Genomic DNA, 57,671 nt, shown 5'->3' with positions numbered 1-57,671 from the left:
CTACCGCAACTCTTGCAGCTGATGTTCCAGCTGACGTAAAACTAGCAGATAAGCAAGAACTGGTACGTGGTAACGGTACTGAAGTTGCGACAATCGACCCACACAAATCTCAAGGTGTTCCAGAATCACACGTTATTCGTGATATCCTTGAAGGCTTGGTGAATCAAGATGCAGAAGGCAACACTATCCCAGGTGTCGCTGAGTCTTGGGAAACAGCAGATAACAAAACTTTCACTTTCAAACTTCGCAAAGACGCTAAATGGTCTAACGGCGACCCTGTAACAGCAGGCGATTTCGTTTACTCTTTCCAACGCGCAGTAGACCCGTCGACAGCTTCTCCTTACTCTTGGTACATGGAATACACCAAGATGAAGAATGCTAAAGACATCGTTGCAGGCAAGAAAGATAAAGCTGAACTAGGTGTTAAAGCTGTAGACGACCACACGCTAGTGGTTGAGCTAGAAACAGCAGTACCATACTTCGTAATGATGACTGGCCATACAACAATGAAACCAGTTCATAAAGCGACAGTAGAGAAGTTCGGCGATCAGTGGACTAAACCTGAGAACTTCGTTGGTAACGGCGCGTTTGTTGTAAACAAATGGGTTGTGAACGAGCGCCTAGAACTTAAGCGTAATGAACAGTACTGGGATAACGCTGATACAGTTCTAAACAAGGTTACATTCCTACCAATCGAGAACGCGGTTGCAGAAATGAACCGTTTCCTTTCAGGTGAAATTGACTTCACTTCTACTCTTCCGACAGAGCACTTCAAGCGCTTGAAGAAAGAGCATCCAGAATCTGTATCTGTTGAAGGTAGCCTATGTACTTACTACTACTCATTCAACACGAAGAAGAAGCCATTTGATGACGTACGTGTTCGTAAAGCGATCTCTTACGCTATCGACCGTAATATCGTAACTGATGCAATTCTTGCTCAAGGTCAAAAGCCAGCTTACTTCCTAACTCCGGAAATCACAGCGAACTTCAACCCAGAGCTACCAGCATACGGTCAAATGTCTCAAAAAGATCGTAACGCGGAAGCGGCTCGTCTACTAGCTGAAGCAGGCTACGGCAAAGACAACCCACTTAAGTTTACTCTTCTATACAACACTAACGAAAACCACAAGAAGATTGCGGTAGCACTTGGTTCAATGTGGAAGAAGACTCTAGGTCTAGACGTTACTCTAGAAAACCAAGAGTGGAAAACTTACCTATCTACGAAAGATCAAGGTGACTTCGAAGTATCACGCGCAGGTTGGTGTGGTGACTACAACGAAGCGTCTTCATTCCTAACGCTAATGGTAAGCAAGAACACAACTGGCGGTCAGCACTGGGGCAATAAAGATTACGATGCGCTAATCGACAAAGCTCTAAACTCGACTTCAGAAGAAGAGCGTACAGCTCTTTACCTAGAAGCTGAGAAGCTAATGGCTAAAGATATGCCAATCGCACCTATCTACCAGTACGTACGTTCTCGTCTACTAAACCCACACGTTGGTGGTTTCCCATCAGCGAACGCGGAAGAGAAGATCTACTCAAAAGATCTTTACATCAAAGCTCAATAATCTGAGCAGATAGAACTATAAAAACTAGGCTCTGCATGTGAGAAGTCGCATGCAGCGCCTCTCTTCAATCTAAATTCGTTGGATTGAGGATTTCTTTAATTTAAATGTCACAGACTGAAAGAGTGAGTTTATGCTTAAATTCATCGCAAAAAGGATATTTGAGGCGATCCCAACAATGTTGGTATTGATCACCGTATCTTTCTTTCTCATGCGCTTTGCGCCTGGTAACCCTTTTTCAAGCGAAAAACCGTTGCCACCTGAAGTAATGGCTAATATCGAAGCTAAATATGGCCTTGATAAGCCTGTTTTTGAACAGTACACAACCTATCTATTTAATGTGGTTCAAGGGGACTTTGGTCCTTCATTTAAGTACCTTGATTACTCGGTAAACGAGCTAATCTCTGTTGCACTACCAGTTTCAGCTAAAGTGGGCTTTATCGCCTTTATCTTTACTGTGCTTATGGGCGTGACGGTAGGTACGATAGCGGCCTTGAAGCACAACACGTGGGTCGACTACACCATTATGTCTACCGCGATGATAGGTGTTGTTATGCCGTCGTTTGTACTCGCACCAGCGCTAATCTATCTGTTCTCACTGCACTGGAATTTATTCCCGGCTGGCGGTTGGCATGACGGTAGTGCCAAATATCTTGTCTTACCTGTAATCGGTATGTCACTCCTCTACGTTGCAACATTTGCACGTATTACGCGTGGTTCGATGATCGAAACGCTAAACAGTAACTTTATCCGTACTGCTCGTGCGAAAGGTCTGAGCTACCGTTACATCGTTGTTAAACACGCGCTTAAACCAGCACTTCTACCTGTAGTTTCTTACATGGGCCCAGCATTTGTAGGCATCATCACAGGTTCGGTTGTCATTGAAACGATCTTCGGACTTCCGGGTATCGGTAAGCTGTTTGTTAACGCTGCCTTTAACCGTGACTACTCGCTAGTAATGGGTGTGACCATCTTGATTGGTTTCCTATTTATTCTATTCAACGCGATCGTTGATATTTTACTAGCAATGATTGACCCGAAAATTCGCTACTAACAGGGAAGTTTGGTTATGTTAACGAAAAAAGAGAATTTAGAAGCGGTCGAAAAATTTGCAGAAAATCTGGAAATTGAAGGCCGTAGTTTATGGCAAGACGCCCGTATCCGCTTTATGCGTAATAAAGCGGCAATGGTGAGTCTGTTTCTACTGACGTTGATGACGCTCGCCGTTATCTTCTTGCCAATGATCGCACCTTACACATTTGACGATACCGACTGGTATTCAATGCACGTTGGTCCAAATGCGGAGCACTGGTTTGGTACCGATAGCTTAGGACGTGATTTGTATGTACGTACCCTAGTTGGTGGTCGAATCTCACTGATGGTAGGTGTAATGGGCGCATTTGTAGCGGTACTGATTGGTACCCTATATGGTGCGGCGTCGGGCTTTATCGGTGGTAAAGTTGACCGCATTATGATGCGTATTCTAGAAATCCTTTACGCTGTACCTTTCATGTTCCTAGTTATCGTACTAGTAACGTTCTTCGGTCGTAACATTGTTCTTATCTTTGTTGCTATCGGTGCAATTGCTTGGTTAGACATGGCGCGTATCGTACGTGGTCAGACGTTGAGCCTGCGTAGCAAAGAGTTCATCGAAGCGGCGCACGTTTGTGGTGTGAGTAAGTGGAAGATCATCACTCGCCATATCGTTCCAAACGTATTGGGTATTGTTGCGGTTTACTCTACGCTTCTAATCCCGAGCATGATTCTTACTGAATCGTTCTTATCATTCCTTGGTCTTGGTGTTCAGGAGCCAATGACAAGTTGGGGCGCGCTTCTTCAAGAAGGTTCGCAAACAATGGAAGTAGCAATCTGGCAGTTGGCATTCCCAGCAGCGTTCATGGTTGTGACACTATTCTGCTTCAACTATGTTGGTGACGGCCTGCGCGATGCGCTGGATCCAAAAGACAGATAATTAAAAAGCAATAAATTACAAAATCTATAAAAAAGATTAAGGAAGCAATGATGAGCTTATTAGATGTCAAAGATCTGCGAGTCGAATTTACCACGCAAGATGGTATCGTCACCGCAGTCAACGATTTAAACTTTTCTCTGAATCAGGGCGAGACATTAGGTATCGTAGGTGAGTCTGGTTCAGGTAAATCACAAACTGTTTTCGCTATCATGGGACTACTGGCTAAGAACGGTATTATCTCTGGTAGTGCGAAATTTGAAGGCAATGAAATTCTTAACCTTCCAGAAAGTGCGTTAAACAAAGTACGCGCTGAACAGATAGCAATGATCTTCCAAGACCCAATGACGTCACTAAACCCTTACATGAAGGTTAGTGACCAATTGATGGAAGTTCTAATGCTGCACAAAGGCATGGGCAAAGCAGAAGCGTTCGAAGAGTCTGTTCGTATGCTTGAAGCAGTAAAAATCCCAGAAGCTCGTAAGCGTATTACTATGTACCCACACGAGTTCTCGGGCGGTATGCGTCAGCGTGTGATGATCGCAATGGCACTGTTATGTCGTCCCAAACTGCTTATTGCTGATGAACCAACAACAGCATTGGATGTAACAGTACAGGCACAGATCATGGAACTGTTGAATGAGCTTAAGAGCGAGTTCAATACAGCCATCATTATGATTACCCACGACCTAGGGGTAGTAGCTGGCTCATGTGACAAAGTACTTGTGATGTACGCAGGCCGTACGATGGAGTACGGTACGGTTGATGAAATATTCTACAACCCAAGCCACCCTTACGCAGAAGGGCTGCTAAAAGCGATCCCTCGTTTAGATACGGAAGGTGAGATTCTTCCGACAATTCCAGGTAACCCGCCTAACTTACTTCGTTTACCAACAGGCTGCCCATACCAAGAGCGCTGTCACCGAGTAATGGATCGTTGTAAGCAGGAAGCACCAATCTTGACGCCATTTGGTGATGGTCGTCAGCGTGCATGTTTTTCAGAGTGGGAGGCTTGGAAAAAATGAGTATTGATAAGAACCTAATCCTAGACGTTAAAGATCTTAAAGTTCACTTTAGCATTGCAGCAAAATCGGCATGGCCTTGGACAAAGCCTTCAAATCTGAAAGCCGTAGACGGCGTTAACGTGCGCCTCTATGAAGGTGAAACTTTAGGGGTTGTAGGCGAATCCGGTTGTGGTAAATCGACGTTTGCTCGCGCGATCATTGGTCTTGTTGAAGCGACTGATGGTGATGTACTTTGGCTAGGTCAAGACCTAACGAAGATGAAGGAAGTGCAGCGCCGTGAAACGCGCAAAGAGATCCAGATGATTTTCCAGGATCCGCTTGCATCATTGAACCCGCGTATGACAGTCGGCGATATCATTGCTGAGCCTCTAGAAACTTTCTATCCAGAGCTTTCTAAAGACGAAGTCAAAGATCGTGTAAAAGAGATGATGGCAAAAGTTGGTCTGCTTCCAAACGTAATCAACCGTTACCCACATGAGTTCTCAGGCGGTCAGTGTCAGCGTATCGGTATTGCACGTGCACTGATCCTTAAACCTAAGATGATCATTTGTGACGAACCAGTCTCTGCACTTGACGTGTCGATTCAAGCTCAGGTTGTGAACCTACTGAAAGAACTGCAAAAAGAACTGGGTCTATCGCTAGTCTTCATTGCCCACGATTTGTCTGTGGTGAAACATATCTCTGACCGTGTTCTAGTGATGTACTTGGGCAACGCGGTAGAGTTGGGTGAAGCTGAAGCGCTGTTTGCTGACCCTAAGCACCCATACACGCGTGCACTAATGTCAGCGGTTCCAATTCCAGATCCAAAACTCGAGCGCAATAAGCATATTGAGATGCTAGAAGGCGACCTTCCTTCGCCTATCAACCCGCCGTCAGGCTGTGTATTCCGAACTCGTTGCCCTCAAGCAACAGAAGCATGTGCACAAACTAAGCCGACGATCGAAGGTAGTGACGTTCACGCGGTATCGTGTCTCCAAGTTAGCGTGTAAGTAATTCAGCCTGTGACGGGCTCAAGCGCGGCATCTTTCGGGAGTCGCGCTTTTTTTGATTTCTGATCATTCAAATAATTCGAACAACTAAGCCAACTCCTTCTAGTCTCTAGAGAGTTGGCTTTTTTTATACTGGGCGAAATCAATCGGATTAAAGGAGCTCGATATGGGTAAGTTAGTTGAAGGTGTTTGGCATGATGTTTGGTATGACACGAAATCGAGCAACGGTAAGTTTATTCGTGAAGATGCGGGCTTTAGACATTGGGTAGAAAACCGTGCAGACGCCGAATTTCAACCGGAAAGCGGACGCTACCATTTGTACGTTTCACTCGCTTGTCCTTGGGCGCACAGAACGCTTATTTTTCGCGAGCTTAAAGGTTTAACTGAACATATTGATGTAACCGTTGTTTGCCCTGATATGATGAGCGAAGGATGGCAAATGGGGCTACCAGAGCCTTTGTTTGGTCACACCCGTATGCATCAAATCTATACACAAGCGAAGCCGGACTATACTGGTCGCGTCACGGTTCCTGTACTGTGGGACAAGAAAACCAATACCATTGTAAGCAACGAATCTTCTGAAATTATCCGTATGTTTAACTCTGCCTTCAATGACTTAACAGGCAATCGCGATGATTACTATCCACAAGCCCTTCGTCATACGATCGATAAGTGGAATGATTTCATCTATCCGAATATTAATAACGGCGTGTATCGTAGTGGTTTTGCAACGACTCAGGAGGCGTATGAAGAGGCATTTGAGGGACTATTTGACGCGCTAGATACAGTGGATGCTCACCTAGCAAAAAATCGTTACTTGGCTGGCGATGTGATCACGGAAGCGGATTGGCGACTGTTTACGACTTTGATTCGATTTGATGCAGTCTATGTTGGCCACTTTAAGTGCAATAAAAAGCGTATTGCCGACTATGCGCATTTGAATGGCTATATGAAAGAGCTGTATCAAGTTAAGGGCATCAAGGAGACAACGGATTTTTATCATATCAAGCGTCACTACTACTTTAGCCATACTGGAATTAATCCGACACAAGTTGTACCGAAAGGGCCAGACTTGGACTTAGAGTCTGCTCATGGACGTGATAGTTAAATTCTGGCTTTAGATATTAAAAAGCCCACGCAATTGCGTGGGCTTTGTCATTCAAAAAAGTGTTTAGTTAACCACTTTTTCTTGAGCTTGAGCCGCTTGGTCAGCTTGGATCGCCGTTAGAGCTACAGTGTATACGATGTCGTCAACTAGAGCGCCGCGAGACAGGTCGTTTACAGGCTTGCGCATACCTTGAAGCATTGGACCGATAGAGACTAGATCCGCTGAACGTTGTACCGCTTTGTAAGTCGTGTTACCCGTGTTTAGGTCTGGGAATACGAATACGGTCGCTTTACCTGCTACTGGAGAGTTTGGTGCTTTAGAAGCAGCAACGTTTTCCATGATCGCCGCATCGTACTGTAGAGGACCGTCGATCACTAGATCAGGACGTTTCTCTTTAGCCAACTTGGTTGCTTCGCGTACTTTATCTACGTCTGCACCCTTACCAGACTCACCTGTCGAGTATGAGATCATCGCAACGCGTGGTTCGATACCGAATGCGGCAGCAGAATCTGCAGATTGGATAGCGATTTCAGCAAGCTGCTCTGCTGTTGGATCTGGGTTGATCGCACAGTCTCCGTAAACCAGTACTTGGTCTGGTAGTAGCATGAAGAATACAGAAGATACGATAGACGCATCAGGTGCAGTCTTGATGATTTGGAACGGAGGAACGATAGTATTTGCAGTCGTGTGAACCGCACCAGAAACTAGGCCATCAACTTCGTCATTCTCAAGCATCATTGTGCCTAGGAATACTGAATCTTGTAGTTTCTCACGCGCAACCACTTCAGTCATACCTTTGTGGCCACGTAGCTCAACGAGACGTGCAACGTAGTTTTCACGCACTTCATCAGAGTTGATGATCGTTACGCCAGCACCTAGCTCTACACCTTGCTGCGCTGCAACACGTTTTATCTCTTCTGGGTTACCTAGAAGCACACACTCTGCAATGCCGCGCTCAGCACAGATCGCTGCCGCTTTCACTGTACGTGGCTCATCACCTTCAGGTAGAACGATACGCTTACCAGCTTTACGAGCAAACTCAGTCAGTTGGTAACGGAATGCTGGTGGGCTTAGACGACGAGACTTCTGAGTCCCCTCAGTCATTGACTCGATCCAGTTGCCATCGATGTTGCCAGCTACGTGCTCGTTGATGAATTCAATACGCTCTTTATCGTCTGCAGGAACTTCGATAGAGAAGCTCTGTAGGTTTAGAGACGTCTGCCAAGTGTTACCTTGTGCTTTGAAGATTGGTAGACCTGAATCAAACGCAGGCTTACATAGGCCAACGATCTCTTCTGGAATGTCGTAACCGCCAGTCAGAAGGATTGCACCGATTTCAACACCGTTCATTGCTGCCAGAGCGGCTGCAACGATTACGTCAGGACGGTCTGCTGAAGTTACTAGCAGTGAACCTGGCTTGAAGTGTTCAATCATGTTTGGCAGAGAGCGAGCACAGAATGTGATGCTCTTGATACGGCGAGTGTTGATGTCACCAGCGTTGATGATATCAGCGTTTAGGTGCTCAGCCATGTCAATTGCACGAGTTGCGATTAGGTCAATGCTCCATGGCACACAACCTAGTACGCGGATTGGAGATGTGTTGAAGATCTCCATCACTTTCATTTCGTTCTGTTTCGCGCTGTCTGCATCGTCAAAGATTTCAGATAGGTCAGGGCGAGTACGACCCGCTTCGTCAACAGGCGCGTTTAGCTTGTTGATGATAACGCCAGAAATGTTTTTGTTCTTAGTGCCGCCGAAGTTAGAACATGCTACTTCGATACGCTCTTTTAGCTGCGCCGGGTTATCAGTACCTGGAGTCGCAACAAGAACGATCTCTGCGCCAAGTGTTGCCGCGATTTCAGCGTTCACTTGGTTAGCGAATGGGTGTTTACGCGTTGGTACAAGACCTTCGATTAGCGTTACGTCTGCATCTTTGTTGATTTGGTTGTAACGCTCAACCACTGTTTCTAGCAGCTCATCCATATTGTCGTTACCGATTAGACTTTCAGCAACAGACATCGCAAGAGGTTGGCCGATCTTCACATCGCTGTTTGTGCCAACGATAGTTGAAGTAAGATCAGGTTGATCGCCGCCAGAGCGTGGCTGACAGATTGGCTTGTAAAAAGAAACTTTAACGCCTTTGCGCTCCATTGCGCGAAGAACACCCATGCTTACGCTAGTAAGACCAACACCAGCACTTGCAGGGATAAGCATAATAGTACGAGACATTCGTAGAGTACCTATAGCTATTGGGGATAAAAGCTCAACTCATATTCCAAGCAGAGCAAAGAATAGGAGCTGAGCCCCTTAGTAAGAAAACCGGCTGACGTTGGGTCAGCCGGTTAAGTCAATTAAAGACCTGCTAGACGTGCAGTGTCTTCAGCGATAACTAGCTCTTCGTTAGTAGAGATAACCATTGCTGGGATACGGCTGTTTTCAGTCGTGATAGTACCTTCACCACCGAAACGAGCTTTAAGGTTAGCTTCGCCATCTACTTCGATACCGAAGATACCTAGACGGTTAAGAACCATTTCACGGATTGGGCCAGAGTTTTCACCGATACCACCAGTGAATACGATCGCGTCCAGACGGCCTTCTAGAGATGCAGTGTAACCAGCAACGTACTTAGCTAGACGGTGACAGAACACGTCCATCGCGCGAGTCGCTTCTTCTTTTTCGCCGTAGTTGTCTTCAACGAAACGACAGTCAGAAGTCACTTCAGTTAGACCAGCAAGACCTGACTCTTTCGTTAGCATGTTGTTGATTTTCTCAACTGAGTAACCAAGCGTATCGTGTAGGTGGAAGATGATCGCAGGGTCGATGTCACCACAACGAGTACCCATTACCAGACCTTCTAGTGGAGTTAGACCCATAGAAGTGTCTACAGATTTGCCGTTCTTAACTGCACAAACAGACGCACCGTTACCTAGGTGACAGTTGATGATGTTAACTTCTTCAACTGGCTTGCCAAGGATGTTAGCTACTTCACGAGTGATGAATAGGTGAGAAGTGCCGTGCATGCCGTAACGACGGATACCGTGCTCTTTGTATAGGTTGTACGGAAGAGCGTATAGGTAAGACTCTTCAGGCATTGTTTGGTGGAAAGCAGTGTCAAACACAGCAACGTTTTTCAGTGCTGGGAATGATTTTTGAGCCGCTTTGATGCCGATGATGTGAGCAGGGTTGTGAAGAGGTGCTAGAGTTGCACAGTCTTCGATGCCTTTTAGCACGTCGTCAGTGATTAGTGCAGACTGAGTGAACTTCTCGCCGCCGTGTACAACGCGGTGACCGATCGCAGCCAAGTTTTCAGAAAGTTCTGGCTTAGAAGCAAGAATAGTTTCTACCATAAACGCTAGTGCTTCTTCGTGAGCTGCACCGTTACCTAGTTGAGCTTCGTGCTTACCATCAAGTTTCCACTTGATGCGAGCTTCTGGAAGGTGCAGACATTCTGCAAGACCTGTTAGATGCTCATCACCGCTTTCTGCATCAACAACAGCAAATTTAAGAGAAGAACTACCGCAGTTTAAAACTAAAACTAGCTTTGACATGAGTGACTACCTGTAATAATCAGTTAGGATAAAAATTAATCACAAGAATAGACGAAGCGCGAAAAGCTGCGTACTAATCTTGGTCAAAAAAACTTCGAATTCCGTATAAAAGACAGTGATGGTCCAAATCACCACTTTTGCATCCGCTGCAGAAAGGTCCCGAGAGTTGCTTAAATTGTAAATAACAGCAACAATGAGATTGTGGGTCCGCAAAGGATAACGATAATGCGCAATGATAACAAAAAAATTTGAAAGAATATTAACTTTCATCAATTTTTTGCGCCAATAGTTGAATCTTTCAACTTAATTTTAGTTTGGCCCCAACAATGAAGTGAGAGAGTCGTATGAGTAATAAAGCTGGATTAGTCCATAGCCTACGCGATGGACAAAAATACATGGATACTTGGCCAATGCGAAAAGAGCTCAATATGCTCTTTCCTGAACAACGCATTATTAAGGCGACTCGATTCGGTGTGAAAGTCATGCCAGCCATCGCTGCTATCAGTGTTTTAACGCAGATGGTATTCAACAACTATGACGCGATGCCCCAAGCTGTCATTATGGCATTGTTCGCAATCAGTATGCCTGTCCAAGGTATGTGGTGGCTTGGTAATCGTGCCAATACCCAATTGCCACCGAGTTTGGCTGGTTGGTACCGAGAGATACATCAGAAAATCGTTGAAAGTGGTTTTGCCCTAGAGCCTATGAAAGCGCGACCTCGCTACAAAGAGTTGGCACATATCCTCAATCGCGCATTCAGTCAGCTTGACAAAAGCGCATTAGAACGATGGTTTTAAATCGTATTAAGTTTGAATCGCTTACGATTTTGTTAATCTCCATTGTCTTACCTTTTTCAAACCGTAGTGCAGGGCGTTTAATCTTACAGCCAGCGCCTTGCTTGGTTTGACACAGTCTCCCCAACTTCCCCAAACAAAAAACGCTCACCGAAGCGAGCGTTTTGTTATCTGATGCTATTCAACATTAGTTGAACATTGCAATAGCTTCTGCTGGGTCTACGTATTCAAGATCAAAGCTCTCTGCAACTTCTTTACACGTTACCTTGCCGTGGATAACGTTTAGGCCTTCTAGGAAGCCTTTGTCTGCAAGAAGTGCTTCGCGGTAGCCCTTGTTCGCAAGCTTAACGATGTAAGGCAATGTTGCATTGTTCAGTGCGAATGTTGAAGTGCGAGCAACTGCGCCTGGCATGTTTGCAACGCAGTAGTGCACCACCTTGTCAACAATGTAAGTAGGATCTGCGTGTGTTGTTGCGTGTGATGTTTCGAAACATCCGCCTTGGTCGATTGCTACGTCAACCACAGCCGCACCTGGCTTCATCTTCGCGATGTGCTCTTTTGTTACTAGCTTAGGAGCTGCTGCTCCAGGGATGAGTACGGCACCAACCACTAGGTCTGCTTCCAGAACATGCTTCTCGATCGCATCTTCTGTAGAGTAAACCACTTTTGCACGGCCTTGGAATTCCTCGTCTAGACGACGTAGGGTATCAACGTTTCGGTCAAGGATGGTTACGTCTGCACGTAGACCCACTGCCATACGTGCTGCGTTAGCACCAACAACACCGCCGCCGACAACAACAACTTTCGCAGGTTCAACGCCTGGTACGCCGCCTAGTAGAAGACCGCGACCACCGTGAGATTTCTCTAGAGTTTGTGCACCTGCTTGAATAGACATGCGGCCTGCAACCTCAGACATTGGCGCAAGTAGTGGCAAGCGACCCATATTATCTGTTACAGTCTCATATGCTATGCAGACAGCTTTGCTCTTGATTAGCTCTTCAGTTTGTGGAAAATCTGGTGCTAGGTGCAAATACGTAAATAAAATTTGCCCTTCTCGAAGCATTGCGCGCTCGACAGCTTGAGGTTCTTTAACCTTTACAATCATTTCTGCTTTCGCGAAAACGTCAGCAGCAGTAGGAAGAATGGATGCGCCTACAGCGATGTAATCATCGTCTGAAAAACCGATACCTGAACCGGCATTGGTTTCAACAAAAACTTGGTGACCTTGAGACACTAGCTCGCGAACGCTTGCTGGGATCATGCCTACACGGTATTCGTGGTTTTTGATTTCCTTAGGTACGCCAATAATCATCCTGACTCCTCATTTTATATTGGTTGTATTTAGTATGTTAGTTAGATCAACTATATGTAGGGTAATTGTATCGAATTAATATCTAGTATAGGTGTATTTTGATAAAATTTGATACTGAATATTAAAAAGTTGTAGTATATTTTTTTGCAAGGAAGTAATAAGGTGGAATAAAAAATGGCAGACAACAATAAAAAGCCGTCCAAGGATCTAGACCGTATTGACCGCAACATTCTTAATGAGTTGCAAAAAGACGGTCGTATTTCAAATGTAGAGCTCTCTAAGCGTGTTGGTCTTTCCCCGACACCCTGTTTGGAGCGTGTGCGCAGATTAGAGCGTCAGGGGTATATTACGGGCTATACAGCGTTGCTAAATCCCCAATATCTTGATGCTTCTCTATTAGTGTTTGTTGAAATTACGTTAAATCGTGGTGCACCTGACGTCTTTGAGCAGTTTAATACCGCTGTTCAAAAGCTCGATGATATCCAAGAGTGTCATCTGGTCTCTGGTGATTTTGACTACTTGTTGAAAACACGCGTGTCAGACATGAGCGCCTATCGCAAGCTGCTAGGCGATACGTTACTTCGTCTTCCGGGTGTCAATGACACGCGTACCTACGTGGTTATGGAAGAAGTGAAGCAAACCAATCAACTTGTCATCAAAACTCGTTAGTCAGGAAAATACCTTTCGATATTCTGACTTTAGGGAATTGGGTTTTAAGCCCTGATATGGTTAAATCGATAGTCCGAGTAGCGTTGCTGCTCGGGCTATTTTTTTCTTACCGTTCAACAGCTGTGAGCGGTCGCTTCAATAGATAAGTTGGTTATGTTCAAAGAGAACAAAAATAAAGTCGAAACGATAATCAAAACGGGTGAGGAACCTCAGTCGACTCGCTTGAATGGTCCTCAGCGTCTTAAAGAGTGCAGTCTGATTGTGATTGTACTGCTTTCTATATTGCTATCAGTCGCATTGTTAACATTTAGCCCCGCAGACCCTTCTTGGTCTCAAACCGCTTGGGGAGGGCAGGTGGATAATGCCGGAGGCTTGGTCGGAGCTTGGTTTGCTGACACTTTGTTTTTTACTTTTGGTTCACTCGCTTATCCAATCCCATTTATCGTTACTGTCGCAGCGTGGATCATGTTGCGCAAGCGTGATGAAAATGACCCGATAGACCTAATGCTATGGGGTACGCGCCTATTGGGCTTGACCATTATAATTCTCACCAGCTGTGGACTGGCGGACATCAACTTTGACGATATTTGGTACTTCTCTTCCGGTGGTGTCATTGGTGACGTACTGACGAGCTTGGCTTTACCGACACTGAATCTACTTGGGACAACCTTGGTGTTGCTGTTTCTATGGGGAGCTGGGTTTACCTTGTTGACTGGCATTTCGTGGTTGAGCATTGTCGATTGGTTAGGCGAAACCACGATATCTGCATTGACCGCATTGCTTAATCGTGTCCGAGGTGAGAGAGAGGAAGTGCTCGAGCCTCAACTCTCTGTCCCAGAGATGGCAGAGCCAATACGTGATGCTGAACAGGAAGAAGAATCTGTTCTGACGGCGAAAGACACGTTAGAAGCTGAAGATGAAACAGTCACTCACGAGCGCCGCTTTAATATTCATATGCCTGAAACTCGCCAAGAGCCAACCTTTTCAGACCCTGAACCGGAGGCTGTGCCACAAGCGCGAGTCAGTGACCCGATTGACACTATTCCACCTAAGGTTGTCGCGTCGCCAACGACCTCTTCTGTACAAGAACCGACAACGGAGCGCACTCGTCAGCTAGGGACGACGATCGAAGAGCTTGAAGCCGCCGCACAAATGGATGATGACTTTGCGAAAGGGGCAGAGCACTACAGTTCTGACGTTTATGAGCAACACTCAACTCAGCCTACGCCAAGCAATCAAAGCATTGATAACCCTATGCCTTGGAACGAAGTCGAACAAGTGGTAGAGGAACGTGAGATTACTCAGCCAGTGATAGACCACGATGACTTAGAACAGATTACGCAACATGTAGAGCCTGAACCAACGCATCAGGAGCCAGTGATCTCAAGTTTTGACGTGGCTGACGATGAGCCGCAACACACATTCGAGCCTACGGTTAACGATCTTCACGATGCTGCCGTTGAAGAGGAGGAAGCTGGCGATCAGGATGTCGCAGCGTTCCAAGATATTGTCGCTGATGCTCAGGCAAAAGTGGCCGCTCAGCAAAATCCGTTTTTGGTACAGCATGAACCTAACCTGCCTAAACCGGCAGAACCTATGCCGACGCTGGAATTGCTATATCATCCAGAAAAACGTGAAAACTTCATAGACCGAGCTGCACTCGAAGAGATCGCCCGCCTTGTGGAAGCTAAGTTAGCCGATTACAAAATAAAAGCGGAAGTGGTGGATATTTTCCCTGGGCCTGTCATTACGCGCTTTGAGCTCGATTTGGCACCGGGTGTCAAAGTGAGCCGTATCTCAGGCCTGTCTATGGATTTAGCACGCTCGTTGTCTGCCATGGCTGTGCGCGTGGTTGAGGTGATACCGGGTAAACCTTACGTTGGACTTGAACTTCCGAATATGAGTCGTCAGACCGTATTCTTCTCAGATGTTGTTGGTAGCCAGCAGTTTATCGAAGCCAAATCTCCAACGACAGTCGTACTCGGTCAAGACATTGCAGGTGAAGCGGTAGTTGCTGACTTATCTAAAATGCCTCACGTGTTGGTTGCTGGTACCACGGGCTCGGGTAAATCGGTCGGTGTTAACGTGATGATTCTGAGTATGCTCTACAAAGCGACGCCAGAAGAAGTGCGTTTTATCATGATTGACCCGAAAATGCTGGAGCTCTCTGTGTATGAAGGCATTCCACATTTGTTGTCCGAAGTTGTAACGGATATGAAAGATGCATCGAATGCACTGCGTTGGTGTGTGGGGGAAATGGAGCGTCGCTACAAACTGATGTCAGCGCTTGGCGTTCGTAACATCAAAGGCTTTAATGATAAGTTGAAAATGGCGGCAGAAGCGGGGCACCCAATTCATGATCCACTTTGGCAGCCAGGTGACAGCATGGACGAGACCGCGCCATTGCTTGAAAAGCTGCCGTATATCGTGGTGATTGTCGACGAGTTTGCCGACCTGATGATGGTGGTAGGTAAGAAAGTAGAAGAGTTAATTGCTCGACTTGCTCAAAAAGCCCGTGCTGCGGGTATTCACCTTATCTTAGCAACACAGCGACCGTCTGTAGATGTCATTACTGGTCTTATCAAAGCAAACATCCCAACGCGGGTGGCGTTTACTGTATCAACCAAAACGGATTCGCGTACTATCCTAGACCAAGGTGGTGCTGAGTCATTGCTTGGAATGGGTGACATGCTCTACTTGCCTCCAGGTTCAAGTCATACCGTGCGTGTTCATGGTGCATTTGCATCCGATGACGACGTCCATGCGGTAGTGAATAACTGGAAGGCTCGTGGTAAGCCGAACTATATCGAAGAGATCACCAATGGCGACCAAGGGCCGGAGGGGCTGCTTCCTGGGGAAAAACCAGAAGGCGAAGAAGAGATGGACCCACTATTCGATCAAGTTGTTGAGCACGTTGTTCAATCTAGGCGAGGATCGGTATCTGGTGTTCAGCGTCGATTCAAAATTGGTTACAACCGAGCTGCGCGGATTGTCGAGCAGCTTGAAGCTCAAGGTATCGTGAGTGCGCCTGGACACAATGGTAACCGAGAAGTCTTAGCTCCAGCGCCAGGGCGGGATATGAACTAGACACAGGTGAGTCAATACATTAAGGGTTAGCATCTAGCTAACCCTTAATGTATCCGCAATTGGCGTGCTAGCTTTTTAATTCTCGAGGGGTAGCCAGTAAGCCAATACTGACAAAAAAGGGCTGACGATCTCCCGTCAACCCTTTGTTATTTAGGTAATTGGCTATTTTTTACTTTTGGCAAATTGGGCAATAACGATAACGCTTAGCGCGACAAGATTACCAGCGAAAATGACAACTAACCATTGTGGCATTGATAGTGTCAGGAACTGCCAAACAATCTTGCTACAGTCGCCATAGGCTTCAAACATCCAAGGTGCCCATTGGTTTAGTGGTGCCCAATCTGGGAAAGTGACAAATAAATCACACGTAGCGAAAGGTGATGGATTGAACTGGTAATCGACGTGCTGCAGTGAAAGCGCCAAGCCCTTATAGGCACTTGCTCCCCAAGCAGCGAGACCTAGCCAACGAATAACAGGGTTATTTGGAGCGATAAGACCAATAAGCGCCGCGCCGCCGACGCCTAACATCGCGACACGTTCGTAGATGCACATTACGCAAGGGGAAAGCATCATGACATGTTGGAAGAACAGTGCGCACGCTTCGAAGAAAATGACAAACAGCAGAAGAAGTAACCAAGACAGTCTGCCTTGAGAAAATGTTTTAATCGTAGAAAGAATGTTCAACGGGATACCCTGATAGAATAAAAAAAGCTCTGACTAATCAGAGCTTTTTATCGTGTAAAAGTTTCAGTAGCAACAAAAACTTTTTAATAACTGCAATTAATGCCCGCCAGAAACAGCGTGAGTGACATCGCCAGTGTGATGCATGATCCAACCCGCATCGTAGAACCAAGCCGTCATAGGCTCAACAAAGAATACAATGCCCGCCAAGCCAACCAGCGCAAGAACGATGGTGTATGGCAAAGCCATAATTACCATGCGGCCGTAAGACAGACGAATCAATGGCGCAAGCGCAGACGTTAGTAGGAACAGAAATGCAGCTTGACCATTCGGTGTTGCGACAGATGGCAAGTTAGTACCTGTGTTAATAGCAACAGCAAGTAAGTCGAACTGATCGCGAGTGATAACACCTTCAACAAGCGCTGTTTTCACTTCGTTGATGTAGACCGTGCCAACGAACACGTTGTCAGACACCATAGAAAGCAAGCCATTGGCGACGTAGAACAGAGCTAACTGAGTGCCTTTGTCTTCGACATGGAGAACCGCGTCGATAACAGGTTTGAACAGCTCCTGATCAATGATAACGGCAACCACGGCAAAGAACACGGCAAGCAGCGCTGTAAATGGAAGTGCTTCTTCAAACGCTTTACCCATCGAATGTTCTTCAATCACTCCGGTAAATGCAGTCGCCAAGATAATAACAGACAGACCAATCAAACCGACGGCAGCAAGGTGAAGAGCAAGACCAACGATCAACCATACAGCGATTAAACCTTGGACCCACAGTTTCGCAACGTCTTGGTTTGTTCGTGTTTTACGCTCTTCCGTATCAAAATCGACCAAAATCTGACGAACGTTGTCAGGTAGGCGCGCACCGTAGCCAAATACCTTGAGTTTCTCTACTAGCACACAAGTAATTAGGCCGCAGACGAAGACAGGCGCTGTCACTGGAAGCATTCGGATAATGAACTCACCGAAGTTCCAACCAGCTTGGTCGGCAATAATTAAGTTTTGAGGTTCACCAACCATGGTCATTACGCCGCCTAGCGCTGTACCAACACCAGCATGCATAAGAAGAGAGCGGAGAAATGCGCGGTAATTTTCTAAGTCATCACGCGTTAGCTCTGAAAGGTGATCGTCTTGTGTGTGGTCGTGTGACGCATGAGGCCCCTGACCTGAAGCGACTTTGTGGTAAATAGCATAGAAACCCACAGCAACACTAATAACAACCGCAATCACCGTCAGTGCATCTAGGAATGCAGACAAGAATGCTGCCGCGAAACAGAAGGCGACAGACAGCATTGATTTCGATTTTATGCCAAGCAATATTTTGGTGAAGATGAAGAGCAGCAGCTGCTTCATGAAGTAGATGCCGGCAACCATGAACACCAACAGCAACAATACTTCAATATTCGCGACTAGCTCATGCTTCACTTGCTCAGCGCTTGTCATACCTATTGCAATGGCTTCGATTGCCAGCAAACCACCAGGTTGAAGAGGGTAGCATTTCAGTGCCATGGCTAGTGTAAAAATGAACTCCGCGACGAGTAACCAGCCTGCAACAAATGGGTCGACAAAGAAAAAAACGATAGGATTGATAATAAGGAAAGAAATGATGGCAACTTTGTACCAATCTGGTGCTTTACCAAGAAAGTTCTTGATAAATGCGTTTCCGAGTGACATCGGCATGATCGCAATACTCTTAAATGTTGTTATGAATAGACACTACTCGTGCTTGTATCCATAAATCGGCGCTTCCCTGTAACACCGGCTTGATTCCTTGCCTAAGAATAGCCATATCTGTTTATCGGGAAACACTCGATCCAACAGTGACTTAGAAAAACAACATCAACACATATCGAGATGTGATCTTGCCAAGTCACTCCCTGAGAAAGACAAGCACTCCATACTTTGGGCGCCACTGTACTCCTCAAGATTATTTAGTCAATCAATAACTGTTTATTGACTTTTATATTAGGAGACTTTTGTTTAAAAACGCGATCAAAGTGGCGTAAACATAACACAAGAGTTGTTAAAAACAATCCTAAGTGGCAATGGAGCGATTAAATGGGAGAATAAGACAAAATATGTGATTATATTGAATGAAAATGAAGGGTTATTTTTGCAATTTTACAAACTAAGTTTCTATTTCTGAAGGCAGTAATGACGGGTTCTCCGCAATGTTACAATTTTATTAAACTTGGAAATTATATCGATTGCGCGTTTTGAGAATATTCAAAATACCCTCAGATAAATTAGAGTTAATGCTCTATGTGTGTTTTGAGTGCAGTTTACTTGTACTCGGTTTCCGATATGCAAAAACTAGTGGTATGATGAGTTCCCATTAGACCCATAAGAATACAACTGGATAACACATAGATGGTCATAAAGGCTAAAAGCCCAGCAGGATTCGCAGAGAAATACATTATTGAGAGTATTTGGAAAGGGCGTTTCCCTCCTGGTTCCATTTTACCTGCAGAACGTGAACTCTCTGAACTGATTGGCGTTACTCGTACAACGCTTCGTGAAGTGCTCCAGCGACTCGCACGCGATGGTTGGTTAACAATTCAACACGGTAAGCCAACTCGCGTAAATCAGTTTATGGAAACGTCTGGTTTACACATCTTAGATACGCTAATGACATTAGATGCTGACAATGCAACATCGATCGTTGAAGATTTGCTTGCAGCACGTACAAATATCAGCCCTATTTTCATGCGTTACGCGTTTAAAGCGAACAAAGAAAATGCTGAAAAAACAATCACTACCGTTATAGAATCTTGTGAGTCTCTGCTTGCAGCGGATTCTTGGGATGCATTTATGCAGTCATCGCCTTACGCTGAAAAGATTCAACAGCACATTAAAGATGATGGTGAAAAAGATGAAGCGAAGCGTCAAGCAACACTGATTGCAAAAACATTCAACTTTTACGATTACATGCTGTTCCAACGTCTTGCGTTCCATTCGGGCAACCAGATATACGGTCTGATTTTTAATGGATTGAAGAAGCTGTATGATCGAGTGGGCAGCTACTACTTTTCTAGCCCGCAAGCGAGAAGTTTAGCGCTTAACTTTTATCGTGACCTTCTGGATGTGTGTGAGTCTGGTGATCGCGATCGAATTCTTGTCGTCGTTCGAAACTATGGTTTGGAAAGTGCTCAAATCTGGAATCAGATGAAGCTTACTCTGCCGACTAACTTCACTGAAGATGACAGCTAAGCCAAAAGAAGAACAAACAAAAAACGCCCTTTACGGGCGTTTTTTTATGGAAAGCGTTAGCAATCCGCACACTCTTCTTCGTTGCCGCCTGCTTCACGGAACCACTGAGTTAAATGCGCTTTCAGGTCTTTCAGCTCATCTGGACCAATCAAAGCAAGGCCTAAGTCTTCCGCGCGCGTGATGTCGTTGTGACGAAGTGGGCGGAAACTCACCAGCATAGCTCGAGCTTGCAGGCCGCCGAGCAAGTCACGTAGCGATTCAAGCTTGTACAAAGTATCATCGCCATCGTCACGCATACCTTTGGTTTTGCACTCAATGATATGCAGCTTATTATTCACAACCGATGCTATGTCGAGCTCATTACGAACTTCACGTTCACCTAACTGACGGTAAACCTGTACGTTTAGCGAATGGTCTTGAATGGTTGGCATGTCTTGTTGTATTTGACGCACAGTACTGTGGACCAAGGTTTCTAGCCACTCACCGTTAGAGAAACGACGTGCGTCTTCGTTGGCAAAAGTGAGTACACCGTTTTCATACGTGGCAATGTCTGCTTCGACCAGATCGGTCAGCAACATGTTGAGCTCTCGGTATCCTTGCTGCTTCTCAGAAAGCGCCACATCCAACTGTTGTTCTTTTCGGCAGGTGGTTGCGAGGTAGTTAAGCGTCGCGAGACCTGGCCCTAACTCAAGTGCATTGCTTGCCCATCGCTCACCCAGTTCATACAGTTTTTGGTCTAACTGAGGAGGAAGTTGATGTTCACTGAACTCGCCTCGCGCACCAAAAATAGTTAAGTAGTCATCAATTGTGATGCGGTCCTGAACTTGGGTGTCTTCTTTGCCGTCTGGGTAAAGCCAACAAAGGCGATCACTGTTTGGTTCCACGACGAAAATTGGCCAGTGATAGGTGCGAAATATTTCGTAAACCGATAACAATCTGTGACGCAACCCACAGCTTGCATTGAGCTTCACTTCTTGGGAACGAGCTTTGAGATCTTCGGCAAGAACCGTGATGGCTTGTTTAATCTGTGAAGGGTTGGCAACATTAGGAATTTCAAAAAATTCAGAGGTGATGTCTCGTTTCGCGAGTACGTTGTGCAAACGTAAATACATTTCTTCCTGAGCTTTTACACCAATAAAAACGATGTGGTTGCTGATGGTGCGATTGTCGAGCAAAGGAGTGACCAATCGAATAGGGTCTTGGTCGATAATGCCAACATGAACTGCCATATATATTCCTCATGTGTGGCTTGCGAAAAGGAGTAGAGAGAAGAAGCAAGCCTATTAACCATATGATGACACTGGGTATAAAAAACAAGGGCGACTAACAAAATTAGTCGCCCAAAGAGGTAGATAGTGGAATTTACAGCTTGAATTGATGAACCAAATCGCCTTGCTGACTCGCCAGTTCCGTTAAGTCTGTACTGGTGCGCGCGATTTGTGCCATAGCTTGATAGCTCTGTTCCGCTATGAGGTTAATCTCTTCAATGTTACGAGCAATGTCCGTTGAGGTTTCGCTTTGCTCCGCGGCCGCTTGAGAGATTTGACCGCTCATTTGACTGATCTCAAGAATCAACGCTTGAATCTCTTCCATTGCACTGTTTGCGTTGGATGCTTGCTCGACAGATTGCTCCATGTCGTCCATACAGCTTTGGATAACATTGTTTGCCGAGCTGGAGCTTGATTGCAGGTTGCTAATCATGTTTTCAATTTCTGACGTTGACTCCGTTGTTCGTTGGGCAAGCACGCGAACTTCGTCCGCAACCACCGCAAAGCCACGACCTTGCTCTCCTGCACGAGCGGCTTCAATCGCGGCGTTCAAAGCCAAGAGGTTTGTTTGTTCAGCAATGTTTCGGATCACATCAAGAATTGAACCAATTTGGCTACTCATGCTTTGTAGCTCTTTCACCGCGTCTACAGATTTGGTTAAGCGCGTTTCCAATTGGTTAATAGTGGTAATGTTGCTGCTCATAATCTGACGGCCAGACTCAGAAGCTTGCTCAACTTTCTCTACCATCTGCTGTGAGCTCTGAGCGCTTTGAGCGACTTCTTGAACCGAGTGGGACATTTCTGTCATTGCAGTTGCGACAGTGGCGGTTTGCTCACGCTGCTGGCTCAGTTGGCTTTGTGCTTGCGAGGACGTTAACTGGTTAGTGTTCGCCGTCTCCGTCAAGTTGTCTGAGGCATCATTCAGTTTCACCAGAATGTTGTGCAAACTGTCTGCTAATGTGTTGATGTGACCACTGACACGGCTGAACTCGTTGTTGTAACGAATCTCGATTCTTTGCGTCATGTCACCATTGGTGAGGTGCTCAAGCGTTTTTAAAATGCGGGTAAGTGGTTCACGTACGCTATGAGCGATATGGTAGCCAACCCCAATCGCGAGAATGATCACAATCGCGCCAATGGAGATAGAACGAATCACACCTTGCTCATAGACCTCGCCCGCTTCAAGTAGTGAGGCATGTAAGCCATCTTGAGCCGCTTGGCTGAAAGAGTTCAACACAGCCATGGTTGCATCGACTTCTTGGGTCAAATTCGCAATGTTGTCATAGAGCGCATCTTTCGCTACCAAGTAAGATGCGTGTTGATCCAGTACCCCATCTTTCTTACCGACATCCATCGTGAACTGCTGCACCGACTCATCAAATACCTTTTTGATTTCTGGCATTTGAGTGGTCAACCCGCGATAAGCGTAGTTGAGGTGAGTCACCGCTTTTTTGTTTTTGGCAACGGCTTTGGCAACCAACTCAGTGTCGCTACTGGCGAGAGCGTCTGAGGTAATCACTTCCGCATCTTTGAGTTTAATGAAGTAGCTTTTCGCCATCACTTTTACCGAAATACTACTTTGCTCGTCAACGTACTCCTTCATACCGACACTCAGCTCAGAATGTAGACGTTGAAATTGACGGGTTGATTTCTGGACTTGCGCTTGCGCTTCGAACATAGAACGATAGTTTGTCATCGCTTCTTCAGCTTCGTTGAAGTAACGAGTTTCCATTTCTTTAAGTTGCACAATGCGTTCTTCAAGCTCAGGCTGTGTTTGACTGGCTTGTTCAAGCGCGAGAAGCGTGTTGTTGTAGCTGGTTTTCGCCTCATCAAATTGCGATGAGATTTCCGCCATGCGCTCGAAGCTTTGCGTAGTTAAAAAGTCCTTAAAAAGTTTGTCCGCAGAAAGCAATGACACGCTGGTGTTGTTGGCTTGAGAAACAAGTGGAAGTGAAGTGTTGGATACACTCTCGAAGTTGGTATGAATCTGTTGCATTCCTCGCATCGTCATCACAGTCGTAATGACGAAAGTAATAATGATCAATGCAAAGCCCGCATACATACGTCTAATGACAGAGCCTTTCATGGACCTCTCCCTAATTTATAGTTGTCTTAAAAATCTAACAAAAAGAGTGTTATTTTATTGATACTGAGACGCGCATTTTATGACGCACAATACAAAATTAAGTCGTTGCCGAAGAAGAACGAGTGATTTATTTTTAATGAACAATGTTTTTTATTGTGATTTATAGTGGCATGGCGCATACTCGACAAATACAATTATTCTCAAATGCATGTGATGGAGTGCTTCATGGCAGAAGAAACCATTTTTAGTAAAATCATCCGCAAGGAAATTCCTGCAGATGTTGTTTATCAAGACGACCTCGTGACTGCTTTCCGTGATATCAACCCCCGTGCTCCAAGTCACATTTTGATCATCCCTAATAAACTGATCCCTACCGTTAATGATGTGGCCGATGAAGATGAAGCCTTAATGGGCAGAATGTTCGTGGTTGCAAGAAATCTCGCTAAACAAGAAGGTATAGCGGAAGATGGCTATCGTTTGATTGTTAACTGTAACTCTCACGGTGGTCAGGAGGTGTATCATATCCATATGCACCTTGTAGGCGGTCGCCCTCTTGGCCCGATGTTAATGAGCTAAGTTTTCACCACTGTCTGTGATGGTGCAGCAGCGGAACTTTTTCTTTTGCTCACCGTCTCATTGCCATCAAGTATTATCAATAAATGACTGGAGTACGGGGTGCGTCAATACGTTCAACTCGCATTCGTTGTAGCTTGCTCAATCACTCTTTCTGCTTGCGCCAATCTTTCCGCTGGAAATCTATTTAGCCATTACAGCGCGCAAAATCAGCAGGTCTACCAAGCTGTCAAAGCTGGACAATATCAACAAGCCGAAGAGGCGCTCCCAGACTACATCGCGGGTGAGATATTGGATAATTTTGAAAAAGGTCGGGTCTATCTACTCAACGAGCAATATCCACAAAGTAAGTCAGCACTTGAGAAAAGTGACTCGGCGGTGCGTGTTCAGCAAGATAGAGCCACCATTTCTGTTTCAGATACGGCAACGAGTGTGAGTGCGCTGGCTGCCAACGACAACTTGACCTCCTATCAACCCGCTGATTATGAATTGGGTTTTCTTCATTTGTATTTGGGTCTCAACTATTTAAAAGAGAATCAGTTGGAAGGTGCGCTGGTGGAAATGCGCAGAGCCAATCAGGTTCAAGAGCAAGCCAGGAGAGAACGTGCGAAAGAACTCGAATCGGCACAAAAAGATCTAAAATCACAAGGTCTTACTCCTAATTTGGGCAGCGTTTTATCCAACTACCCAGATGCAGGCGAGACGCTTCAAGCGGTGCAAAACGGTTATCTGTTCTATTTGTCAGCACTACTGTATGAAGCTGACAATGACCTAAACAGCGCTTATGTAGACTATCGTCGTGCTCTTGCTGTAATGCCTGATAACGCACAGGTAATTGACGGTACGAAACGCGTCGCGAAGCGTTTAGGGATGCGATCTGATTTATCTAAGTTAGAGAAGCGCTACGGTAAGGCGAAGTTGTTAGATAAAAAAAACGCACGCGTGATTGTGATAGAAGAGCAGGGCGTTGTTGAAGCGATGCGTGAATGGCGTCAGTCTTTACCCTTGTTTGATAGCCGCGGCAACGGGGTTTGGTACAGCGTGGCTTTACCTCACTATCCGAGTGTGGCAAGACAAAGCTACAGCCCAATGCAGTTAAATCAAAATGTGCTCAAAAGTGATTTACTGACCGATGTTAACCTGATGGCACAACATGACTTGTCTGAGCGCATGCCAGCGATAGTGATCCGTCAAGCACTTCGGGTATGGGCGAAAGATCAGCTTCGCCGCGAGGCTGCGAGAAAAGAAGACAATGCTGCGAACTTACTGCTCAATGTTTGGAATACGCTAACCGAGCAAGCAGACACACGCAGTTGGCAAACACTTCCTGGGGAAATAAAAACCAGCAGCGCAGTGGTGGCACCAGGTGCTCAGGAGCTAGTGGTTGATGGGAAGTCGTATGATTTCGAGGTAGGTGCCGGTCGTACGGCTTTGGTTTGGGTCTCTCGCCAAAGTGGCAATGCTACAATTTGGCATAAACAGTTAGGAAATATCCGATGAAAAAATGGTTAATCGCAGCAATAGCTGCACTTGCAATGGTTGGATGTGCGAGTAACACCGCTGGTTTGCGTATCGATGGGGCTTCTCAGACCGTCCTGTTTGGTGACAACGTATTGGCTGGTCGACTCAAAATTGAAGACATTGCCACCACACAAGTTGATGGCCGTGCACGAGGCGTTGTTCGATTGGTAAGTCAATATCAAGGTGACCAAGCGATCCAATATCGTTTCTATTGGTATGACGATCAAGGTTTAGAGGTCAACACTAAACTGGGTCCTTGGCGACAAGCGATTGTACGAGGCACCGAATCAATCGCTATATCAGAAGTTTCACTCAACCCAAACGGTACTCAGTTCCGAGTGCAGATTCGTGAAAATAACAACTAAATCGAACTAATAGCCGACGCTATTAGTCATAGTTATAAACAATAAATTTCAAGGAAATTTAAGGAAATTTAAGGAACCAAGAATGAAAAAAAGTGTTATCGCACTGCTTGGCTTAGCTGTCATCTTAGGCGGCTGTTCAAACAAAGTTACTTACGGTGATGCACAAGCTGTTGAAACCACAACCATTGATTTTGGTTCGACGGACTTGCAAAAAATTGCCGGTGAAATGGTCGATAGTATGATGATGTCTGGCTCCGTGGCAGCGATTACCCGTGACGCACGTCCAATCGTATTCGTTGAGCGTATCAAAAACAAAACCAGCGAGCATATTGATACAGAATCAATCACAGACAGCATCAGCACTAAGATGTTGAACTCAGGTAAGTTCCGTTTTGTCGATATGGACCGTGTTGAGTCAGTTCGTGATCAACTTAACTTCCAAAACAATGATGAGCTTGTAAACCAAAGCACAGCAATTCAGTTTGGTAAAATGGTGGGTGCTCAGTACATGTTGTACGGAAACCTATCTAGCATCGCAAAAAATGCTGGTAGTGACAAAGACGTTTACTACAAGATGACGATGCGTTTGATGGATCTTGAAACTGGCCTGATCGAATGGGCAGACGAGACTGAAATTCGCAAACAAGAATCAAAGAGCCTTATTGGGTTCTAATAAACAATGAGGTGATTTATGGCAAGGATGTCGTGGCATGAAGCGTGTCAGTTAGATTCGTCACTGCTGAGTCTAGATCACTTCTTTGAATTACCTCCGGAATACGCGCAGACGCTGACCGGAGGTCTAACAAACCGCTGTTGGAAGATCGTTATTTCTCGCAGCGAGGCGTATGTCTGGCGTCCCAACACTCCTATCACCAAAGCGTTTTCTATCTCCCGCTTTCAAGAGTACCAAATCCTCAATGCGATCCAAGACGCTCACATAGCGCCAAAAGCGATTCACATTAATGACCAAGGACTGCTGGTTGACTGGATTGAAGGTGAATCTCTTACTGACCAGCTCAGCATTGATTCATTGCTTAAGACCATGGTTAAAATCCATAGTTTGGATACAAACCGAATTCCTGTTGCTCCGTTTAATTTTACCGCACGAGTCGACCATTACTGGATGTTGCTTCGTGATGACTTAAAACTGGCGTCGTATCAGCAAGTTTACCAACAATGGCGAAACGCTCCGAGTTTGGCTGATATCGGTACTACTCTGTGTCACTTTGATCTTGCTGGCTACAATATGGTTCACACTCAAGATGGCCACAAGGTGATTGATTGGGAGTATGCGGCAATCGCGGACCCAAGGCTTGATCTAACCCTTAGTATTGATGTCATGGATGAGAAGCCTTTGGAAACTGTTTATCGATATTGTCAGCTACGCCAGATCGAGGGCGTGGACGATTGGGTTGAAGGGGTGATGGCTTGGAAACCGAGAGCGACGATGATGGCCATGCTTTGGTATTTGCTGGCTTACCAGTTGTGGGGTGATGAACAATATTTAACCCAAGCTGAAAAAATACTCGACTCATTTTGCAGCTAAGATCACTGTTTGGTGGTCCGCGTTGACTAATCTATGTTTACGTTCTTTTAAACCCTAGTTTTCATGGTAGATTGAATCGACAAGGAGCGGGGGAGTTCTATGATTATTTATTTACACGGCTTTGACTCAACAAGCCCAGGCAATCATGAAAAAGTATTGCAGTTGCAATTTATTGATGACGACGTGCGCTTTATTAACTACAGCACGTTGCACCCAAAGCATGATATGCAACACCTACTAAAAGAAGTTCACAAAGTGATCGAGCAGTCTGAGGATCCAAACCCTATTATTTGTGGTGTTGGCCTTGGCGGTTATTGGTCAGAAAGGGTCGGTTTTTTGTGCGGGATTAAACAAGTGATTTTCAACCCGAACCTGCATCCTGAAATCAATATGCAAGGGCGTATCGATCGCCCAGAAGAGTACGAAGACATCGCAACCAAGTGTGTTGAGAAGTTTCGAATGAAGAACAAGGCTCGTTGTTTAGTGGTGCTCTCTAAAGAGGATGAAGTCCACGACAACTCAAAAACGGCATCAGAATTAGAAGACTATTACGACATAATCTGGGATGAGACTCAGACGCATAAGTTCAAGAAAATATCTCAGCATCTACAAACCATGAAAGCGTTTAAAGAAGCAAATTGATTGATATAGCTAGGTCGTTTCGATAGAGCGGTGAGGGAAACCTTACCGCTTTTTTCTTGTTCAATTGATTCTATTCCTTACAAATTCAGGTGGCATAAACGCAATCTTTAGTTGCGAAGCGAATTTTGGCCCTTATAATGTCTGAATTACAAATTATTTGATAAATATCAAAAAAAATTGAGAGTAAGTCCGAAACTTACCCAATATTTGCGGCGCATGTTAGCCAGCCGTGTTGAGTCATTCGACTCCTTTATCCAATTAGCGTGTCGTATAAAAACGAAGCCTCTACGGGCCTGTAGAATGTAAGACTGAGACCACTCAGCTATTGGCCCAAAAAGAACAGAATTTAATCAGTATGAGTCATCATGCTGATACATATTATTTAACTTTTTAGAGGAATGTAGCTGTGACACGAATTATCGTTGTAGGCGGCGGTGCAGGCGGTTTAGAGCTTGCAACCAAGCTGGGTCGCACATTGGGCCGTAAAGGGCGCGCTAAAGTCACCTTAGTGGATCGTAAAGCAAGTCACCTTTGGAAGCCTTTATTGCACGAAGTTGCAACTGGCTCGCTTGATGAAGGGGTTGATGCCCTCAGCTATCGAGCGCATGCTAAAAACCACCACTTTGACTTCCAGATGGGCAGTTTGGAAGATATCGAGCGCGACCGTAAAGTGATTAAGCTTCACGAGTTGAAAGACGACAATGGCGAATTGTTGATGCCAAGTCGTGAGCTGGAATACGACATTCTTGTTATGGCGATTGGTTCTACGTCCAACGACTTCAACACGCAGGGCGTTCGTGACAACTGTATTTTCCTTGATAGCCCAGAACAAGCGCATCGTTTCCGCACTGAAATGAACAATGAGTTCCTTAAATTGCACGCGAAAAATGGTAACGGCACTGTCGATATCGCAATCGTCGGTGCGGGTGCGACTGGCGTTGAGCTGTCTGCTGAACTGCATAATGCGGTCAAAGAGCTTCGTACTTACGGCTTTGGCGACCTTGATTCAAGCAAGCTAAACGTCAATTTAGTTGAAGCGGGTGAGCGTATTCTTCCGGCTTTGCCACCGCGTATTTCCAGTGCAGCTCACCAAGAGCTAACGAAACTGGGTGTTAATGTTCGCACCGCAACTATGGTGACTCAAGCCGATAAAGATGGCTTAACAACCAAGGATGGTGAAAAAATCCCAGCGCAGATCATGGTTTGGGCTGCTGGTATTAAAGCGCCAGATTTCATCAAGGACATCGCAGGTCTTGAGACAAACCGCATTAACCAGTTAGTGGTGAAAGAGACTCTACAAACTACTCGCGATGACGATATTTTTGTCATCGGTGACTTGGCTCAGTGCACGCAAGCGGATGGTTCATTTGTGCCTCCACGTGCTCAAGCTGCGCACCAGATGGCAAGTTGTGCGTTTTCAAACATCGTCGCTAAACTGAATGGTCGCGATCTCAAAGCCTACATCTATAAAGATAAAGGTTCGCTGGTTTCACTGAGCCGTTTCTCTACTGTTGGTAGCCTGATGGGGAACCTAACCAAAGGTTCAATGATGGTAGAAGGTCGTATCGCGCGTGTTGTGTATATCTCGCTATATCGTTTACACCAAATGGCGCTGCATGGCATGTTTAAGACTGGTCTTATCATTCTAATGGGGCGTATTAACCGAGTTCTTCGACCGAACTTGAAGCTTCATTAATTCAAGATTTTTCGTACAAGAGCGCTTAACCAGCGCTCTTTTTTATGGGGTGATGGAATACACCAATCCATCTCGAGGCTTGCCTGAATAGAGATAGCGATTCCGTGCTCTGGCTTCAAATGTGGCGCCACAGCGTAAAGCAAGTCGCTGGCTCGGTACATTGTCAGGGTCACAGACGATTTCAACTCGCGTCACTTTCAGCTGCTCAAAGCAAAATGTGATGAGCCCTTCAAGCGCTTCCTGCGCATATCCTTTATGTTGAAAGCGGTCTCCTAGCCAATAGCCCAAACTCACCATGTTGAAGGTATGGTAAAGCTCATTGATTGCGACCATGCCCATCAAGCAATTGTCGCTTCGGCGGTAGACACCAAACCCGTATGCTTCGGACTTTACCCAGTTTAGGCGCGTTGCGAGTAGGAACTTTTCTGTTTGCTCAGCAGAAAAGCTGGCTTCACACCAATCTATCCACTGGTGCAAACTTGGGGATTCAGTCACGCAGCGTCGCAGTGCGTCAGCATCTTCCTGAGGAATGAGTTTTAACTCGAGACGCGGTGTAATAATGCAGTAATCTGGCGTCATTTCACTTCTCAATGATAGCAAAACAGCCCAAGCGGGCTGTTTTGTTGTTCGGTACTTAGAGACACTTTAGGCTATTGGTTAACTCTGCGAACCTGAATGATCACGCCCATCAGTGGGTGATCAAGGTAATGGGTCTCGGTACTACGCATACGTCGCTTTTGGTCGAAACGATAGCTCTTTAGGAACTCCTGTTTCTCGATCGTCGGCGACACTTGCTCCATAAAGCCCGCTTCAACAGTGCTATTGGTTATTGCTTGCTCGCCTTGAGCCGTCACTTCTGTTGTACTTGGCTCAATATCAATCGGGTCTTGCAGCACAACTTCACGTACGCTCGGCGACTTTAAGTCTAGCTCAACATCGGCATACAAATAATGTTCAACGTAAATTTGAAGTTTGCCATCAAGCTCGTAAAGCGGTTTTGGAATGCTCGTTTCCGTTACGCCATCTATCACTTCTTTTGCTTGTTTCGAACCAATTCTGTTGCCTTCGGCATCGAAAATATTGGAATAGTCTTTACCCGCTTGAATATGGAAGGTCGGCGCTGACAGTCGGCCTCTGTCACCTTGACGCCAAGCTTTGTGTAGCAACACTTCAAAGCCCGCATGCTTTTTAAGCTTCGTTACTTCGTTATTCAGTTTATACGACGAGTAAGGCAGCATTTGCACGCCTTTACGCGCGCGATAGCTTGAGTCAGCAAACGTGCCTGTTCCGTCTAACGAAATGGCAGGTTGGCTATTGGGCCAAGATTCTGCCGTTTGCTCTGGATTCACAGAACGTTTAAAAACAACCACTTCGATGTCAAATTGTCGCGCCGCCCAAGAAGGCAGAGCAACAAAGAAGAGTAACAGTGGAATCAGCTTTTTCATTACAACTCCATAATTCGGTGCAATCACCGTGGAAAATTAATCAGCCTTATCGCTAGGCTTTTGGTAAAAGGTTCTGTTGGAACTCATCCAACATATCGCCAATAAATTGGATTCTTTTGCGTCTATCGACCAATGGTACCGTAAACTTAAACTTAGTGGGTCCTTCCATGGCAAATTTTTGTGGCTGGGACTGCAATAGTTTAACCAGATACATTGGGTTAATGTCAGCGTCCGGATAGAACTCGATATAACCGCCTTTGTCATGCGCTTCAATCTTCTTCACTTTGAGATCAGCAGCGATAAGCTTCAGATCAGCAACAGAGAGTAAGTTTTTGGCAGCATCAGGAAGCAAACCGAAGCGATCAATTAACTCAACCTTGAGGTCATCGAGCTCTTGTTTACTTTCAACACTCGCGATTTGTTTGTACATCGATAGGCGAGTATTGATGTCTGGTATGTAGTCATCAGGAAGCAGTGCGGGTAAGCGCATTTCAACTTCTGTCTGTTCTCTTAAGAGATCATCGAGTGATGGCTCTTTGCCTTCTTTGAGTGCTTCGACCGCTTGCTCAAGCATCTCCATGTAGAGGGTAAAGCCGATAGACTGAATTTGCCCGCTTTGCTCATCACCTAATAACTCACCAGCACCACGAATTTCTAAGTCGTGAGTTGCCAATGTAAAGCCTGCGCCAAGATCTTCCAGTGAGGCAATGGCATCAAGACGCTTAATGGCATCTTTTGTCATCGCTTTCGGATGTGGAGTAAGTAAGTAAGCATAGGCTTGATGATGTGAACGACCCACACGACCACGTAGCTGATGAAGTTGTGCAAGGCCTAAGTTGTCAGCGCGATCCATGATGATGGTATTGGCCGTCGGCACATCGATACCCGTCTCAATGATTGTGGTACATACCAATAAGTTAAAACGTTGGTGGTAGAAATCATTCATGATGCGTTCGAGTTCGCGCTCTCGCATTTGACCATGGGCGACCGTCACTCGCGCTTCGGGAATCAACTTCTCTAAATCTGCGGCCACTTTCTCGATGGTTTCTACCTGATTGTGTAGGAAGTAAACTTGTCCACCACGCATAATTTCACGTAAGACCGCTTCGCGAACAACGGCATCATCACTTTGCCGAACAAAGGTTTTGATCGCCAGACGTCGGGCTGGTGGCGTTGCAATTATAGATAGATCGCGCATTCCACTCATTGCCATGTTGAGTGTTCGCGGAATCGGTGTCGCAGTTAGGGTCAGAATGTCGACATCAGCACGCATGGCTTTCATTTTTTCTTTCTGACGTACCCCAAAGCGGTGCTCCTCATCAACGATCAGCAGGCCGAGATCTTTGAACTTTATGTCATTGGACAAGAGCTTGTGAGTACCGACCACCAAGTCAACTTTGCCTTCTTCAATGTCTTGGAGAACTTGCTTTTGCTCTTTCGCGGTTTTAAAGCGCGAGAGAACTTCAACACGGATTGGAAGGTTGGCAAAGCGATCGCGGAAGTTCTCAAAGTGTTGCTGAGCGAGCAGTGTTGTTGGAACAAGTACTGCGACTTGTTTACCGTTGTCGGTAGCGAGAAACGCAGCACGCATCGCGACTTCCGTTTTGCCAAACCCGACATCACCACACACTAATCGGTCCATAGCTTTGGCCTGGCACATATCCGACATAACGGCGTTAATGGCCATCTTCTGGTCGTCGGTCTCTTCAAAGGGGAATCCTGCTTTGAAGGTTGCGTACTGGCCACGATCAAGCTCAAACTTGTAACCGGGCTTGAGTTCGCGCTTGGCGTACACATCTAAAAGTTCAGCGGCTACATCTCGGACTTTTTCTGCGGCTTTACGCCTTGCTTTAGCCCAGGCTTCACCACCCAGTTTATGAAGTGGCGCGCTCTCTTCGGCGCCACCAGAATAGCGGCTAATCAGGTTGAGTGAGGCGACAGGAACATACAGTTTCGCGTCGTTTTGGTATTCAAGCGTCACGTACTCGGTGGTCATGCCGCCAGCTTCGAGAGTTTGCAGACCAATGTAGCGGCCAATACCGTGATCAATGTGAACGACAGGTTGACCTGGCTTGAGCTCCGCTAGGTTACGAATGACAGCGTCACTGTTGGTGGTCTTACGGTCTTTGCGGCGACGTTGTATTACACGATCGCCGAGCAAATCACTTTCACAAATCAGCGCAACTTGGCTGTCTCCATAGAGGAAACCATGTTCAGCGGCCCCAAGTACCAGCGAAAACTTATCTTTGCCGACAAGAGCACTTTTAAAGTTAGGGTACTCGACTGGGCGAAGTTTTATGCGTTGTAGCAGTTCAAGTAACGCTTCTCGGCGTCCCTCTGATTCCACAGAAAAGACAATCCTACCGGTGTAGTTTTCACTGAACTGGCGCAGCGCAGCCATCGGTTCCTTGTTTTGGTGCTGGACGGCTAAATCAGGCAAGGGTTGAACGCTTGGGTTGACTCGCCCCTGTTTCTCAACGATTGCATCGCTGGACAGCAAGAGGTGCGGAAGCTGCTTAATATGGCTAAACAGCTCGTCTTTCTTTAACCACAACTCGTCTGGAGGCAAGAGTGGACGAAGCGGGTCCACTTTTCTCTGATCATAGCGGTAATCAACATCGGCGAGGAAGGTTTCAATCGCAGACTCAATATCCCCAACGGTAATGATCTGACTGTCATCCGCAATGTAATCAAAGAGCGTCTCTGTTTGCTCAAAAAAGAGCGGCTGCCAATATTCGATACCGGCTGGCCATGTTCCTTTTGAAACTTGCATATAGACGGATTCAGGTTCGCGTCTTGCTTCAAAGCGTTGACGCCAACGGATTCTAAAATCTTCAATCGCGCTTTCTGTGGTTGGAAACTCATGAGCGGGAAGCAGTCTAATCTCTTGGACATCATCGATGGAGCGTTGATTTTCAGGATCAAAGGTACGAATCGTATCAATTTCATCATCGAAGAAGTCAATTCGAAATGGGTCATTGGAACCCATAGGGAAGAGATCGAGAATAGATCCTCGACTTGCGTATTCTCCTGGGCCGAAGACCTGATCAACGTTTCGATAGCCAGATTTCTCTAACTGTATGCGCAGCTTCTCAAGTGAGAACAAATCACCGACTTTCACCATCAAGGTATGTTGCATCAAATAGTCACGCGGAGACTGTCTTTGCAGCAGCGTGCTCACGGGCACGATGGTGATACCGCTGCTCAGTGTTGGCAGTTGGTACAAACGTGCGATGCGATCGGAAATGATTTCTTGATGCGGTGAAAAGTTATCGTACGGCAAGGTCTCCCAATCTGGGAAAATTGCGACATCTTGGTCGGTAAACTGCTCGATTTCTTGGAGCAACTTGAGCGCGGTTTGAGGATCAGGTACCGCCAATAAGGTATGGCTAGTGTGTTGCTCGGCAAGCTCTGCTATCGCGAGCGCTAGGCTAGCGCCTTGTAGATTACCGACGTGTTTTTTATCTCCGGCTCCGGTTGCGTTAGCCAGATGGAAAAGAGTGCTATCAGACATAGTGGTGTGTTTATTTGTCTCGATTCAGTGAACGCTGACGCAGCATTTTTTGCTGCTGATAGAGTGCGGCTTTGATTAATAGATCTTCGTCTATATCACGTAAGCGGTCATATTTAATGGTGACTAAAAACTGTTCATCTTGAGCTTCGCACTCTACAACATGGCCATAACTGTAAATCGCTGCGGCAGGATGATCCAAAAACAGTTTGGCTCTCACGGTCTGATCGACGCTCAGTGGCGTGGAAGTGAGATAACGAAATAAGCTCGCGCCAAAGGAGACAGTTTGGTGGCGGTAAGTTTCGTTATCTTGCTGGGAGAGCATAAACGTGAGAAGCAAGTTTAGCTTTGAATTTTGGGTATCTAGAAGTTCGATGACGTGTTTAAAGTCACTGTTGTTTAGCTCAGAACGGGCGCTGTCGTTGAGTAAATCAAGTTGACTGAACTCGCTGGCGACCAAAAAAGGCGCGGGAATTTCACTCTCAAATTGTTCATAAGTAGGCAGGGATTGCCCTTGTGCTAACGGCTCTACGTTAACCGTCATTCGATGATGAACGGTGAAATATTCTTGATCAGGCATTCTGAGTTTCCTTTAACTAACATCTTGATTATCGTCATACCACGCAAGTAATCAAGGTATGTCATTGTTTATCACATATTTTGACGACTTATTAGCAATTAAGGGCTACAACCCAGAGCGATAAATCGGTACATTACCCGCTATCAAACATTATTGGTTTATTTTATGTTTCATCCGGTTTCAGCCTTTATCGGCTTGCGTTACCTAAGAGGGCGCTCCGGCGATAGATTCAGTCGATTTGTTTCTTATATGTCTACGGCGGGCATCACGATCGGTGTGATGTCGTTGGTGACGGTTCTTTCTGTTATGAATGGGTTTGAAGCTCAGCTCAAGAGTCGCATCCTTGGCGTTTTGCCGCAAGCCATCGTATCAGGAGTTGATGGCAAGACTCATCGCCAAAGTGTTGCCCCAGAATTTGTCTCTGAGCTTTCTACAGCGGCACATCCAGAGCCGATCGTGCAATCTGAAGCGGTTATCCAAAGTGCTTCGCAGCTTAGTGCTGGGCTTTTGATTGGCATTAAACCGAGCGATCATGACCCGATAGAAGACCATATGATTGCAGGCCGACTTGCTGCGATGGAAGCAGGCAAATATCAGCTTTTCATTGGCCACACTTTAGCGCGGTCAATGGACGTCTCCGTTGGCGACAAAGTGCGTTTGATGGTCACCAGTGCTAGCCAGTTTACTCCACTTGGACGAATGCCTAGCCAACGTATTTTTACGATTGCGGGTATATACAACACAGGCTCTGATGTCGATGGGCTATTGATGCTTACCCACATCGATGACGCCGCGAAACTCAATCGAATGAAAAACGATACCATGACTGGCTGGCGTTTGTTCTTCAATGACCCTTTTGTGGTGGCGCAGTTGAGTGAGCAACCATTGCCAGAGGGTTGGCAATGGCAAGATTGGCGAGATCAGCGCGGTGAACTTTTCCAAGCAGTGAGAATGGAAAAAAATATGATGGGTTTGATGCTGGGGCTTATTGTTGGCGTTGCCGCGTTCAACATTATCTCGGCGCTGATAATGGTCGTCATGGAGAAGCAATCTGAAGTGGCGATACTTAAAACCCAAGGCATGTCGGACAACCAAGTGCTGACCATCTTCATGGTACAAGGTGCAAGTAGTGGCGTGATTGGCGCGCTGTTTGGTGGTGGTTTAGGTGTGCTGCTTGCCTCTAATTTGAACACACTACTGGAGAGCGCAGGAATCGCGCTTTTCTCTGTTGGTGGCGAGTTACCTGTGTTAATCAACCCTTTGCAAATTTCGATCGTTGTCGTGTTGGCTATTGCACTCAGTCTGCTTGCGACATTGTTCCCTTCTTACCGTGCATCTTCTGTTAAACCGGCCGAGGCTTTGAGATATGAGTAACCTTCTTCAGTGTCACAACATTTGTAAAACGTACCGAGAAGGCGCGTTGGATACTCAGGTATTAAAAGGCGTGAGCTTCGAGCTTAAAAAAGGTGAGTTGGCTTCGATCATTGGTTCTTCGGGATCGGGTAAGAGTACGTTACTCCATATATTGGGCGCGCTTGATGATGCGACAGAAGGCAGCGTGAGTTTTCTTGGTCAAGATCTGGCGTACTTGAGTTCAAATAAACAGGCAAAATTGCGTAACCGCCACTTGGGTTTTGTCTATCAGTTTCACCATCTACTCGCCGATTTCAGTGCCCTTGAAAATGTGGCGATGCCTTTGCTGATTGGCGGCGAAAAAGTCGCTGATGCAAAAGCGAAAGCGCAAGCACTACTTGAAAAAGTTGGGTTAAGTCATCGAGTTGATCATCGACCTGCCGAGCTTTCTGGCGGTGAGCGTCAGCGTGTTGCGATTGCGAGAGCCTTAGTGAACAGTCCGGACCTTGTTCTTGCCGATGAACCGACGGGTAATTTGGATCATAAAACCGCTCTGTCTATCTATGATTTGATGCGAGAGTTAAATCGAGAGTCTGGGACGGCCTTTTTAGTCGTGACGCATGATGGGGAACTGGCGAGCAAAATGGATCGCCAACTGCATATGCAAGATGGGCTATTGCTCAATGTCGAGGAGGCTTAGTTTGTTCTCTTCTTTATCACTTTTTATTGGTGGCCGATTTAGCCGCGCCAAGCAGCGCAACAAAATGGTGTCGTTTATTTCTTTGTCATCCACCATCGGTATTACCGTCGGGGTCGCTGTGATCATTATTGGTCTCTCTGCGATGAACGGCTTTGAGCGAGAGCTAAAAGATCGCGTCTTATCGGTGATTTCTCACGGAGAATTTGAAGGGGTTCGCGGGCCTATTCAAGAGTGGAAATCAGTGGTTCAACAGTCCCAATTGCATCCTAAAGTGGAAGCGGTAGCGCCGTTCGTGAAGCTAACCGCATTGGCGGAAAAAGGGCAACAGCTTAAAGCGATAGAGGTTCGTGGGGTTGATCCTAAACTGGAATCGAAGGTGTCTAATCTTAGTCATTACATTGATTCAGACGTATGGCAGCAGTTTACCCCCGGAAAGAAACAAGTGATTTTGGGTAAGGGTATCGCAGACCTGTTGAACGTGAATGTCGGGGATTTTCTGACCCTGATGATCCCAACTAGCGGTGCGACGGCCAAAGTGCAAGCGCCAAAGCGCGTTCGAGTTCAAGTCGCTGGATTGTTAACGCTCAATGGCCAGATTGACCATAGTTTGGCGTTGGTTCCCCTCGAAGATGCGCAGCTTTATGCCAAATTGGGTTCGGCGGTGTCGGGAGTAGCGCTGAAAGTGACCGATGTGTTAGATGCAACCCAAATTATACGCGAAGTAGGAAACACGCTAGATGAGTACGTTTACCTTCGTAGTTGGCAGCAAAAATATGGATTTCTTTACCGAGATATTCAACTGGTCAGAACCATTATGTATCTAGTGATGGTGCTTGTTATTGGTGTGGCAAGTTTTAATATCGTCTCGACATTAATGATGGCGGTGAAAGATCGTGCCTCAGAGATCGCGATTTTACGTACTATGGGTGCAACAGACGGTTTAGTGAAACGTATCTTTGTCTGGCAGGGGGTATTTTCCGGCGTGTTAGGTAGTATTGTCGGTAGTGTTATTGGTGTATTGATCGCGTTCAATTTGACTGAGTTGATAAAAGGATTAGAGGGCTTGATTGGTCATCAGTTCTTATCGGGAGACATTTACTTTGTCGATTTTTTACCTTCTCAGGTCAATCTTGCCGATGTGCTCTTGGTGTCGCTGACCGCCATCGTTCTTAGCCTACTGGCCACTTGGTATCCTGCCTCTCGAGCGAGCAAGTTAAACCCCGCTGCGGTGCTAAGCTCGAAATAATCGTTCTCCAATGAAAAAGGACCGTAAAGGTCCTTTTTCATACATATCATTTTTATCAGTTACATCTGGCTTTGTGAGGCGCTGTAAAGCGTTGGTTTGCCACTTTACTTCTTCAACAGCCCACCTAATCTTATTTTTCGCTTCTGCCAGCTTCGGACTACGGAATATCGCCAAAGTGCTTTAATACCGAAAAATCCAACTATCGCCGAGACCACACCGCAAATTAGGCACCCAAGTAGAAAAGGGGGACCAATGGTGTTCATTTGGTGGAGAATAAATTCCCATGACAATTCAAAATGGAACGGTTGAGGTGGAACATGCATCACCAAAGCGCCGACTTTGTAAGCAAAGTAGAAAAGGACCGGCATAGTAATTGGGTTACTGACCCAAACCAGTGCGACAGACAGAGGCAGATTGACACCGCACGCAATGGCGAGACCAGCCGACATGATCATTTGGCTAGGAAGCGGAACAAACGCCATAAATAGTCCAACTGCGAACGCACCTGCCGCCGAACGACGGTTGAGGCACCAAAGGTTGGGGTTGTACAGCACGTTGCCAAAGATTTTGAGTGCTTTTTGACGCTTAATGACTTCGTGGTCTGGCATAAAGCGTTTGATGAACTTTCTTGGCATTGGGGACTATGACTCTCTACTTAAATTACTGGACGCTTGCTTCGTACTCTTTGGTTATCGTCTCCGCCATGTATTGGACGAGGATGCCAAGCTGGTATTGGGTATTGCCGTGTATTGGCTTGATTGCCTTATCGCTGTGCAATCGAAAATATTCCTTTTTATTCGGATTATCTCTTGCCTGCTTGGTGGTGCTGATACACGGAAATCTTGTCCGCCATAATACCGATGAGCTTTTTAAAGCAGGTTCGGATATTACCATAAATGCACAGGTTGACAGCTTTTTTAAACAAATAAGTCACGGCTTTCACGGAACAGCAGTGGTTAGATCAATTAATGGCGAAAAGTTGTTCGCCTATGAGCAGCCAACGGTTTGGGTTACGTCGCCAATTGCATTAAGTTTAGGTCAGGTTATTGGTGGAAAAGTCTCGATACAGCCCATATCAGGGCAATTGAATGAAACGGGTTTTGATAAAGAGCGCTACGCGTACGCTCAAGGCATCCTTGGTCACGCTAAGATAAAAAACAGCTCTAGCTTTTGGGTTATCGATCAAGGCTCATTGAGGGAAAGGTTGTTTCAGACGATCTCGACTCATACACTCTCTACAGGCAATCGAGGTCTTATCCTTGCTCTTCTTTTTGGCACCCGCGATAAAATTCCTGACAGTGTTAATCAACAACTGCAGCACAGTGGGTTAAGTCATCTGGTTGCGATATCCGGTCTACATATTGGGATCATGTTTTCGTTTGGTTGGGCCGTTGGTCGACTACTATTAGTTGCTTCACCGAAAATGACCAACGCGCCTATTTTTATAGGGGCGGTGATTGCATTTGGTTATGCTTACCTTGCTGGATTCTCGATTCCAACGGTAAGAGCTTTGATCATGTGTTTATTGATGTGCAGTCAGGTTTTAATTCGAACACACCTTTCTAAACTCAGTCGATGGTTAATCGTCTTGGCGTTTTTATTAACGTTGTGGCCTCAGTCTGCGCTCGACCCAAGCCTTTGGTTATCAATGTATGCTGTGGCTGCGATATTACTGTTTCTCTCTATTCGCTCGACCTATCGTCACGGTGTTGTGAACAACGTATTGATGCAGACCTTCATCGTGATATGCATGAGCCTTCCTGTTGCGGTGGTATTTGGAGGGATAAGCATCAGCGCAATTGGGTACAATTTAGTCTTTGTCCCATGGTTTTCGTTTGTCGTCATGCCAGCCACGTTCATAGCTGCAGTAGTCTCATTGTTTGGCTACGTTGACGCTACGATTTGGGGAACGGTTGATTGGGCGTTATCCGTCGTCGTGGCGTCAAGCGTATGGGCGGGAGATACCTGGTTTTCCCTGTCCAGCCAAGAGATCACTATCTTAATAGTGTTGGCGTGTTTTATTTTAATGCTTCCTTGGTTGACTCGTTTTGGGATCGTTCTTTTTGCGCTCAGTTTCGTTTTATTCACGGTATTCTGGCGTCCGAAGCCTGATTGGCAGTTAAGCATTCTCGATGTGGGTCATGGGCTGGCGATTTTGGCCGTGCAGGGAGAGCGAGCACTACTTTATGACACCGGCGCCGCATGGCAACAGTCAAACTATGCTGAGCAGTTGATTACGCCACTGATGGAAGCAAAAGGGATTGAGGTGCTGGACGTTGTGGTGCTCAGTCACTTTGACAATGACCACGCAGGTGGGATAGGGGCGATTCTCCAACGCTGGCAACCGGATCGGGTTATTGCAAGTCAGCGATTGAGTAATAGTCTCGACTGCATAGTGGGAGAAACGTGGCAATGGGGCGAGTTAGAGATACAAGCGCTCTGGCCTCCCAAAATTGTCGAACGAGCCTACAATCCGCACTCTTGTGTTATCAAGTTGACTCATAGAGTGAACAAACAAAGTGTGTTGCTTACTGGTGATATTGAGCAAATTGCTGAGTGGTTGTTGATTAGAAACCCTGACGCGCTCGCGTCCAATATCGTGATTGTTCCTCATCATGGCAGTAAAACATCGTCAACGGATTCTTTTATTCTTGCGGCGAATCCTAACTTAGCTATCGCCTCAACATCGTATCGTGGGCGTTGGAATTTACCAAATCAAGAAGTGGTGGAACGCTACCGAAAACAAGGTGCGGATTGGATAGATACCGGGCACTCTGGTCAAGTGGTGATTAATTTTTATTCAAGTGGACGCAGTGTCGTTCAGTTGAGGGAGAGTAAAGGCCAAGCTTGGTATAGGCAGATGCTACGCAAGGGAGTAGAATAGGAAGATTATTGTAAGAAAAATAAGCCGTTTTATGTCAATCGATAAAGATGAAACTACGTGGAATACCTTTAAGCGCCTATGGACTTATATTCGCTTATACAAAAAGGGCCTCGTTGTTGCTGTTATAGCATTAGTGTTGAATGCTGTTGCTGATACTTATATGGTTTCTTTGCTAAAGCCTTTATTAGATGAAGGCTTTGGTAACACAGAGTCTAATTTCCTTAAAATCCTTCCGCTAATCATTCTCGGGGCTATGTTTGCACGAGGCGTTACTAGTTTTGTTTCAACCTACTGTTTGAGCTGGGTGTCTGGTAATGTCGTCATGCAGATGCGACGAATGATATTCAATCATTTCATGCATATGCCGGTGAGCTATTTTGATAAAGAAACTCCCGGGGCTTTGTTGTCGCGCATTACTTATGACTCTGAGCAAGTATCAGCAGCAACCAGTAAAGCGTTAGTGAGTATTGTCCGTGAAGGGGCAAGTATCATCGGCCTATTGGTTTTAATGTTCTGGAACAGTTGGCAGTTGTCTTTAGTGCTGCTCGTTGTTGCACCGATCGTGGCTTGGGTGATTGGTATTGTTTCGAAGCGTTATCGTCGAATCAGTAAAAACATGCAAACGGCGATGGGTAAGGTCGCAGCATCTGCAGAACAGATGCTGAAAGGCCACAAAGTAGTGTTGAGCTATGGTGGTCATGAAATTGAGCGTGAGCGCTTCAATAAGGTGAGTAACCAAATGCGACAGCAGTCAATGAAGTTTGTGACTGCGCATGCGATTGCGAATCCAGTGACGCAAATGATCGCATCTCTCGCCTTGGTTGCTGTGCTTTTCCTTGCAAGTTTCGATGAGATCCGTAACCAGCTCACACCAGGTACATTCACGGTAATTTTCTCTGCGATGTTCGGCTTAATGCGCCCTCTGAAAGCAATCACCAATGTGGTTTCACAGTTCCAGCGCGGTATGGCAGCGAGCCAGACGCTATTTGCCTTGATGGATATGGACACCGAGGTTGATAAGGGGCAGTACGAAGCCACTAATGTTCGCGGCGACGTTGCAGTTAAAGATGTTACCTTTACATATCTCGGTAAAGAGAAGCCCGCTTTAAATCATGTCAGCTTTAAGATTCCACAGGGCAAGACTGTAGCGCTTGTTGGGCGATCGGGCTCGGGTAAGAGTACCATCGCCAACTTGTTTACTCGCTTCTATGACTATGACTCTGGCAGTATTTTGCTCGATGGTCGTGATATTCGTGACTATAAACTCAGTAACTTACGTTCCCATTTCGCACTCGTGTCACAAAACGTCCACCTATTCAACGATACGATCGCCAATAACATCGCGTATGCGACAAACGGCGAGTATAGCCGCGAGCAAATTGAGCACGCAGCCAAGCTTGCGCACGCGATGGACTTCATTGATAAGCTCGATGAAGGTTTGGATACTATGGTCGGCGAGAATGGTGCAAGCCTTTCTGGTGGTCAACGTCAACGTATTGCGATTGCACGTGCCTTGCTACGAGATGCTCCGGTTCTGATTCTTGACGAAGCAACCTCGGCCTTGGATACCGAGTCTGAAAAAGCGATTCAATCAGCATTGGATGAGTTGCAAAAGAACAAGACGGTTCTTGTTATTGCCCATCGATTGTCGACTATCGAGAAAGCGGATGAAATCCTAGTGGTTGATGAAGGTGAAATCGTAGAGCGTGGCGATCATCAGACGCTTATCGAAAAGGATGGGGCGTACGCTCAACTGCATAGAATTCAGTTTGGTGGTTAACCAGTGATTGAAAAAATCTGGTTTGAGAATCACCCGATAAAGTATTTACTCTGGCCATTGTTATGGCCATTGAGCTTGCTGTTTTCTGCAATCAGCTGTGCGAGAAGGTCCAAGTTTGAATCAGGTCAAAAGCCAAGTTATCGTGCACCTGTTCCTGTGGTTGTAGTGGGCAACATAACCGCTGGTGGTAATGGTAAAACACCGGTGGTTATTTGGTTGGTTGAGCAACTGCAAGCAATGGGATTCGAGCCTGGTGTTGTCTCACGCGGATATGGGGCGAAAGCTCCCCATTATCCTTTGGTTGTTGATGATGCCACTTCGACACGACACTGTGGGGATGAGCCGAAGCTTATCCACAAACGGACAGGAGCGCCGGTTGCTGTTTCACCTGTGCGAAGTGATGCCGTTAAAGCGCTGTTGCCATTAGGGGTCGATATCATTATCACGGATGATGGGCTTCAACATTATGCACTGCAACGCGATATAGAGATTGTGGTTGTGGATGGGAAGCGCCGTTTTGGTAATGAATCTTTGATTCCCTTAGGGCCGCTAAGAGAAGGTACCGAACGCCTCAAGCAAGTCGACTTTATCATCACGAATGGCGGTGAAGCCGAGTATGGTGAGATATCGATGACGCTTGAACCAGCGAATGCCGTCAACCTAAATAGCGGTCAAAGTGAGCAAGTCTCTGCGCTAGACAAGCTGGTTGCAATGGCGGGAATTGGTCACCCTCCGAGGTTTTTTACTACGCTAAAGCAACTTGATGCAAAACTTGTTTACACGCAAGGATTTGCGGATCATAAAGATTTTGAACAGTCAGAGTTAGATGTTCTCGCCAACCGAGGCGATCATCTTATAATGACAGAAAAAGATGCAGTAAAATGTGCCCACTATGCGAAAGAAAATTGGTGGTACTTACCCGTAACCGCCTGTTTCTCTTCCGCAGACAAGAGTCGCATTTTGAATAAAATAAAAGAGGTTAAGGAAACGTATGGATCACCGTCTGCTTGAAATCGTGGCATGTCCAGTATGTAAAGGTAAGTTAACTTTTGATAAGGACAAGCAAGAGTTGATCTGTAAGCTGGACCGCTTAGCTTACCCTATTAAAGAAGGGATTCCTGTGCTACTTGAGCCAGAGGCTCGTCAAATGAGTATGGATGAGGGGCGCTAATGTCGTTTACTGTCGTCATTCCTGCGCGTTATCAATCGACGCGCTTACCAGGTAAACCACTGGCAGATATCGGCGGGAAACCAATGATCCAGTGGGTGTATGAGCAGGCTATTCAAGCGGGTGCTGAGAACGTTATTATTGCGACGGACGATAAGCGCGTCGAGAGTGCAGTTCAAGGGTTTGGCGGCCAAGTTTGCATGACATCGCCGAATCACGAATCCGGCACTGAACGCTTAGCGGAAGTTGTTGAGCTGATGGCGATTCCTGATGATCACATCGTTGTGAATGTCCAAGGTGATGAGCCTCTAATCCCACCGAGCATTATTCGTCAGGTGGCTGATAATCTGGCTAACTGTAGCGCGCCTATGGCAACACTGGCGGTTGAAATTGAAGATGAGGCAGAAGTCTTTAATCCCAATGCAGTAAAGGTTCTGACGGATAAAGATGGCTATGCCATGTACTTTAGTCGAGCCACGATTCCTTGGGATCGCGATAGCTTTGCCGCTGAAAATAAAGTGATTAAGCAGCCGCTCATGCGTCACATTGGAATCTACGCGTACCGAGCCGGGTTTATTAATACCTACATCAATTGGCAGCCGACAGCGCTTGAAAAAATTGAGTGCTTAGAGCAACTGCGTGTTCTTTGGTATGGTGAAAAAATCCATGTCGAAGTTGCGAAGGAATCGCCGGCTGCTGGCGTTGACACCCCAGAAGACTTGGAAGTGGTGAGAGAACTCATCGCTCGTCGATAATAGTCAGAATTAAGAAAGCGTCTGTTGATATTCATCAGGCGCTTTTTGCTTATCAAGGGTCGATAAAATGATGAAGTTCTTACCTCCTGAAGCGTATCAAAGTGACTGTGAAGCAGTGTACCAAGCCTACAGGTCCAAAATTAAAACTCTGCTACCTGATGCGCGAATAGAGCACGTTGGAGCATCATCGATTCCACAGGCGGTCTCTAAAGGAGATCTGGACATTTTTGTTGGTGTGGACAAACAGCAACTGGAGCGTTCAGTTAGTGCGCTGAAACAGCTTGGGTTTGAGGAGAAACGAGACACACTCCGTACTCATCAACTTTGCATGTTGGAATCAACAAACGAGCAAGACGTTGCCTTACAAGTGGTCGAGCTAGGGTCTGAGTTTGAATGCTTTCTAACCTTTCGAGACAAATTGAGAGAAAATCCTTCATTGGTAGCTGAATACAATTCTTTAAAACGCGAGTGTGAAGGGTTGGAAGTAAACGCTTATCGAGAGAAAAAATCGGCCTTTATCGAAGGTGTACTTTCCAGCCAATAAAAAAGGCCGTCGCCGGCCTTTAGTCATGGAGATTGATTAAATCTTCGCGTCATAATCATTACGTTTAGGACAAGTGCTGAGAATTTCACGTCTCCCGGTCTCTTTTACCTCTTCCAAAATAATGTCAAAGCCCCATAGTCGATACAGGTGTTTGAGCACTTCATCGTAGCTCTCATCTAGAGGAATGCGATCGTGTGGTACATATTGGAGTGTTAAGGAGCGATCGCCTCGCACATCAACGTTAAACACTTGGATATTCGGCTCTAGATTGCTCAGGTTGTACTGAGCGGCGAGTTTCTCGCGGATCGCGCGATAGCCTGAGTCGTTATGGATCGCAGCAACCTCGATATAGTTCTTGCGATCATCATCGACGATGGCAAACAGCTTAAAATCTCGCATCAGCTTTGGAGACAGATATTGACTGATGAAGCTCTCATCTTTGAAGTTTTGCATTGCAAAGTGAACAGCATCTAGCCAGTCTGTCCCAGCCAATTCAGGGAACCACTCCCTGTCTTCATCGGTTGGCTCTTCACAAATTCGTCGAATATCCCTAAACATAGCGAAGCCCAAAGCATAAGGGTTAATGCCACTGAAGTAAGGGCTATTGTATGGAGGCTGAGCAACCACACCGGTATGGCTGTGAAGAAACTCTAAGATAAATCTATCCGTCACCAATCCTTCGTCGTAGAGATGATTGAGGATGGTGTAGTGCCAAAACGTCGCCCAGCCTTCGTTCATCACCTGAGTTTGTTTTTGTGGATAGAAATACTGGCTTATCTTGCGCACAATACGCACGATCTCACGTTGCCAAGATTCAAGCAGTGGCGCATGTTTTTCGATAAAGTAGAGAATGTTCTCTTGAGGCTCGCTTGGGAAACGAACCTTTTGATCTTCTTGCTCGACCGTCGACTTTGGCACCGTGCGCCAAAGATCATTCACTTGAGATTGCAAGTACGCCTCGCGTTCTTCTTGTCGAGACTTCTCTTCTGCGATTGAGATCTTTTCAGGTCGCTTGTAACGATCGACACCAAAATTCATCAGCGCATGGCAAGAATCGAGTAACTCTTCGACCTCTTTCTCTCCATATTTTTGCTCACACTCAGCAATGTACTTTTTGGCGAACAGAAGGTAATCAATAATTGAGCTAGCATCAGTCCAGGTTTGGAAAAGATAATTACCTTTGAAGAATGAATTGTGGCCGTAGCAAGCGTGCGCCATGACAAGCGCTTGCATGGTCACGGTGTTTTCTTCCATCAGATAGGCAATACAAGGATTGGAATTAATGACGATCTCATACGCAAGACCCATCTGACCATGTTTGTAGCCTTGCTCCGTTTGAATGAACTTCTTACCAAATGACCAATGGTTGTAGTTGATTGGCATACCAATACTTGAGTACGCATCCATCATTTGTTCAGAAGTGATGACTTCAATTTGGTTAGGGTATGCGTCAAGCCTGTAATGATCCGCAACGCGTTTTATCTCTTTGTGGTAGCGGTCAAGTAATTCAAACGTCCAATCAGGGCCGTCAGGCAGCGCTTTGCTTTTTGTTGGCTTTTTTGTCTTGGTAGTCATATTTGCCCCCTAAGCGGTCTCTTTTTGGAACAGCTCGCGGAATACAGGGAAAATGTCCTCAACCGCACGAATGTTTTTCATTGCGAAATTCGGAAAGTCTCCTGCGAGTTTTTCATACTCATGCCACAAGGTTTGATGTGAGCGTCGAGTAATTTCGATGTACGAGTAGTATTGACAGTTAGGTAGTAGTTTTTTTGTCAGTAGTTCACGACAGCGAGGCGAATCGTCCGCCCAGTTATCGCCATCTGAGGCTTGCGCGGCATAAATGTTCCATTCACCGACAGGGAAGCGTTCAGCGACTATCTCGTTCATCAACTTAAGTGCACTGGAGACAATGGTTCCCCCGGTCTCTTGCGAATAAAAGAACTCATGTTCATCGACTTCTTTCGCTTGTGTATGGTGGCGGATGAAAACCACTTCGACATTTTCGTAGGTTCGGGTTAGGAACAGATAAAGCAGTACGTAAAACCGTTTTGCGATGTCTTTTGTTGCTTGGTCCATTGAACCCGATACGTCCATTAAGCAGAACATGACGGCTTGGCTAGATGGAATCGGTCTTCGTTCATAGTTCTTAAAGCGCAGATCGAAGGTATCAATAAAGGGCACCGTATCAATCTTGTGTCGCAGCGCTTTGATTTCGTCTTGTAAACGTTGCTCTTCTAGAAGTTGAGCAGGTTCGCTCATTTTGACTTTATCGAGCTCGTCTTCTAACTCTCTAAGCATTCTTCGCTTCCCAGCTGTCATTGCGGTTCGACGCGCTAGGGATTGCTGAAGTGATTTTACGATCGCAATATTGGCTGGAACACCTGCGGTTTGGTAACCCGCTCGGTGCGTTTTCCATTCGGTAATTTTTGCGATTTGATTCTTTTCTAGGTTAGGTAATTCGAGGTCTTCAAAGAGAATATCCAGGTACTCATCCTTAGATATTTGAAATACAAATTCATCTTGCCCCTCGCCATCGGGGCTGGCCTCGCCTTCGCCCGAACCTCCTCCTTGACCGCCTCCTTTTGGACGTTCAATTTTATCACCGGTAATGAACTGATCATTGCCGGGATGAACGCGCTCTTTTAACCCGCCTTTACCTTGATGAAACACGGGTTCTTTGATGTCTTTGTGAGGAATAGAGACGTCTTCGCCGGTCTCTGTATTGGTAATGGAGCGGCGATTCACCGCGTCTGCAACAGATTCTTTAATCTGCTCTTTATGTCGGCGTAAAAAGCGCTGGCGGTTTACAGCACTTTTATTCTTGCCGTTCAGTCTTCGGTCAATAAATTGCGCCATGAGTCACCCCTTATCTGCACCGTGAAACAATAAGCTTCAACGAATCTATCTTGCATCCAAATGCCTGCCAGATGTTCTCTGGCAGGTAAGTCATTGGCATCCTTCAATTGGTGAAGGATTTGGCTGCATCGTTGTTTTAAGAAGACTTACGTACGCGCAAGTACCACTCAGACAACAGACGCACTTGTTTCTCGGTATACCCTTTCTCCATCATACGAGCGACAAAGTCGTCGTGTTTCTTTTGATCTTCAGACGAAGTTTTGGCGTTAAAGGAAATCACTGGCAATAGCTCTTCAGTGTTAGAGAACATCTTCTTCTCGATAACCGTGCGCAGTTTCTCGTAGCTAGTCCAAACAGGATTTTGACCGTTGTTGTTAGCGCGAGCACGGAGCACAAAGTTGACGATTTCATTTCGAAAATCCTTAGGATTACTGATTCCCGCGGTTTTCTCGATTTTCTCTAACTCATTGTTTAATGCAGAGCGATCAAATAGCTGGCCTGTTTCTGGATCACGGTATTCTTGATCTTGAATCCAGAAATCTGCGTAGGTGACGTAACGATCAAAGATGTTTTGTCCGTACTCAGAGTATGACTCTAAGTAGGCCGTTTGAATCTCTTTACCGATGAATTCGACATAGCGAGGCACTAAGTAACCTTTCAAGAATTCTAGGTATTTCTCAGCCGTTTCTTGAGGGAACTGTTCACGCTCAATTTGCTGTTCGATGACATAGAAAAGATGAACAGGGTTAGCAGCGACTTCGGTTTGGTCGAAGTTGAATACGCGAGAAAGAATCTTAAACGCGAAACGGGTAGAGAGACCAGACATGCCCTCATCAACGCCAGCGAAGTCTCGGTACTCTTGGTAGCTTTTCGCTTTAGGGTCGGTGTCTTTGAGTGTTTCGCCATCGTAAACACGCATTTTCGAGAAGATGGATGAGTTTTCAGGCTCTTTTAGGCGCGACAAGATACTGAATTGAGACAGAAGCTCGAGTGTGCTAGGGGAGCAAGGCGCTTTGGACAGCTCTGAGTGGTCGAGCAATTTCTGGTAAATTTTTACTTCTTCAGAAACGCGTAGACAGTAAGGCACTTTTACGATGTAAACACGGTCTAGGAAGGCTTCGTTGTTCTTGTTGTTGCGGAAAGTTTGCCACTCGGATTCGTTGGAGTGCGCCAAAATCATGCCATCAAATGGTAGGGCAGAGAGACCTTCGGTACCGTTGTAGTTGCCTTCTTGCGTAGCCGTAAGTAGAGGGTGTAGCACCTTGATAGGCGCTTTAAACATCTCGACAAACTCCATTAAGCCTTGGTTAGCTCGACACAGCGCACCTGAGTAGCTGTAGGCATCTGGGTCATCTTGTGAGAAGTGTTCCAGTTGGCGAATGTCCACTTTACCTACCAATGAAGAGATGTCTTGGTTGTTCTCATCGCCGGGCTCTGTTTTCGCAATCGCAAGTTGGTCAAGGATCGATGGGCGTACTTTCACCACTTTAAATTTCGAGATGTCGCCACCGAATTCATGAAGACGCTTCGCCGCCCAAGGAGACATGATTGAGCGTAGGTAACGTTTTTCGATGCCGTACTCTTGTTTCAACAGTTCGCCGTCTTCGTTTACGTCAAACAGGCAGAATGGATGGTCATTGACGGGGCTGCGTTCACCATTTGCAGAAAGCACATAAATAGGAACTTGTTGCATCAAGGCTTTGAGTTTTTCGGCAAGTGACGATTTACCACCGCCCACAGGGCCTAATAGGTAGAGGATTTGTTTGCGCTCTTCTAGGCCTTGCGCCGCATGTTTTAGGTAGGAGACGATTTGTTCGATCGCTTCTTCCATACCATAGAAATCTTTGAATGTGTCGTAGCGTGAGATGACGCGGTTGGAGAAAATACGACTAAGTTGAGGATCTTGGGCGGTATCGATGATCTCTGGTTCGCCAATCGCCATCAACAGTCGCTCTGCTGCGTTGGCGTAAGCGCTTTTGTCATCTTTACATAGGCTAAGAAAATCTTGTAGGGACAATTGTTCATCCTTGGAAGCTTCATAGCGTGCTTGGAAATGGTCGAAAATACTCATAATGAATTCCCCTTTGAACCTGTCAAATTGACAATAAACCCGCATAGAAAAGCAAAATCCTTTCTAATTTAAGCCTAGTTGCTTTTTAGAATTTTGCTTAAAAAATATGTGTTTAATTGCAAATTGTGATGAAAAGCAAAATGCAGTTGCGTCTCTCTACATTACTGAGATTACTTACGTATAAAGTAGCCAAATATGTCACTCGAACTCATTCGTAGTGTGAAAATGGTAGGTAAAAAATAGCGCTGGGAAGGAAATGCTTATGAGTCTGATTAGCTGCTACACTGAGTGTGCACACGTTTTCACTGAACGTTATCTCAAAATAGCCAAGCTTTGTTTTGCAAACTTTCGAGCCAGATCATTATTTATTTCTAACCTCAAAATATAATATCTGTGACTTTTAAAAAGTTTATTTAATAACTAGAACGAATAGCGAATGAATCATGCTAAATAAATTATCACTGAAGAATAAACTCGCCATATCTGCGAGTGTTGCCATCGTAGTCGGGGGACTATTGGTCGAAGGCTTGTCTTTCAAAGCGTCGCTTGATCGCCTCAATATTGAGGTTGAACAGCGTTTAGAGAGCACGGCATCGTCTTACAATCAATATGTGGCGGATTGGATTACGTCCAAAGAACGTGCTCTAACTTCCCTTTCTCAAGAGTCGAAAAAAGAATCTATAGTCACTCATTTAAAGCAAGTAAAGGATTCTGCCGGCTTTGACAATGTGTTCATAGCTTACCCTGATGGGAGCCAGAACAACGCGAATGGGGTCGTGTTACCGCCAGGCAACGATGATCCTAGGAAGTGGGGTTGGTATCAAAACGCAGTAAAGCAGCCGGCAAAAGTGTTTATGGATAACCCAACGGTTGCCGCAGCGACTGGCGCAAATGTCGTCTCTTTGGGTAAAGCGCTTAACTTGCATGGGGAGCAGGTTGTTCTTGGCGCGGACGTTGAAATTACCGATATTTTGGGTGGCATGGAAAAGGTCATTTTGCCTGGCGACGGGTACATGTTCATTGCGAATAAACAAGGCAATCTGTTTGTTCATCAGGATACGTCGCTTCTTAATGAATCCGTAACGCGTTTGGGTTTAGACGAGGCCACCATTCGTAAAGCGGTCAGCACTGGTCATGACATCTTTGTGACAGTTTTGGGCGAGGAGTCTGTGGTTTATGCCAATGAGATTGGCTCGACAGGTCTTACGACGGTGATCGTTGTGAACTATGACTCGTTAGTTGCACCTTTGTTTGGTGCTGTTTGGGGGCAGCTATTGGTGACGGGGATTGTGGTTGTCGTGTGTACACTGCTGTTTAACATCTTGTGTACCATCTTGTTCCGCCCGTTGACTAATGTTTCTAACGCACTTGAGCAGATAGCGAATGGTAGCGGAGATTTGACTCAAAGAATCGATGTGGAATCAAACGATGAAGTGGGTAAGTTGGCGCATAACTTTAACGTCTTTGTCGGCAGCTTACAGCAATTGATTGGCCATATCCGCGAACAGTCTTACCAGTTAACGGAGCAATCAGAGCTCAGTACCCAGCGTTCGAATCGTTCGGTTGATGAAATTCATCATCAGCAACAAGAAATCACTATGGTTGCGACAGCGGTAACTGAACTTGCGAGCGCGACACAAGAGATTGCCTCGCATGCTGAGCGTACCGCACAAGCTGCTCAAGACTCTACTTTGAGCACCGATAACGGGCACCTTCTCGTTGAGAATACGAAAGGTTCGATCAATAAATTAGCGATTGAACTGGAGTCAGCTCGTCAGGTAGTGGGCGCTTTGGAGCGACATGGCCAAGAAATCTCAACCGTGCTGTCTACAATTCAAGGCATTGCTGAACAGACCAACTTACTTGCGTTGAACGCAGCCATTGAAGCCGCACGAGCGGGTGAGCAGGGCAGAGGCTTTGCCGTGGTGGCCGATGAAGTACGTGTGTTGTCGCAGCGAACCCATTCCTCAACGGAAGAAATCAAAAACACCATCGCCGTATTGCAGGACACAACGGCTCAGGCTGTATCCATCATGGAAAGCAGTGGTGAACTTGCTGGGATGTCGGTTGAGGATGCGGACAAGGCTTCCGCCGCTTTGGGTGAGATTAACTCAGCGGTGACATTAATCAGCGACATGGCCACTCAAATAGCGACAGCGGCTGAAGAGCAAACCCATGTGACAAGTGAAATTACCCAGAACATCACGTCCATCAAAGACGTGGCTGATCAATTGGTGGTGGGCGCGAACCAAAGCTCAGAAGGGGCTCATCAAGTTCGGAGCCAAGCAGAGGAGCTCGTTGCCAAAGTGGCGACTTTTAAACTCAGCTAACAGAGATCAAAAAAGGGACCGCGCGGTCCCTTTTCTTTATGCGTTAGGTTAAGCGTTAAAAATTTGCTTTAACTCGTTTGCGCACAAATGGTATTGACGAGGGCAATTACGCCACGTTGTAAGCATACGGCGATACTTCTCTTGCATTGGCATTTGCGCGTTGAAGTGATGGTCACCTTTGTCAAACTGTGGGTAAAGACCTTCAGAGTCGGTTAAGAAGCGCACGTAGTTTACTAGTTGAGACTCACTCGCAATGTCGTAACCTAGGAAAGTTAGGCGGCGCTGGTCTACATCTTTGCGCTCTTCTTCATCTAACATTTTGTTTGATTCTTGCATTGCGTGATACATCTCCATTGTGTCGATGATTTCACGACATTCGGCTTCACTTAAGCAGCCAAAATCTTTGTTTAACTCGCTCATTTGAAGCTCATACCCGCGCTCAACAATGGTCTGCAAACGCTGATATTTAGCTGCGTTTGCTGGGTCCATTTGAGACATAAGGTAGTATTGGTTCGAAAGGATCAAACGTTGAGCGTTAGTCATTTCCATGGTGGCCTCACTAAAATAATCTAATACATTTTTAATGTGCTTAGGTTATCTGTTCGTGGATTGCTGAAACATGATCTCAACACATATTTAATATGAAAAGTACAAAGAATCCGCGAAAAATGACTCATTTTTTGTGGTAGTGGTTATAGATGTAATCGCGATCGGAAAAAACGCGCAGCCACTCAGGTTTGAATACGACAAACATGGTTAGCGCCATTCCGTTGAGCAAGCCTTCAGGAAAGGCGAGTAGCGGGATAAACACCAGATAGTTGTCTACGATGGTTGTCCAATCGTGACTTCCTAGCAGCCATATGTAGATACCGCTGGCGAGCAGGTGAAGTGAGCCAGTTACAGCGCCATTGAAGAAGCCTGCAACGAAGATAAATACGAAAATATTGCGTGGTAAATAGCAATAGCTAAAGCGAAACACCAGTTGGCTGATAGCGATAGGAAAAAAGCATGACAATATAAGATATTCAGGGACTTGGTACCAAGTTAGATCCGTCGTGAAGGTAAGCGCAGAAGTCGCGACGATAGAGAGCACGCACGCATTTTTCCAACCATACATTAAGGTAAGCGTTGTCAGGGCTAAAAAGTGGATTGATAGCCCTTCTTTGACGCCTGCTTGTGCCGACCAAAGTAGAGTGAGCGCGGCAACCATGGCGAAAGTAAGATGCTGAAAAGTACGGTCGTGAAGAAACTTTGGCCAAAACACATTCTTCACGTCAGACCAAATAAATGGACCTAGCGCCAGAATCGCAAGAAAAGCAAACAATTGGTGAAGTAGCACTCAAACTCCTATAAAAAAACCAACCTAGGTTAGGTTGGTATTTTTTACGAAAATGTGAGTACTTGGTATCAATATTTTACATTTGAGTGATACTGTTCAAGGATTGAAACAATCTTGTCCATGGTCTCTTTGGAAGGTGGGTTAATGCCTTCTAGCGGATAGTCATGACCGAGCGCCTCCCATTTATGAGCACCAAGCTTGTGGTAGGGAAGTAACTCAATTTTTTCGATATTGTCCATATCTTTGATGAATTCACCGAGCATGTGAGCGGCTTCTTCATCATCTGTGTAGCCAGGTACCACAACATAACGGATCCAGGTTTTTTGCCCCAGCTTATGCAGGTAACGAGCGAAATCCAACGTACGCTTGTTCGACACACCGATAAAATCATGATGGATTTCATCTTTCATATGCTTGAGATCAAGCATGACTAAATCCGTTGCTTCGAGGACTTCATCAATCACATCGGTGTGTTTGCGAATATAGCCATTGGTGTCTAGGCAAGTGTGTATACCCTCTGCTTGTGCTGCACGGAAAAAGTCTCGAACAAACTCTGGTTGCAGCATGGCTTCACCACCAGAGCAGGTCACACCGCCGCCCGAAGCGTTCATAAAATGACGATAGCTTTTTGCTTCGTTGATGATTTCGTCAACGGTCACTTCCTTGCCGCCATGAGTGTCCCAAGTGTCACGGTTGTGGCAGTACATACAGCGCATCAGACAGCCTTGCATAAAGACAATGAAACGGATTCCAGGTCCGTCGACGGTGCCACAGGACTCAAAAGAATGAATACGACCAGTTGTTGACATGAGCTCATCTCTAATAGGTTATTTGCGTGTCATTTTATTACAAAAAGTGTGGTTTAAATAGGGAAAGGGGGAGTTTCAAACAACATTTTACCGAATAAGAAAAAAAAACGTACTTAGGCTAAAATGTATGTTATAAAAATGTTGCAAATAATGATATTAATAACAAAAAATAAATAATATTGGCTAGGCAAGTATTTTACATCCCACTGATGTTTAAGGATTATTTATGGATATGCTTGCGCTTTCACAGAAACAAAAAGTGATTGTCTTTTTGGTTATACTGACGATTGGATTTATTGCGTTAGCAGGGTACTCGTCATCCAGGCTAACGCAAATGAGCGATCAGTATCACTCTAGTGCCGATATTGCTTCGGGTTCACTCTCTATTTATCAAACACAAAGTAAGATTCTTACACTGAGCAGCAACCTAGACAATTTGTCGGGGGCAAGTGTCAGTCAAGCCAAACAAGACATTTCAGCTATAGTTACTTCTGTACAGGAAGACGCGGAGTTTTTAAACCGTGTCGGATTTGCCTCTCAGGCTGACACGCTTACCCAAAATGTGGCTCAGTTTGAGTCTGCGGCCAATCCGTGGTTAAAGCTAAAGTCGGAGCTAGGTTTTACCATCGATGAAGGGAAACTAGGCGAACTCAAACAACTTGCTACAACGATCGAAAAGAAAATCGAAGAAACAGGTATGGTGACCCTCAATTCAGATTTTCAGGCGATGGTGAAATCTCAGCAAAACTATCTACTTCAGCCAAATGAGCAAAATCTAAAACTGTTTAATCGTGCAATGGCTGGCTTTGAAAGCATGTCGAATGTTTATGCGATGTTGGAGCTATACGAAAAAGAAATAGAGCAGTATAAATCGACGTTCGTTAGAGTCAGTGAACTCTCACAACAGCTAGGCAGCGTTGAGCAACAGTTGTTGGTGTCAAAAGCACAACTCACCAAGATCATAGGGGCGATTACTCTTGAGCTTGCTTCTTTATCTGAACAATATCAAACGTCTGCTACTAAAGCGTCCAATCAGACCCTTTGGTCAATTTTGGTCGCGTGTACAGTGTTGGCTGTGTTGACCATTACCATATTTGTCATGCAGAGCTCATCACTATCACGTTCGTTGAACAAAACAAGAGAAGTGCTAAGCGGTGTATCCGCAGGTGATCTCTCTCAACGCATGTCTCTAACGAAAAATAAGAACGATGAGTTTAATCAACTGGCACAGAGCATCAACGAGAGCTGTGAAAATCTCGGTGGTTTAGTTCAGGGGGTGCAGCGAAGCAGTCAAGAGTTATCAGGTAACGCGGCGGAACTTAATCAGGGGTTGGACAAGCTGGCTCATCATCAAAGCGAGGTGTTGGGCCAAACGGAGTTGTTGGCGTCGGCGACAGAAGAAGTGAGTGTGACGACGCAAGAAGTTTCGAATTCATTAGAGTTTGTTGCAGAAATCAGCCGCTCATCAACTCGTTCAGCAGAAGATGGCGCCAAAGTCATTGGTGCGGCTATCGGCTCTCTCGATGAAGTGGCTACCATTTTGACCTCCGCTGCTGGACACATTCAGCAATTGGAAGATGCGTCTGCGAAAGTCGACTCGGTAATGGAAATCATCAATGGCATTGCTGAGCAAACAAACTTGCTGGCTCTGAATGCTGCGATTGAAGCCGCACGTGCTGGTGAGCAAGGGCGTGGTTTTGCTGTCGTTGCTGATGAAGTGCGAAGTCTTGCGGTCAGAACCGTAGACGCGGTCTCTGAGATTTCTGAGACAATCGACACCATGAAGAAAGAAAGCGCGGAGGTCATTCAATATATTGGCCAATCGGAGTCGTCCATGGCGACCGGGCGAGAGCGCGGGCAAGAAGCGATGGATGCGCTAAAAACTATTACAGACAAAGCGGATGAAGCGTCCCATCAAACAGAAGTCATATTCCGTTCCATCAAAGAGCTGGCAACAACGAGTCAATCAATGGCTGATAACATGACTCAAATATCGGGTGCAATGAAAGATCTTGAAGAAAACAACGAACAACTCAAGGCAATTAGTGCACAAGTTGAAGGAAGCGCGAGCAGCCTAAACACAGACTGCCAGCGATTCAATATTTAGAAAAACGCATACAATGAGAGGCTGCCATTTCCGTATAAAGAGTCGGACGCCTCTCGGTAATCTGGGGTTTTCGCCGCACTGCTCAAAGTTGCTCCAAAGCCGCTTCCATACCATGCAATGCCTGCCACAGCCGTCGCTTGCCAGTTTTCGAGTGTAACATCATAAATGCTCGGATCGGAGATTGAAGGATCCTCTTCAATGGCAGGACGATAGCCTTCGACGGTGAAATCATTGAACCTATATCGTCCCTCGATACCTGCAAACAAGAACCACCCTCCTTTTGAGCCACCTAACATTCCCGGTCTGAATGTGTATTCGTTGTCGATGTTTGCCGCCCCCATGCTACCGGCAAGATCCGTCCCCCACCGGAACATAAAGCCAGTCGAGACATCAGAACGGAAACTACCGAAGTTACCTTCCGAAACGTTCGAGATTTCAAAATCCGTATTGGCAATAGAGCGCGCTCTCATGACATTAAAGTGAGACAGATACCCAACGCTACCGACTCGAGCATCTTCTATCTGATAGTC

The 57,671-nt window shown here is 45.9% G+C and carries 47 protein-coding genes (2 of these 47 cut by a window edge); 28 read left to right on the top strand and 19 right to left on the bottom strand.

Features of this window, described 5'->3' with window-relative positions:
* The 6 genes from OH458_RS01350 to OH458_RS01325 all read left to right on the top strand — a co-directional run.
* On the top strand, positions 1–1,568 hold the 3' portion of the coding sequence (locus OH458_RS01350) for an ABC transporter substrate-binding protein (protein WP_269977029.1). The gene continues 64 nt to the left of window position 1, outside the view; the window shows 1,568 of its 1,632 coding nt (coding positions 65–1,632); the start codon falls outside the window, past its left edge; the stop codon is at positions 1,566–1,568.
* Positions 1,569–1,698: 130 nt separating this feature from the next.
* The gene (oppB, locus tag OH458_RS01345) at positions 1,699–2,619 is read left to right on the top strand and encodes an oligopeptide ABC transporter permease OppB (RefSeq protein WP_005472942.1); all 921 of its coding nucleotides are present in this window, start codon (positions 1,699–1,701) and stop codon (positions 2,617–2,619) included.
* Between the two features lie 15 nt (positions 2,620–2,634).
* Positions 2,635–3,537 carry an oligopeptide ABC transporter permease OppC gene (gene oppC / locus OH458_RS01340; protein ID WP_269977028.1) on the top strand — a complete coding sequence of 301 codons (903 nt, stop codon included), beginning with the start codon at positions 2,635–2,637 and terminating at the stop codon, positions 3,535–3,537.
* 50 nt (positions 3,538–3,587) lie between these two features.
* Positions 3,588–4,559, top strand: coding sequence for an ABC transporter ATP-binding protein (locus OH458_RS01335; protein WP_038134175.1), 972 nt, complete (start codon positions 3,588–3,590; stop codon positions 4,557–4,559).
* Positions 4,556–5,548, top strand: a complete 993-nt coding sequence (gene oppF, locus OH458_RS01330) for a murein tripeptide/oligopeptide ABC transporter ATP binding protein OppF (protein WP_269977027.1) — start codon at positions 4,556–4,558, stop codon at positions 5,546–5,548. Before OH458_RS01335 ends, oppF begins: the two co-directional genes overlap by 4 nt.
* 166 nt (positions 5,549–5,714) lie before the next feature.
* The gene (locus OH458_RS01325) at positions 5,715–6,656 is read left to right on the top strand and encodes a glutathione S-transferase family protein (RefSeq protein ID WP_269977026.1); all 942 of its coding nucleotides are present in this window, start codon (positions 5,715–5,717) and stop codon (positions 6,654–6,656) included.
* A 63-nt stretch (positions 6,657–6,719) separates the two neighbouring features.
* On the opposite strand, the gene pta is transcribed toward OH458_RS01325, so the two are convergent.
* Both pta and OH458_RS01315 read right to left on the bottom strand, forming a co-directional pair.
* On the bottom strand, positions 6,720–8,885 hold the full coding sequence (gene pta / locus OH458_RS01320; protein ID WP_269977025.1) for a phosphate acetyltransferase: 2,166 nt from the start codon (positions 8,883–8,885) through the stop codon (positions 6,720–6,722).
* Positions 8,886–9,007: 122 nt separating this feature from the next.
* Positions 9,008–10,204, bottom strand: coding sequence for an acetate kinase (locus OH458_RS01315; protein WP_005473041.1), 1,197 nt, complete (start codon positions 10,202–10,204; stop codon positions 9,008–9,010).
* 344 nt (positions 10,205–10,548) lie between these two features.
* Between OH458_RS01315 and yfbV the strand changes: the two genes are divergently transcribed.
* Entirely contained in the window at positions 10,549–11,001 is a 453-nt protein-coding gene (gene yfbV / locus OH458_RS01310) for a terminus macrodomain insulation protein YfbV (protein WP_269977024.1), read from the top strand.
* 184 nt (positions 11,002–11,185) lie between these two features.
* On the opposite strand, the gene ald is transcribed toward yfbV, so the two are convergent.
* A complete protein-coding gene (gene ald, locus OH458_RS01305; RefSeq protein ID WP_269977023.1) occupies positions 11,186–12,310 on the bottom strand; it encodes an alanine dehydrogenase in 1,125 nt (374 codons plus the stop codon).
* Between the two features lie 174 nt (positions 12,311–12,484).
* Here ald and lrp point away from each other — a divergent pair, with 174 nt between their 5' ends.
* Positions 12,485–12,979 (top strand): leucine-responsive transcriptional regulator Lrp, encoded by a 495-nt coding sequence (gene lrp / locus OH458_RS01300; protein WP_004414493.1) that lies wholly within the window; start codon positions 12,485–12,487, stop codon positions 12,977–12,979.
* Positions 12,980–13,132: 153 nt separating this feature from the next.
* Entirely contained in the window at positions 13,133–16,066 is a 2,934-nt protein-coding gene (locus OH458_RS01295; RefSeq protein ID WP_269977022.1) for a DNA translocase FtsK, read from the top strand.
* Between the two features lie 162 nt (positions 16,067–16,228).
* Here the strand turns inward: OH458_RS01295 and dsbB are convergent, their stop codons facing one another.
* Both dsbB and nhaB read right to left on the bottom strand, forming a co-directional pair.
* Positions 16,229–16,750: a disulfide bond formation protein DsbB gene (gene dsbB, locus OH458_RS01290; RefSeq protein ID WP_269977021.1), complete on the bottom strand. Its 522-nt coding sequence runs from the start codon at positions 16,748–16,750 to the stop codon at positions 16,229–16,231.
* A gap of 96 nt (positions 16,751–16,846) precedes the next feature.
* Positions 16,847–18,436: a Na(+)/H(+) antiporter NhaB gene (nhaB, locus tag OH458_RS01285; RefSeq protein WP_005472994.1), complete on the bottom strand. Its 1,590-nt coding sequence runs from the start codon at positions 18,434–18,436 to the stop codon at positions 16,847–16,849.
* 690 nt (positions 18,437–19,126) lie between these two features.
* Here nhaB and fadR point away from each other — a divergent pair.
* Positions 19,127–19,966, top strand: a complete 840-nt coding sequence (gene fadR / locus OH458_RS01280) for a fatty acid metabolism transcriptional regulator FadR (protein WP_038134184.1) — start codon at positions 19,127–19,129, stop codon at positions 19,964–19,966.
* 56 nt (positions 19,967–20,022) lie between these two features.
* Here fadR and OH458_RS01275 read toward each other — a convergent pair whose 3' ends face one another.
* Complete coding sequence (locus OH458_RS01275; RefSeq protein WP_269977020.1) at positions 20,023–21,195, bottom strand: DUF1887 family protein; 1,173 nt, start codon at positions 21,193–21,195, stop codon at positions 20,023–20,025.
* A gap of 133 nt (positions 21,196–21,328) precedes the next feature.
* Positions 21,329–23,320, bottom strand: a complete 1,992-nt coding sequence (locus OH458_RS01270) for a methyl-accepting chemotaxis protein (RefSeq protein ID WP_269977019.1) — start codon at positions 23,318–23,320, stop codon at positions 21,329–21,331.
* 225 nt (positions 23,321–23,545) lie between these two features.
* Between OH458_RS01270 and hinT the strand changes: the two genes are divergently transcribed.
* The 7 genes from hinT (at position 23,546) to OH458_RS01235 (ending at position 29,663) form a co-directional block, all read left to right on the top strand.
* Positions 23,546–23,896 carry a purine nucleoside phosphoramidase gene (gene hinT, locus OH458_RS01265; protein WP_005474935.1) on the top strand — a complete coding sequence of 117 codons (351 nt, stop codon included), beginning with the start codon at positions 23,546–23,548 and terminating at the stop codon, positions 23,894–23,896.
* A gap of 99 nt (positions 23,897–23,995) precedes the next feature.
* Complete coding sequence (locus tag OH458_RS01260) at positions 23,996–25,393, top strand: COG3014 family protein (protein WP_269977018.1); 1,398 nt, start codon at positions 23,996–23,998, stop codon at positions 25,391–25,393.
* A complete protein-coding gene (locus tag OH458_RS01255; protein WP_039627949.1) occupies positions 25,390–25,779 on the top strand; it encodes a YcfL family protein in 390 nt (129 codons plus the stop codon). The genes OH458_RS01260 and OH458_RS01255 overlap by 4 nt, the downstream gene beginning before the upstream one ends.
* An 82-nt stretch (positions 25,780–25,861) precedes the next feature.
* The gene (lpoB, locus tag OH458_RS01250; RefSeq protein ID WP_005474953.1) at positions 25,862–26,452 is read left to right on the top strand and encodes a penicillin-binding protein activator LpoB; all 591 of its coding nucleotides are present in this window, start codon (positions 25,862–25,864) and stop codon (positions 26,450–26,452) included.
* A gap of 18 nt (positions 26,453–26,470) precedes the next feature.
* Positions 26,471–27,325, top strand: coding sequence for a phosphotransferase (locus tag OH458_RS01245; RefSeq protein WP_039479745.1), 855 nt, complete (start codon positions 26,471–26,473; stop codon positions 27,323–27,325).
* 99 nt (positions 27,326–27,424) lie between these two features.
* Positions 27,425–27,967 carry an alpha/beta hydrolase YcfP gene (gene ycfP, locus OH458_RS01240; RefSeq protein ID WP_038134196.1) on the top strand — a complete coding sequence of 181 codons (543 nt, stop codon included), beginning with the start codon at positions 27,425–27,427 and terminating at the stop codon, positions 27,965–27,967.
* A 406-nt stretch (positions 27,968–28,373) separates the two neighbouring features.
* Entirely contained in the window at positions 28,374–29,663 is a 1,290-nt protein-coding gene (locus OH458_RS01235) for an NAD(P)/FAD-dependent oxidoreductase (RefSeq protein ID WP_269977017.1), read from the top strand.
* Between the two features lie 42 nt (positions 29,664–29,705).
* On the opposite strand, the gene OH458_RS01230 is transcribed toward OH458_RS01235, so the two are convergent.
* The 4 genes from OH458_RS01230 to OH458_RS01215 form a co-directional block, all read right to left on the bottom strand.
* The gene (locus tag OH458_RS01230; protein ID WP_269977016.1) at positions 29,706–30,242 is read right to left on the bottom strand and encodes a GNAT family N-acetyltransferase; all 537 of its coding nucleotides are present in this window, start codon (positions 30,240–30,242) and stop codon (positions 29,706–29,708) included.
* 71 nt (positions 30,243–30,313) lie between these two features.
* Positions 30,314–31,108: a peptidoglycan binding protein CsiV gene (locus OH458_RS01225; RefSeq protein ID WP_269977015.1), complete on the bottom strand. Its 795-nt coding sequence runs from the start codon at positions 31,106–31,108 to the stop codon at positions 30,314–30,316.
* A 52-nt stretch (positions 31,109–31,160) separates the two neighbouring features.
* Positions 31,161–34,622: a transcription-repair coupling factor gene (gene mfd, locus OH458_RS01220; protein ID WP_269977014.1), complete on the bottom strand. Its 3,462-nt coding sequence runs from the start codon at positions 34,620–34,622 to the stop codon at positions 31,161–31,163.
* Between the two features lie 10 nt (positions 34,623–34,632).
* Positions 34,633–35,199 (bottom strand): PilZ domain-containing protein, encoded by a 567-nt coding sequence (locus tag OH458_RS01215; RefSeq protein ID WP_269977013.1) that lies wholly within the window; start codon positions 35,197–35,199, stop codon positions 34,633–34,635.
* A gap of 165 nt (positions 35,200–35,364) precedes the next feature.
* Here OH458_RS01215 and lolC point away from each other — a divergent pair, with 165 nt between their 5' ends.
* From lolC to lolE, 3 genes are read left to right on the top strand one after another with little or no spacing between them, the layout of a single operon-like run.
* Positions 35,365–36,573 carry a lipoprotein-releasing ABC transporter permease subunit LolC gene (gene lolC / locus OH458_RS01210; protein ID WP_269977012.1) on the top strand — a complete coding sequence of 403 codons (1,209 nt, stop codon included), beginning with the start codon at positions 35,365–35,367 and terminating at the stop codon, positions 36,571–36,573.
* Complete coding sequence (lolD, locus tag OH458_RS01205) at positions 36,566–37,252, top strand: lipoprotein-releasing ABC transporter ATP-binding protein LolD (protein ID WP_269977011.1); 687 nt, start codon at positions 36,566–36,568, stop codon at positions 37,250–37,252. The genes lolC and lolD overlap by 8 nt, the downstream gene beginning before the upstream one ends.
* Before the next feature lies 1 nt (position 37,253).
* Entirely contained in the window at positions 37,254–38,498 is a 1,245-nt protein-coding gene (gene lolE, locus OH458_RS01200) for a lipoprotein-releasing ABC transporter permease subunit LolE (RefSeq protein WP_269977010.1), read from the top strand.
* A gap of 104 nt (positions 38,499–38,602) precedes the next feature.
* On the opposite strand, the gene OH458_RS01195 is transcribed toward lolE, so the two are convergent.
* Positions 38,603–39,133, bottom strand: coding sequence for a DUF2062 domain-containing protein (locus tag OH458_RS01195; RefSeq protein WP_269977009.1), 531 nt, complete (start codon positions 39,131–39,133; stop codon positions 38,603–38,605).
* Positions 39,134–39,237: 104 nt separating this feature from the next.
* Here OH458_RS01195 and OH458_RS01190 point away from each other — a divergent pair, with 104 nt between their 5' ends.
* The 6 genes from OH458_RS01190 (at position 39,238) to OH458_RS01165 (ending at position 45,629) form a co-directional block, all read left to right on the top strand.
* A complete protein-coding gene (locus OH458_RS01190) occupies positions 39,238–41,382 on the top strand; it encodes a DNA internalization-related competence protein ComEC/Rec2 (protein WP_333482661.1) in 2,145 nt (714 codons plus the stop codon).
* A 31-nt stretch (positions 41,383–41,413) separates the two neighbouring features.
* Complete coding sequence (gene msbA, locus OH458_RS01185) at positions 41,414–43,162, top strand: lipid A ABC transporter ATP-binding protein/permease MsbA (RefSeq protein WP_269977007.1); 1,749 nt, start codon at positions 41,414–41,416, stop codon at positions 43,160–43,162.
* A gap of 3 nt (positions 43,163–43,165) precedes the next feature.
* Complete coding sequence (gene lpxK, locus OH458_RS01180) at positions 43,166–44,173, top strand: tetraacyldisaccharide 4'-kinase (protein ID WP_269977006.1); 1,008 nt, start codon at positions 43,166–43,168, stop codon at positions 44,171–44,173.
* Positions 44,154–44,333 carry a Trm112 family protein gene (locus OH458_RS01175; protein ID WP_005474972.1) on the top strand — a complete coding sequence of 60 codons (180 nt, stop codon included), beginning with the start codon at positions 44,154–44,156 and terminating at the stop codon, positions 44,331–44,333. Before lpxK ends, OH458_RS01175 begins: the two co-directional genes overlap by 20 nt.
* A complete protein-coding gene (gene kdsB / locus OH458_RS01170) occupies positions 44,333–45,085 on the top strand; it encodes a 3-deoxy-manno-octulosonate cytidylyltransferase (protein ID WP_038213726.1) in 753 nt (250 codons plus the stop codon). The genes OH458_RS01175 and kdsB overlap by 1 nt, the downstream gene beginning before the upstream one ends.
* A 70-nt stretch (positions 45,086–45,155) precedes the next feature.
* Positions 45,156–45,629 (top strand): GrpB family protein, encoded by a 474-nt coding sequence (locus OH458_RS01165; RefSeq protein WP_269977390.1) that lies wholly within the window; start codon positions 45,156–45,158, stop codon positions 45,627–45,629.
* Between the two features lie 36 nt (positions 45,630–45,665).
* Here OH458_RS01165 and OH458_RS01160 read toward each other — a convergent pair whose 3' ends face one another.
* The 3 genes from OH458_RS01160 to OH458_RS01150 all read right to left on the bottom strand — a co-directional run bounded on the left by OH458_RS01160 (position 45,666) and on the right by OH458_RS01150 (position 50,556).
* Positions 45,666–47,204: a SpoVR family protein gene (locus OH458_RS01160; protein ID WP_038134212.1), complete on the bottom strand. Its 1,539-nt coding sequence runs from the start codon at positions 47,202–47,204 to the stop codon at positions 45,666–45,668.
* A gap of 9 nt (positions 47,205–47,213) precedes the next feature.
* The gene (locus OH458_RS01155; protein ID WP_269977005.1) at positions 47,214–48,485 is read right to left on the bottom strand and encodes a YeaH/YhbH family protein; all 1,272 of its coding nucleotides are present in this window, start codon (positions 48,483–48,485) and stop codon (positions 47,214–47,216) included.
* 136 nt (positions 48,486–48,621) lie between these two features.
* A complete protein-coding gene (locus tag OH458_RS01150; RefSeq protein WP_005474957.1) occupies positions 48,622–50,556 on the bottom strand; it encodes a PrkA family serine protein kinase in 1,935 nt (644 codons plus the stop codon).
* Between the two features lie 443 nt (positions 50,557–50,999).
* Between OH458_RS01150 and OH458_RS01145 the strand changes: the two genes are divergently transcribed.
* Complete coding sequence (locus OH458_RS01145) at positions 51,000–52,886, top strand: methyl-accepting chemotaxis protein (protein ID WP_269977004.1); 1,887 nt, start codon at positions 51,000–51,002, stop codon at positions 52,884–52,886.
* A gap of 48 nt (positions 52,887–52,934) precedes the next feature.
* Here the strand turns inward: OH458_RS01145 and OH458_RS01140 are convergent, their stop codons facing one another.
* From OH458_RS01140 to pflA, 3 genes are all read right to left on the bottom strand, one after another.
* A complete protein-coding gene (locus tag OH458_RS01140) occupies positions 52,935–53,435 on the bottom strand; it encodes a YfbU family protein (protein ID WP_005474938.1) in 501 nt (166 codons plus the stop codon).
* Between the two features lie 124 nt (positions 53,436–53,559).
* Positions 53,560–54,225, bottom strand: a complete 666-nt coding sequence (locus OH458_RS01135) for an energy-coupling factor ABC transporter permease (RefSeq protein WP_269977003.1) — start codon at positions 54,223–54,225, stop codon at positions 53,560–53,562.
* A gap of 68 nt (positions 54,226–54,293) precedes the next feature.
* Positions 54,294–55,034 (bottom strand): pyruvate formate lyase 1-activating protein, encoded by a 741-nt coding sequence (gene pflA / locus OH458_RS01130; RefSeq protein ID WP_038134217.1) that lies wholly within the window; start codon positions 55,032–55,034, stop codon positions 54,294–54,296.
* A 226-nt stretch (positions 55,035–55,260) separates the two neighbouring features.
* On the opposite strand from pflA, the gene OH458_RS01125 reads away from it, so the two are divergent.
* Entirely contained in the window at positions 55,261–57,141 is a 1,881-nt protein-coding gene (locus OH458_RS01125; RefSeq protein WP_269977002.1) for a methyl-accepting chemotaxis protein, read from the top strand.
* On the opposite strand, the gene OH458_RS01120 is transcribed toward OH458_RS01125, so the two are convergent.
* Positions 57,138–57,671, bottom strand: the 3' portion of a protein-coding gene (locus OH458_RS01120; RefSeq protein WP_443088492.1) for a lipid A deacylase LpxR family protein. The gene runs 462 nt beyond the window's last position; 534 of the gene's 996 nt are visible here — the last part of the coding sequence; its start codon lies off the right edge, out of view — the gene reads right to left on this strand; the stop codon is at positions 57,138–57,140. The two genes, OH458_RS01125 and OH458_RS01120, sit on opposite strands and share 4 nt — an antisense overlap.

It is taken from the genome of Vibrio sp. MarTm2 (assembly GCF_027587055.1).
In the GTDB taxonomy this organism is placed as follows: Bacteria; Pseudomonadota; Gammaproteobacteria; order Enterobacterales; family Vibrionaceae; genus Vibrio; species Vibrio sinaloensis_D.
Note: the sequence above shows the minus strand (reverse complement) of the source record. Positions and strands in the feature narration are given on the sequence as shown.

What these genes read in the sequence shown, in the direction of transcription:
- OH458_RS01140 (WP_005474938.1), bottom strand. Translation starts at nt 53,435, where the DNA reads ATGGAAATGACTAACGCTCAACGTTTGATCCTTTCGAACCAATACTAC.
- OH458_RS01245 (WP_039479745.1), top strand. Translation starts at nt 26,471, where the DNA reads ATGGCAAGGATGTCGTGGCATGAAGCGTGTCAGTTAGATTCGTCACTG.
- OH458_RS01145 (WP_269977004.1), top strand. Translation starts at nt 51,000, where the DNA reads ATGCTAAATAAATTATCACTGAAGAATAAACTCGCCATATCTGCGAGT.
- nhaB (WP_005472994.1), bottom strand. Translation starts at nt 18,436, where the DNA reads ATGCCGATGTCACTCGGAAACGCATTTATCAAGAACTTTCTTGGTAAA.
- OH458_RS01225 (WP_269977015.1), bottom strand. Translation starts at nt 31,108, where the DNA reads ATGAAAAAGCTGATTCCACTGTTACTCTTCTTTGTTGCTCTGCCTTCT.
- ald (WP_269977023.1), bottom strand. Translation starts at nt 12,310, where the DNA reads ATGATTATTGGCGTACCTAAGGAAATCAAAAACCACGAATACCGTGTA.
- OH458_RS01315 (WP_005473041.1), bottom strand. Translation starts at nt 10,204, where the DNA reads ATGTCAAAGCTAGTTTTAGTTTTAAACTGCGGTAGTTCTTCTCTTAAA.
- OH458_RS01335 (WP_038134175.1), top strand. Translation starts at nt 3,588, where the DNA reads ATGAGCTTATTAGATGTCAAAGATCTGCGAGTCGAATTTACCACGCAA.
- pflA (WP_038134217.1), bottom strand. Translation starts at nt 55,034, where the DNA reads ATGTCAACAACTGGTCGTATTCATTCTTTTGAGTCCTGTGGCACCGTC.
- lolD (WP_269977011.1), top strand. Translation starts at nt 36,566, where the DNA reads ATGAGTAACCTTCTTCAGTGTCACAACATTTGTAAAACGTACCGAGAA.
- mfd (WP_269977014.1), bottom strand. Translation starts at nt 34,622, where the DNA reads ATGTCTGATAGCACTCTTTTCCATCTGGCTAACGCAACCGGAGCCGGA.
- OH458_RS01195 (WP_269977009.1), bottom strand. Translation starts at nt 39,133, where the DNA reads ATGCCAAGAAAGTTCATCAAACGCTTTATGCCAGACCACGAAGTCATT.
- OH458_RS01215 (WP_269977013.1), bottom strand. Translation starts at nt 35,199, where the DNA reads ATGCCTGATCAAGAATATTTCACCGTTCATCATCGAATGACGGTTAAC.
- msbA (WP_269977007.1), top strand. Translation starts at nt 41,414, where the DNA reads ATGTCAATCGATAAAGATGAAACTACGTGGAATACCTTTAAGCGCCTA.
- ycfP (WP_038134196.1), top strand. Translation starts at nt 27,425, where the DNA reads ATGATTATTTATTTACACGGCTTTGACTCAACAAGCCCAGGCAATCAT.
- OH458_RS01295 (WP_269977022.1), top strand. Translation starts at nt 13,133, where the DNA reads ATGTTCAAAGAGAACAAAAATAAAGTCGAAACGATAATCAAAACGGGT.
- hinT (WP_005474935.1), top strand. Translation starts at nt 23,546, where the DNA reads ATGGCAGAAGAAACCATTTTTAGTAAAATCATCCGCAAGGAAATTCCT.
- kdsB (WP_038213726.1), top strand. Translation starts at nt 44,333, where the DNA reads ATGTCGTTTACTGTCGTCATTCCTGCGCGTTATCAATCGACGCGCTTA.
- yfbV (WP_269977024.1), top strand. Translation starts at nt 10,549, where the DNA reads ATGAGTAATAAAGCTGGATTAGTCCATAGCCTACGCGATGGACAAAAA.
- lolC (WP_269977012.1), top strand. Translation starts at nt 35,365, where the DNA reads ATGTTTCATCCGGTTTCAGCCTTTATCGGCTTGCGTTACCTAAGAGGG.
- OH458_RS01175 (WP_005474972.1), top strand. Translation starts at nt 44,154, where the DNA reads ATGGATCACCGTCTGCTTGAAATCGTGGCATGTCCAGTATGTAAAGGT.
- oppB (WP_005472942.1), top strand. Translation starts at nt 1,699, where the DNA reads ATGCTTAAATTCATCGCAAAAAGGATATTTGAGGCGATCCCAACAATG.
- lpoB (WP_005474953.1), top strand. Translation starts at nt 25,862, where the DNA reads ATGAAAAAAAGTGTTATCGCACTGCTTGGCTTAGCTGTCATCTTAGGC.
- fadR (WP_038134184.1), top strand. Translation starts at nt 19,127, where the DNA reads ATGGTCATAAAGGCTAAAAGCCCAGCAGGATTCGCAGAGAAATACATT.
- oppF (WP_269977027.1), top strand. Translation starts at nt 4,556, where the DNA reads ATGAGTATTGATAAGAACCTAATCCTAGACGTTAAAGATCTTAAAGTT.
- OH458_RS01125 (WP_269977002.1), top strand. Translation starts at nt 55,261, where the DNA reads ATGGATATGCTTGCGCTTTCACAGAAACAAAAAGTGATTGTCTTTTTG.
- OH458_RS01255 (WP_039627949.1), top strand. Translation starts at nt 25,390, where the DNA reads ATGAAAAAATGGTTAATCGCAGCAATAGCTGCACTTGCAATGGTTGGA.
- OH458_RS01155 (WP_269977005.1), bottom strand. Translation starts at nt 48,485, where the DNA reads ATGGCGCAATTTATTGACCGAAGACTGAACGGCAAGAATAAAAGTGCT.
- OH458_RS01275 (WP_269977020.1), bottom strand. Translation starts at nt 21,195, where the DNA reads ATGGCAGTTCATGTTGGCATTATCGACCAAGACCCTATTCGATTGGTC.
- OH458_RS01160 (WP_038134212.1), bottom strand. Translation starts at nt 47,204, where the DNA reads ATGACTACCAAGACAAAAAAGCCAACAAAAAGCAAAGCGCTGCCTGAC.
- OH458_RS01325 (WP_269977026.1), top strand. Translation starts at nt 5,715, where the DNA reads ATGGGTAAGTTAGTTGAAGGTGTTTGGCATGATGTTTGGTATGACACG.
- OH458_RS01165 (WP_269977390.1), top strand. Translation starts at nt 45,156, where the DNA reads ATGAAGTTCTTACCTCCTGAAGCGTATCAAAGTGACTGTGAAGCAGTG.
- OH458_RS01230 (WP_269977016.1), bottom strand. Translation starts at nt 30,242, where the DNA reads ATGACGCCAGATTACTGCATTATTACACCGCGTCTCGAGTTAAAACTC.
- pta (WP_269977025.1), bottom strand. Translation starts at nt 8,885, where the DNA reads ATGTCTCGTACTATTATGCTTATCCCTGCAAGTGCTGGTGTTGGTCTT.
- OH458_RS01270 (WP_269977019.1), bottom strand. Translation starts at nt 23,320, where the DNA reads ATGAAAGGCTCTGTCATTAGACGTATGTATGCGGGCTTTGCATTGATC.
- OH458_RS01150 (WP_005474957.1), bottom strand. Translation starts at nt 50,556, where the DNA reads ATGAGTATTTTCGACCATTTCCAAGCACGCTATGAAGCTTCCAAGGAT.
- lrp (WP_004414493.1), top strand. Translation starts at nt 12,485, where the DNA reads ATGGCAGACAACAATAAAAAGCCGTCCAAGGATCTAGACCGTATTGAC.
- oppC (WP_269977028.1), top strand. Translation starts at nt 2,635, where the DNA reads ATGTTAACGAAAAAAGAGAATTTAGAAGCGGTCGAAAAATTTGCAGAA.